Genomic DNA, 57,106 nt, shown 5'->3' with positions numbered 1-57,106 from the left:
AATTTCATCAGCCGGCACAGGCTTACCCAGAAGATAACCCTGAACAAGGTCGGCACCGGCAGCAACGCGGACCAGAGCCAATTGCTCTTCAGTTTCAACGCCTTCAACAGTCACAGCCAGCCCCAACTCGTGCGAAAGCCGCGTAACACCGCGTAACAGCATGAGAGAGCGGCGGTCGGTTGCAATATCCCGCACAAACGAGCGATCAACCTTCACCTTGGTCAACGGCAGGCTGTTGAGGTAGCTGAGGCTGGAGTAACCCGTTCCGAAATCATCCAGCGCAATATTGATGCCACCATTTTTGAGACGCTGCAAAACAAGCGAAGTCTGGTTGCGATCAGCAATAATTGCGCTTTCCGTTACCTCGACTTCAAGCTGTCGGGCAGGAAGCTTCGACTTCTGTAACGCATTGGCAATGTCGCGGGCAATATCGCTGTTCTTGAGGTCAATCGCCGAAAGATTGACGGAGACGCCAATACGATCACCCCACGACATACAGTCCTGACAGGCCTGCTCAAGCATGAAACGTGTTATCTGCGAAATGATCCCGATTTCCTCTGCCAGCGGGATGAACTCCATTGGAGAGATCGGTCCAAGCTCCGAATGCTCCCAGCGTGCAAGCGCTTCATAAGCGACCACACGCAGTGACTGCGCACTGACAATCGGCTGATAGACCACCTTGATTTCACGGTTGGCAATCGCCTGTCGCAGATCAGCTTTCAGCTTCTGACGACCGCGATATTTGGTGTCCATGGCACTGACAAACAGCGCCCATTGTCTGCCTTCGTCACCCTTTGCTTCATAAAGTGCAAGGTCGGCATTCATATGCATGCTGGCAATATCGCATTTTGCGACAGTTTCAGTGGCAACACCTGCACTGATCTCCATCTGAATCTGATCACCATTGAGATCATAAATGCCGCTCACAACTGCAATGATATGTTCCATCACAGGCGCGACTTCAGCTTCACTGTCGAGATTGAAGACAAATACAACAAATTCATCGCCGCCAAAGCGTGAGGCGACATAACGCTGCGGATCAAGCAGGCTCAACCGCTCGGCAAAGAGCCTGAGGAACGTGTCGCCGACATGATGCCCAAGCGTATCATTGACATGCTTGAAATGATTGATGTCGATAACAATGAGGGCCGCAAGCGTATCGGAATCTTTTTGCGAGAGCAGCGAGCGCACCATCGTTTCGAAGTAATTGCGGTTTGGAAGGCCTGTCAGGCCGTCGAAGCGCGCCATATGCTGAATGCGCACTTCCGATTCAACGCGTTGCGTCACATCTTCAAACATCAGCACCACACCGGCATTTGATGTCTGGTTGGCGACGCATTCGATGTAGCGATCATCCGCAAGCTGAAAAATGTCACGCGATTTGCGACCCGCCAGAAGATCGCGCATACGCGCTCCGATATTGCTCAGGTCATTATGCGGAAACAAGCCCTGACGGATGCAATAACGAAGCAAGACTTCAAGTTTACGCCCTCGCAGCTTTGTGTGTTCCGCAATCTTCAACAAGGCTTTTGTTTTGTGATTGATCACCGCGATGCGTTGCTGCGCATCAAACATCAACAGACCTTGCGGCATATTGTTGAGTGCCGCATCAAAACGACTGGCCACCACCGACAGACGCCGCTTGCCCATCACGGCTGCGAAGAGAAATTCGCGCAATCCGTTGGCCATCTGAATATTGGACAGAAAATACGGAATCAGCAGCAGGCCAATCACAATATGAAAGGGAGTCCCCGCAAGAATGAGACCCGCCAGCACGGGCAACAGCGTACAGGCCGACATCAGCGCAACGGCCTTTGCCGACGCATAATTGCGCCCCACAATCGAAACAACAGAGGCAAGCAGAATGGTCAGGCTTGCAAGTTCTGCAAAGGAATCGCGCAGCACATAGCTTGAGAAGAAGCACAGCATACCAAGCGTGAGACAAACCAACGACGCACCGACAAGATAACGCGCTTCCCACTTGTCGAGATCAGCATGCGTGAGATTGCCAAGTTTTGCCTGGTCAAATTTATGCATGTCAAAGAGGCGGCCAAGGGCAATAATTGTAAAAAAGCCAGCAAAGCCCAGAAAACGCCAGTCAGCAGTTTTTACGTAAATGACGACACACGCCACAACATGGGCGAGCAGACCAAACCATAATGTTGTACGGTTGCCATATAGCGACCGCAAAAATGATAACCGCACATCGACGGGTATCTCAGGTTGAAGGCTTCGCCACATTTCGTTGATCGTACCCCTTTCAGAAGGGATAATATGCCACCAATCATTTAAAAATATCTTTCGTAAAATTAAACCACAAGCTGTTATTACAACAATCAGCAGCTGTATTTTATTTTTAAGCAAGAAAAATTAAAAGCGCGCCCCTCAAATCAAGAATACAACCCTGAGATATTATTCCAGAGCATTCTGAATATTTGGAAATGCCATTTCCTTTTACCAGAAAGATGCAAGCTGTACAAAAGCGCTGTAGAAATCACTACCAGAAGACCACCGAGCGAAACTCATGGACCAAATTTCACGTATTTTACAGATTAAATAACCGATCACATTAGAAGAACTTAATAAGCTCCTTAAAGAGCATGACCACCGTCGATTGTAATCACCGAACCTGTCATATAACGGCTGGCTTCTGAAGCCAGCATAAGCACCACGCCATCGAGGTCCTGCATCTCGCCTAAACGCTTCATAGGATTAGAGGCCTTTAAATAAGATGCGATTGGCCCCAAAAGATGTTGCTCATTGATTCGCGTTGGAAACCAGCCCGGAGCGATGGCATTGACCCGTATATCATAGGGTGCAAGTTCGAGCGCCAATGCACGCGTCATTTGCGTCACACAGGCCTTGGACATCGCATAGCCTGCGGTACTTTTTTGCGGTCGCTCAGCAAGTATGCTGGTCGTATTGACGATTGCACCGCCCGCGCCGCGCTTGACCATGCGCCTTGCAACTTCCTGCGCAGTGAAAAACGCTCCCGTTACATTTACATTGAACATATGCGCCAGCATGCCCGGGGTGGTGTCGAGCGCGCGCGCAACATGAGCAACGCCGGCATTATTGAAGAGAACATCTATCGGGCCCAGAACCCGCTCCGCTTCGTCGAATGCTGCACTGATTTCATCTGGCTGCGTCACGTCAGCAACAACACTGAGCACCATACCATCGCAAAGAAAGACATCGCTGTCTTCACTGCGTGAAATTGAAACGATGTGCGCCCCGTGGTTCGCAAGCACCCGAACCATCCGCCGCCCCAGACCGGAAGATCCCCCGGTAACCGCAATCACCTTGCCGGCCACGGAGAAAAGTTGATTGTCAGTCATTTGCCCCCCAAAGACGCCAATCTATTCAAACTATTTAAAGCAGGATCAACTATGTGTGACCATAGGGGCATGATAAAAAATACTTGTTATCAATAGAATATGAGGCTCCATTAGCCCTACAATCTTCTTCATCAATTATAGACATTACTGATATACGTTACTATATGCACAGCAAGAAGCCTTTCCCTGGATTTCAATCAACATGAAAAACGCAGTTCGCCCCCTCATCGCAGTGCCCACCGATGTAAAGCCATTTGAAAACTACATCTGGCATTCCGCGCCCGAACAATATCTGGCGGCTGCAATTGATGTCGCGGAAGTCACGCCTCTCCTGGTGCCAAGCTTTGGTGCAAAGATGGATACGGATACGATTCTTGCTGGTGTGGATGGCCTGCTTGTCACCGGCTCAAAATCCAACGTCAATCCAGAACTTTATGGCGTCGAACCCAGTGAAGCCTTCGAGCCTTACGACAAGGCGCGGGATGCAACTTCGCTTCCATTAATTCGCGCAGCAATTGAAAAAGGCGTCCCGGTTCTGGCCATCTGCCGCGGTATTCAGGAACTGAATGTGGCTTTGGGCGGCACGCTCGCCACCGAGATTCAGGAGCTGGAAGGCCGTATGGATCACCGCGCACCACAATCAGACAGCCAGGCCGAACGCTTTGCACTCCAGCATCCGGTCAAAATTGCGCCAAACTCCTGTCTGGCCGAAATTCTCAAATCCGACAATGTGACGGTCAATTCGGTCCACCGTCAGGCGATCGACAAACTGGCACCGGAGCTTGCAATCGAAGCCATAGCCGAAGACGGAACAATTGAAGCAGTCTCGCTGAAAAATGCCAAGGGCTTCGTCGTCGGTGTTCAGTGGCACCCGGAATATTGGGTTCAGTCCGATGCACCATCACGCAAAATTTTTGAAGCCTTTGGCGATGCCGTGCGTGCGCACAATGCGCAACGCACATCGCGATAAATCAACCTTTTTTGACGTGTGCAGTTTCCGGCACGGGCGTCAAAGCTTCGCCCTTGTCGAACCATGAAATCAGGTTGTCGATTACCAGATCGGCCATGCCCTGACGCGTCTTTTCCGATGCTGAGCCGATATGCGGCAGCAAAACTGTGTTCGGCGCATCAAGCAGCGCCTGCGGAACATTTGGCTCATCGGCAAATACATCGAGACCGGCTGCGGCAATTGTTCCGTCATTGAGCGCTTGCGCAAGCGCATCTTCGTCAACAACTGAACCACGACCGATATTGATCAGCACACCTTCTGCTCCAAGCGCGCTTAAAACATCTGCGTTCACAGCCTTTTCAGTTTCTGCACCACCCGGCGCCACCAGAATAAGCGTATCGACAGCCTGCGCAAGCTCAAGCAGACTTGGATAATAAGCATAGCTTACATCATCGGCTTTGCGACGGTTGTGATAGGAAATCGGCAGACCAAAAGCCTCAACACGGTGCGCAACAGCTTTACCGATGCGGCCAAGACCGAAAATGCCAACCTTGCGACCACGCAGTGATAGTTTCGAAAGCGGATAACGACCCTCTTTCACCCACTCGCCAGCACGCAAAAACGCTTGCGATTTTGACAATTCGCGAACCGTATCGATCAGCAGACCAATGGTCGTGTCCGCAACTTCATCTGTCAGAACATCGGGTGTATTGGTGACCATAACATGCTTCTTACCAGCGTGTTTTGCGTCAACCGCATCGTACCCGACACCAAAATTTCCAATAATTTCAAGATTTGGCAGTGCATCAATCAATTCTGCACTCACCGTTGACATACTGGCAATGCCTTTGACATCACCCGCCCAACTTGCCTCCACCAATGCTGCATCCCCCTGAGGAATGCGCTTGACATGGAACTCGCCTGAAAGCCGCTGCACGGCATAATCGTTGAAATTACCGAGCACCAGAATGGTCGCTTCACGTTGGGCCATGGGCGCTTTCCTTATGTTCAAAAAAAATCAACGGACCAGAGGAACTGGCCCGGTTAACAAGACAGATCAAACCTGTTTAGGCTTGGACGTCGATTGCCTGATATGCAGTTCTGGCTTGATCAGTTCCTGATCATGCGAAACGTCAACGCCGTTCAGCTGATCCAGCAAAGCGCGCGCCGCACGGCGACCGACTTCGCGCTGACCATTCCACACCGTTGTCAGTGCGGGTGTCGCAATGGCCGCCTCTTCCAGATCGTCATAGCCGGTAACGGAAATATCTTCACCCGGAACGAGACCTGCCCGTGCAATTCCGTTCATCAAACCGATGGCGGTGAGATCATTCCAGCAGACGGCAGCAGTCGGCTTGTCTTTGAGCGCAAGAAACTGCGGCGCGACCTCAAAGCCAGCCTGCTTGGTGCGCGGCCCTGAAATGCGCCATTCCGGCTTCACTTCCAGCCCGGCTTTCTGCATTGCTTGCAAATAACCCTGATAACGATCGCGGCCCGTCGACGTCTGGTCCGTACCACCAATCATTGCAATCCGCGTGTGACCGAGCGAAATCAGATGGTTGGTTGCAAGACCAATACCGTAGGCATCATCCCCGCGGAAAACCGGCGCGTGAACGCCTTCGACACTGCGCGCGATCAGCACAACCGGCAGGCCGTTATCTTCCGCAAGCTGAATATCTTCCGGCGGCGTGCCGATAGCAGGCGACATAATGACACCATCCGCGCCAAGCTGAAGCAATGTATCCATAAAGGTGCGCTGCTTTTCCAACTGATCATAATGATTGGAAAGAATGAATGTCTGCCGCGAGCGATCCAGTTCCGTTTCAATAGACCGCAAAATTTCGGCAAAGAACGGGTTCATGATGTCATGCACAACAACACCGACAATCCCTGAGCGCGATGTGCGCAGGCTCGCAGCCCTGCGGTTATAGATATAACCGATGGCGCGGGCGTGTTCTTTGATTTTTTCACGTGTCTGGTCTGCGACAAGCGGGCTGTCGCGCAATGCCAGCGAAACGGTGGCTGTCGAAACACCAAGCGCATCTGCGATGGTCGAAAGCTTGATTTTTTGAGCCAAATCGCCTCCCCGAATGATCTTCCTGCAATCACAACAGGAATGGCTTCAATCAGTTCAAAGAGAGAAGCGGCCATCCCATTTTAAAATGGTTATGCCATTGCAATCATTGAATTGAAAGTTTTTTCAGCGACTTTCCAAGGCAGCGCACTCATTCTATATCGTCATCATCGAGAGTATCTTTATCGACTTCATCGATAAGCCTTGCAACGCCGCGTGCAGCAAGATTGTTTTCCATGCGCCCAAGCATCTTAAGAAACGCTTTGCGCTCCTTCTTATCAAAGCCCTTCAGCATGTCTTTTTCAGTCTTCTTGATAGACTTTTCAATAATGCGGATCGCTTCGACACCCTGTGGTGTGAGATAGACATGCGATTGGCGCTGGTCTGTCTCAGAAGCCCGTTTGACCACAAAGCCCTGACTCTGCAACCGGGTAATTGTTTTGGTGATTGTCGGTGGACGCACGCCGAGACGCTGGGCCAGAACACCCGGCGGCAAACCATCTTCCGATGCCAGTTGCAGCATCAACGCATCCTGACCGGCATAAAGCCCAAGCTCCAGAAGACGCGTAGCCAATACGGTTCGTGTAAGACGCGCCACTGACTGCAACCGGTAAAGCATCACTGCCTTGTTGTCCTTACTCATCGCCACCTCGCCCTTGGTCACCCGACTAATAAAGTGCAATCTACCGTAAAATATTGTCCGACTTATGAACCTCTAAACACAGATAATAAATCGAAGCAGCCTTCGAAGTTATGAAGAAAACTCAAAAAATCTTATGCAATTCGATGGATAACATTGCACGAGTTTTTGAACGGCGAAACCAAAATGTCGGAATCAGACAACCGTTTGCTGTTTTAATCGATCACCTTTAGACTCATGCTGTTCGTTAAAAAATATTCAGCACGGAGAGAAATATGCGTAACCTGCGCGACCAGAACAGCGACATGATCGTCGTCCTGCCCCTTGGCGCTCACGAGCAGCACGGCCCTCATCTGCCATTTGAAACAGATACGATCATCGCTGAAGGCATTGTCGCGCGCGTCAACGACGCATTGCCCGCCGATCTCAACGTCAATTTCCTGCCTGCACAGCCGGTTGGCTATTCCATTGAACATATGGACGTCGAAGGCACGCAAAGCCTTGCCTTCTCGGAAGCCGTCAATCAATGGATCGGCATCGGGGAAAACCTTCATGCAGGCGGCATTCGCAAGCTGGTCATGCTCAATGCGCACGGCGGCAACGCACCGCTGATGACAATTGTTGCAACCGAGCTTCGCACCCGCCTTGATATGCTGGCCGTAGCAACGAGCTGGACGCGCTTCGGGCTGCCGGAAGGGTTGATTGCGCCGGAAGACAAATCGCTTGATGTTCATGGCGGTTTTATCGAAACCTCGGTCATGCTGGCACTGCGTCCCGATCTGGTTGATATGTCAAAGGCCCAGCACTTCGCCAATGCGCAATCCGACTTTACAAAAGAATTCAAGCATTTGCGTGCCTACGGGCCGCATGCTTTCGGCTGGAAGATGCATGATCTGAATACGCAAGGCGTTGCTGGCAATGCAGCAGTTGCAACCGCAGAGGCTGGTGAGAAAATCCTCGCGCATGCCGTCACAGGCTTTATCGAGCTTCTGCGTGATGTCGATCAGTTCGACCTTTCGCGCTTTTCATCAGATCAATTGGCGAGAACGTGATCGCAAGCCATGTAATATTATAGCGTTGCATATAGCATTCAGCCGTACCTTCCCTTATATGAAATAACCGATCTGAAGCCTCGGCAGCGTTCATGTGCGCGCACCCGAAGGCAGCAACTTCAAGAGGCATGAACAATGAGCCAGGCTGAAGCCCAAACTCAGGACAAGTCGATCACAGACGCTGGCAAAGAAGCTGGGCGTATTCCCGTTACCGTTCTGACCGGATATCTGGGTTCGGGTAAAACGACGCTTCTCAACCGCATCCTCACCGAAAATCACGGCAAGCGCTATGCGGTTATCGTCAACGAATTCGGCGAAATCGGCATCGACAATGATCTGATCGTTGAGTCGGACGAAGAAATCTATGAAATGAACAATGGCTGCATCTGCTGCACCGTGCGCGGCGATTTGATTCGCGTTGTGCAAGGCCTGATGCGCCGTCCGGGCCGTTTTGATGCGATTATCGTTGAAACAACCGGCCTTGCCGATCCAGTTCCTGTCGCGCAGACTTTCTTCATGGACGACGATGTCCGCGCCAAAACCGTTCTTGATGCCGTTGTCGCTCTGGTTGATGCAAAGCACCTGCCCCTGCGCCTCAAAGACAGCCGCGAAGCAGAAGACCAGATTGCATTTGCCGATGTTGTTCTGATCAACAAGACCGATCTGGTCACGCCGGAAGAACTGGCCGCGGTTGAAGCCACTGTCCGCGCGATCAATCCGCACGCGATCATTCATCGGACCGAACGCTCTGCAATCGCGCTGGACCGCGTGCTTGATCGCGGCGCTTTCGATCTCAAACGTGCGCTTGAAAACGATCCGCACTTCCTTGATCACGACCACCCGGATCACGTTTGCGGCCCTGATTGCGATCACGATCACGGCCATGAACATCACCACCATCATGGTCACGACCATGACCATACCTGCGGCCCAGACTGCAATCATGATCACGGGCATGATCACGGGCATGACCATCACCACCACCATGATCACGATCATCACCATGCATCGCCGATCCATGATGTAACAGTCACATCCGTATCGCTGCGTGCGGGTGAGATTGACCCGGCGAAGTTCTTCCCCTGGATTCAGAATATCACACAGACACAGGGTCCAAACATTCTGCGTCTCAAGGGTATTATCGCGTTCAAGGATGATCCGGACCGCTACGTGGTTCAGGGCGTCCATATGATCATCGAAGGTGATCACCAGCGCGCATGGAAACCGGAAGAAAAGCATGAAAGCCGTCTCGTCTTCATCGGACGTCAGCTCGATGCAGCTGCGCTCAAAGCCGGTTTTGAAAACTGCCAATCTCAGTAAAATTGGACTCTGATGCCTACAGTTGCCCCGCTCGACCTTGATGGTCATTGCCTTTATGCACGCTTTATCAGCGGCACTCCCTTCTTTGCTCTGGCCGATGGCACTGTCCACCGGCTGGACAATGGCCACCAAACCAGCACCGCTCATGACGGCCTTCTCAGTGCAACGCTGACCTTTGATGGCAAAGCGCTGCTAACAGGCGGTGAAGATGGCCGCGTTTGCCAGACCGCATCGGATGGTACGGTCACGGAACTTGCAAAAGTGCCACGCAAGTGGATGACCGCAGTTGCAAGCGGCCCCAGCGGAACCGTGGCTTTTGCCTCTGGCCGCTCGGCATGGGTGCGCCCATCCAATGGCAAAGTGCAGGAGTTTGTGCAGGAACGCAGTGTCGAAGGCATTGCTTTTGCGCCAAAAGGTCAGCGTCTGGCAATCGCACGCTACAATGGTGCAACCTTGATCTGGACCGGCACAGAAGCAAAACCTGTCGAACTTGAGTGGAAAGGCGCCCATATCGACGTGATTTTCTCGCCAGACGGCCGCTTCCTGATTACATCGATGCAGGAAAATGCACTGCATGGCTGGCGTCTGGAAGACAGCCGGCACATGCGCATGACCGGCTATCCGGCCAAGGTCAAGGACTGGTCATGGAGCGTGAAGGGCAAATGGCTTGCCACCTCCGGTGCACCGGCTGCAATCGTCTGGCCTTTTGCCGGCAAAGACGGCCCGATGGGCAAGGCTCCGCTGGAACTTGGCCTGCGCGGCGACAGCATGGTCACGGCTGTTGCCTGTCACCCGATCGAAGACATTGCAGCCATCGGTTATAATGATGGCATGATTCTTCTGGTGCGGTTTGAAGATCAGAAGGAAGTATTGCTGCGTCGTGGTGGCAAAGGTGCCATCACCAGCATGGGCTGGGACAATCAGGGCAGCCGTCTGGCATTCGGCTCTGAAACGGGCGATTGTGGCGTGATAGATATAACAACCACCTGAACAACGTCGTTCAACAAGAGGCCCCGATTGGGGCCTTTTGTTATTACTTCGCTTTCATCGTAACGGTTGACCCACCGTCCGGACCCAGCGACGCAACCCATTGACTGATTGCAGCCGCATCTTTTTCACCAAGCATATGATCAGCCTCGATTGTACGGGCATCAACCTTCGCACCGCCAGAGCGCAACAACGCTGACAGCGCCGGCGCAAATGGCGAATAAAGCTTGTCTTCCTGACCTGTAATCGTCAGCACACGCGCTTTGCTAAGATTGGCAACCGGCACATTGTCGAGAACCGGCATTGACCGCATCAGCACAGCGCGCTTCACCAGATCCGGGTGCAGCATCATCGTTGCAGCCAGAAGATTGGCCCCGTTGGAGTAACCAACAAAAGTCGCATGCGGCAGATCCAGCTCTTTTTCGTCGGCAAGACGCGAAAGGAAGGTCACGAATGCATTGGCTTCAAGTTTCACATCTTTTTGGTCAAACTTGACCGGTGTAAGGCGCTTGTACCAGCGCGTGCCGCCATCCTGCATGACACGTCCGCGAATACCCAGAAGCGTTGCACGTGGCCAGATTTTGGAAGCCATCGGCACAAGACTTGCTTCATTGCCGCCCGAACCATGCAGCAGAATAACCAGCTCATTGGAGACAATCTCAGGCTTGTAGAAGCGATAAATGAAGCGCTTGCTACGCGAAAAATTATGTTCGGGAGTTGTTTCAGCGTCCATCTTTTTATCGCGCATCGTTACGCCCTCACCAAGCTGGGGAGTGCCAATTTCATTTTTCATCGAGGCGGGAATGCCCCTGACAGCCAAGCTCTGGGACTTGCTCACAACCTTAATCGGCTTGGGCAACCCTTCAGCAAGGGCGGTCCCTGTTGTTGCTGTAAGCGCCATCATCATGGCAGCTATAAACGTCTTCTTTACCATAAGCTCAACTTGCCACTGATATGTTAACGAAGGTTTTAAGACAGCTCCACCCGAGTGCGTTACACCCTCTGCCAGTTCTGCATAGCAGCTCCTTAACAACATTGATTAAGCAAGATTGTGACAAAAACACGGAAAATTACCGATTGTCACATTCGTGTTACACATGCATCATCATCAAAAAACTGCGAGCTAAAAAAGGGGTATAAAAAATCCATGTTTTTGACGTGTTTAGCGTAACAATAAGCATCACAAACAAAAATGCGTGCGCCTTTTGCGTGGAAAATGCGACAATGAAACCGTTGGAGCCTTTCCTGTGCTTTCATCAAAGCATGAAAGGCTCACGACGTCTGCGAATTATCCTGACAACAAGGATTTCATTATGAGCAGTTTTAAACCCGGCCGTTATTCGTCTGCCCATCTTGGTTCAAGCGAAGTGACGCCAAAGAATATCTATCTGCGCCGGCGAGAATTGTTAATCGGCGCAGGCGCTCTTGCTGCAACAGGCTTGGCTTCAGCGGCTTTCGCGGACCCATTAAAGGCAGCGGCTTCCGTCTATAAGGTCGATGAAAAATTGACACCCAAAGAGGCCGTTACAACCTACAATAATTTCTACGAATTTGGCACAGACAAGAGCGACCCTTCCGCCAATTCCGGCAATTTCAAACCACTGCCGTGGCGATTGAAAGTCGATGGTTTGGTTAAACAGCCCAAAGAATTCGACATGCAGGAACTGATCGCCAAAATGCCGCTTGAAGAGCGCATCTACCGGATGCGTTGCGTTGAAGCTTGGTCCATGGTCATTCCTTGGATTGGCTTTCCGCTGGCAAGCCTGCTCGCGCAGGTCGAGCCATTGGGTTCTGCAAAATACATCGCCTTTACGGGCGTGGTCCGCCCGGAAGAAATGCCCGGCCAGACAGGACTGTTTCAGGTTTTGAACTGGCCTTACGTCGAAGGCCTGCGCCTTGATGAAGCCATGCACCCGCTCACGATCCTCTCTGTCGGCCTTTATGGCGAAACGCTCCCCAACGCCAATGGCGCGCCCGTTCGTCTCGTCGTGCCATGGAAATACGGTTTCAAGGGCATCAAATCGATCACCAAAATCAGCTTTGTTGAAAAACAACCGCCGACATCATGGCAGCAGCAGGCCGCCAATGAATATGGCTTCTATGCCAATGTGAACCCTGATGTGGATCATCCCCGCTGGTCACAGGCAACAGAGCGGCGTATCGGCGAAGGCAGTTTCTTTGGCTCCAGCCGACGCCCCACCCTGCCCTTCAATGGCTATGCCGAAGAGGTTGCTTCGCTTTACGATGGCATGGATCTGCGGAAAAACTACTGACATGGCACCCACAAAAGCCAGATCGGCGCGCATCACAGAATTGAAAATATGGGGCCTTTATGGCCTCGGGTTCGTTCCGGCTGTCTGGGCGTTTTATTTAGGTGCAAGCAATCAACTTGGCGCTGATCCTGTCAAAAGCTTCGAGCATATGCTTGGGCTTTGGGCGCTCCGCTTTCTGATTCTGACGCTGCTTGTCACACCCATCCGTGACCTGACAGGCATCAGCTTTTTACGCTATCGCCGGGCACTCGGATTGCTCGCCTTTTATTATGTGCTGATGCATATGGCCGTCTATATGGTTCTGGATCAGGCTCTCAATATTCAGGTGGTTATTGCCGATATTATCCGCCGCCCCTTCATCACCATTGGCATGATCAGCTTTGTGCTTTTGATACCGCTGGCGCTCACCTCCAACATGTGGTCAATCCGCAAGCTCGGTCGGCGCTGGGTCACATTGCACAAACTGGTCTATATAGCTTTTGCCGGTGGCGCGCTCCATTTCCTCATGTCCGTCAAAAGCTGGCCCGCAGAGCCAATCATCTATGCAGCAATTGTCGCAGTACTTCTGCTATGGCGTGTGGCACGTCCCTTTACCAAACCGACCAAACAAATAAAGCGCTCACAACAGACAGCGGCAATACTCAAGAAATAAGCGCGCTGCTGTTTTTTTCTGCAAGTTTTAATCTGGCGGATAAATTGCCCGCAACAAAGGATTGGCAATGACATAACAATGCAAATCATGCCAGTATCGCCACAGTTTTGATAAACGAAGCTGCCGACGAATATGAGATGTCCATGTCTTCTAAAGTAAAATCCAAGTCCTTACGCTTCGCAGGCAAATTCGTCTTCATCCTATTCGTTATAATCTTTACAATCTGGTCAAGCTTCGGGATGTGGTTTCAGCTGCCCTTTGGCAACGCTGTGCGCGGCTCAATCATTACAGCCTGGATTGCCATTGCGCTTTGGGTGATTGCAGGCGAGCGGCAATTCTTTTGCCGCCGCAAACGGCTGCTTTTCTGTCTGCTCGCACTTGTGTTTCTGGGTTGGTGGGCCACCATCCGCCCCTCGCTTGACCGCATCTGGGCGCCTGATGTCGCCCGCACTGTCACCGGTAAAATTGATGGCAATCAGGTCACGCTTTTCAATGTGCGTGATTTCGACTGGCGGACAACAGACGATTTCACACCAAACTGGAAAGACGAAACCTACGACCTCGACAAAATAAGCTCCGTGGATGCATATCTGTCCTACTGGACAGGCCCGGCAATTGCGCACACCCTTTTGTCGTTCGGCTTTGAAGATGGACGCCACGTTGTCTTCTCCGGCGAAATCCGCAAAGAGCACCACGAAGTCTATTCGGCGATCGGTGGTTTCTTCCGAGAGTTTGAACTTGCAATGATCGCTGCCGAAGAAAGCGACATTATTTTCCTGCGCACCAATGCGCGCGACGAAGACGTCTATCGCTATCAGATCGATCTGTCACCGGCAGCGGCAAAAGAACTGTTTCTCTCCTATGTAGAACGCGCCAACGATCTGGCCCAACAACCCAGATTCTACAACACTGTGGTTACGAACTGCACGACCATCATTTTCCAGATGGTGCGCGTGCTCGATCCGGGCATTCCATTCGATTACCGCATTCTTCTGTCTGGATATCTGCCGGATTATCTTCACGAGCATGGCTGGCTCAAGGATCAGGGCACGATAGAACAGATAAGGGAGCGTGCATCGATTGATGCAAAGGCACAGGCAGGCGGCCGCGAAAACTATTCAGAGCGCATACGCAAATAAAAAACCCCGCTCGCGCAGGGTTTTAAATCAATCAGCAAATTGCAATCTATCAGATTGCAGCCGTAATGATGATTTCGACCTTGTAATCAGGCGTTGCAAGTGCTGCTTCACCGGTCGCGCGGGCTGGCGTGTTGGCCTTGTCGACCCAGCTATCCCAAACCGCGTTCATTTCGCCAAAATCCTTCATGTCTGCAAGCCAGATGATGGCCTGAAGAATCTTCGACTTGTCCGAACCTGCGGCCGCGAGAAGACGGTCAACTTCAGCCAGAACAGCCTTGGTCTGATCGGTCACGCTTTCGCCCGGATTTCCAACCTGCCCAGCGAGATAAACGGTATTGCCGTGAACAACGGCCTGGCTCATGCGTGGTCCGACTTCGATACGACGGATGCTCATGGTGAACTCCTCTCATGACTGCTGCGGAATTGACCCGCATGTAAAAATGTTGCGCATCCTTATGAAAGCCTCCGCCCGCTTTGGCAATGCTGAACTGCTGATACGCTTGAGATTTCTTGCCGGACGATTGACTCTTCAGGCACCTTTCCCTATAAGCCGCAGCACGTTCGCCCATGGGGGTTAATGGATGGCTTTCGCTGTCTTCCTTTTGGGTTAAGAACCAGCTCCTGTTCAATAGACAGAACCAAGAAGGGCCGCACACCGCGGTATTAAATAAATGAAGCGCACTTTCCAGCCATCAAACATCGTCCGCAAGCGTCGTCACGGTTTCCGTGCACGCATGGCAACTGCTGCAGGACGTAAGGTTCTTGCCGCTCGCCGTTCGCGCGGCCGCAAGCGGCTTTCCGCTTAATCTTTCCCCGCGCGACCAGCGCGGTGAATAAAGATATGAAAAAGCAGAAACAAATACTCCGCCTTCGCAAGAGAGCGGAGTTTTTGTCTGTCAGGAATGGTGAAAAACGGCGTGGTCCACTGTTTCTTTTGGAGGTCCGGGAACGGTCTGAAGAAGAATCTAAAGCCGCGAAAATCGGCGAAAAACCCCGCGCAGGCTTCACCGTCACCAAGAAAAACGGCAATGCAGTGGTACGAAATCGTATCCGTCGCAGGTTAAGAGAAGCGGTTCGTTGTCACGTAGGGAGTGACATGGCGCCTTCTACAGACTATGTGATCGTAGCACGCGAGCAAGCACTCACTGCGCCCTTTTCGCAGCTCACCGCAGAACTCTCCAAACGCATAAAAGCGACGGATGGACGGCGGAGTGAAAAGAAACGCCGAACGGAAAGACCGGAATCAGGACCCGTCAATGGAAAATAATCGTAATTTCTTCATCACCATTGCCCTGTCCATCCTTGTATTGACTCTGTGGCAAGTGTTTTATCTGGGCCCGAAATCGGAAGCCCAGCGGGAGCAAACACGTATTGAAGAGCAACAGCGCCAGACCCAGCAGGCAACCCAAAGTGGTGCAGCTGGCGATACCCCGCAGTTGCCCAATACAGCTTCCGGCACAGTTCCGGGTCATAGCGATGGTGCAGCCGCAGCTGGAACACTCACCCGTGAAGCTGCTGTTGCGCAGTCGCAACGCGTTGACATCGATACGCCCTCCCTGCGCGGTTCGATCAACCTGACCGGTGCACGTCTTGATGATCTCTATCTCAAGAAATATCGTGAAACGGTCAATCCAGATTCACCTGAAATCGAACTGCTTGCGCCATCTGCACTGAAGCAGGGCTATTTCGTCGAGCTCGGCTTCACAGGCAATGAGACAACCGGAACTGTTCCCGGCCCCAATACTGTCTGGACGGTTGAAGGCAACAACAAGCTGACGCCATCGTCGCCGGTTACACTGACTTACACCAACGACAAGAACATCACCTTCAAGCGCGTCATCTCAGTCGATGATGCCTATATGTTCGAGGTTGATGACACGATCACAAACAACGCAGGCGCGCCGGTTTCGCTGGCCTCCTATGGTCGCGTCACCCGCTTCAACCAGCCTGAGCACGCAAGCGCAACCTATGTTCTCCATGAAGGCCTGATCGGCGTCATGGGCCAGGACGGCTTGCAGGAAATCAAATATTCCAAGGTTGAAGACGACAAGGACATTTCGTTCAAGGATGTCACTGGCGGCTGGGTCGGTATCACCGACAAATACTGGGCGGCGACGCTCGTTCCACCTCAGAATGAAAAATTCACCGCGCGTTTCTCGCACTTTACCGATGGACGTCCGCGTTATCAGTCCGATCTTCTTGGCGCACCAATCACGATTGATGCCGGTCAGTCGCAGACGATCAAGAACCATGTTTTCGCTGGTGCGAAAGTGGTTCAGGAAATCCAGAACTACGAAACAAAGCTTGGTATCAAGCAGTTCGAGCTGCTGATCGACTGGGGCTGGTTCTACTTCATCACCAAGCCGATGTTCTACCTCATCGACTGGATTTACAAGTTCTCCGGCAATTTCGGCGTCGCCATTCTGGTTGTCACTGTTCTGCTCAAGGGTCTTTTCTTCCCGCTTGCCAACAAGTCGTACAAGTCGATGGCACGCATGAAGCTGGTGCAGCCTAAAATGACGGAAATCCGCGAAAAATATGCGGATGACAAGATGAAGCAGCAGCAGGAAATGATGCAGCTTTACAAGCAGGAGAAGATTAATCCGCTTGCAGGTTGCTGGCCGGTGCTGGTTCAGATTCCGGTGTTTTTTGCGCTCTATAAGGTTCTCTACGTCACCATTGAAATGCGCCATGCGCCGTTCTTTGGCTGGATTCACGACCTTGCGGCACCAGATCCAACATCGATCTTCAATCTGTTTGGTCTGTTGCCTTATGCAGTGCCAGCCTTCCTGATGATCGGCGTCTGGCCAATCATTATGGGCATCACCATGTTCCTTCAGATGCGCATGAACCCAACGCCTCCAGATCCAACACAGGCGATGATCTTCACCTGGATGCCAATCATCTTCACGTTCATGCTGGCATCGTTCCCGGCCGGACTTGTGATCTACTGGGCATGGAACAACACATTGTCGATCCTCCAGCAGGGCTTCATCATGAAGCGTCAGGGGGTAAAGATCGAACTCTTCGACAATATCAAAGCCCTCTTCAAGCGAAAGCCAAAAGAGGCGAAAAAGTAAAAAGACAAAAGCCCGGTCGTAAGATCGGGCTTTTTTTGTGCTCCATCATGCTCAGCGGTTGACAATGCAGCGCATAGCATTGATGCGTGTACTTAATAAAAGACACGTATCAGGAAGACCACATTGAGCGATCAGGATAAAAAGCAGGCAGCCGCCCAGTTAGCAGCAGATGCAGCCCGCGCAGCACACGCAGCTTTGGTCGAAGAAGGGCGCCTGCTCTTCAAAAAATCGTGGATCTTCATTCGTGGTGTGCCTTCGATGAAATTCCTGCCACCGGAAGGTCCGGTTGAAATTGCCTTTGCAGGTCGTTCCAATGTTGGCAAATCATCGCTGATCAATGCGCTTGTTGGCAAAAAGGGCCTTGCCCGTACATCCAACACGCCGGGCCGCACACAGGAACTCAACTATTTCGTTCCCGATGGTTATTCCGGCGAGAATGGTGATCTGCCACCGCTCGCTCTGGTCGACATGCCGGGCTATGGTTTTGCGGAAGCGCCAAAATCCCATGTCGATGCTTGGACGCGTCTCGTATTCGACTATCTGCGTGGACGCACCACCTTGAAGCGCGTTTATGTGCTCATTGACTCGCGCCACGGCATCAAGAAAAACGACGCCGAAGTGCTCGATCTGCTCGACAAGGCTGCCGTTTCTTATCAGATCGTCCTGACCAAGATCGACAAGATCAAGGCCGCAGGCATTCCACGCCTGATCGAAGAAACCAACGCACTCACGAAAAAGCGTGCGGCATGCTTCCCCGGCATCATCACAACCTCATCTGAAAAAGGCTTGGGCCTTGATGAGTTGCGCGCAGCCATTGCGCTCGTCGCAAAGCAATAAGTGACGGCAAATGCCCGCGAAGCACGTAAGAGCTTCGCAACGGCACGCATCTTGCTCCAATAACCGGTTTCTACTTTTGCGTATGCGCTCTAACTGGGGCACACAGTGGGCTGATGGTTTAGCCCCTGATTAAGCCGCTCAAATCGCATGGTGGTGTTCGCACCATCGCGCATGATGTGAAGAACATAAATGCTGTCAAAATCATCGCCACGCCACTTGGGAACGATGGTTTTGTCGCCCCCGTTATCCGTTAAAAGCCCTTCGGCAAGCTTGGCGATCTGCTTGTGCTCCCAGCTGATCAGCACCGTCTTGCCAGCATATTCTGGCTGCTCAAGCACTTTCTGCAACGCTCTGATATCCTGATAGCCAAAACGCGTGTCTACAGGCATTCCAAAGGCGATCGCTGTCGGCTCAATCGTGGCGAGCGGACGATTATAAGCGTAGCTTACGCCCTTATCCTCCTTCATCTGTGCAGGGTCGGGCGCAAAAATCACATCCGGCTTGCCAAATTTTTGCGCGATCACCGCAGGCAGTTTCAGCGACCGGTTAAGCCCCTGACAATTGAGTTGTCCAAGGCCCTGCTCCGGCTTTTCGCCATGGCGCAGCATGATGATCGTTTCTGTGGTCGATGCCGCCTGCGAAGCACTGATACCCGCCAGCAAAATCAAAGACGTAAAAAATACGCGTCGCATAAAATTATTCCATTCAAGAATATGCAAATGAGCAATCTTCTAACGCTCACAAAAGATTTTAATGCGGCGATCTTTCGCAACGCATTCAAATTATCGCGAACAAAAAACGGAAAACCGTTTTACACCGCACCGCATATTGCTTAGAAAAGCCTGCCTCTCTTGCCTCTGTCGCCAGCCATGGAAACCGCGATGACGACTCTTGAAAATCCTGAAATGCAAGCGCAACTCCTGTCCGCAGCCCTGCCCTATATGCAGCGCTATGAAAACAAGAATGTCGTCGTCAAATATGGCGGCCACGCTATGGGCAACCCGGAGCTGGGCAAAGCCTTCGCCCGCGACATAGCGCTTTTAAAACAATCAGGCATCAATCCGATCGTTGTTCATGGCGGTGGTCCGCAGATTCAGGCCATGCTGACCAAGCTCGGCATCGAATCGCGCTTTGAAGGCGGCCTTCGCGTCACCGATGAAAAGACGGTTGAAGTGGTGGAAATGGTTCTGGCCGGTTCCATCAACAAGGAAATTGTCGCCCTCATTAACGCTGAAGGTGAATGGGCTATTGGTCTTTGTGGCAAAGACGGTAATTTGGTTTTTGCGCAAAAAGCGCACAAGACAGTGCTCGACCCGGATTCCAACATTGAAAAAGTGCTTGATCTGGGCTTTGTCGGCGAACCCGCCGAAGTTGACCGCACACTTCTCGATCTTTTGGCGCGCTCCGAAATGATCCCGGTTATTGCGCCTGTGGCTCCGGGTCGCGATGGTCACACCTACAACATCAATGCCGATACATTTGCAGGCGCTATTGCTGGCGCGCTGGCTGCAACACGCCTTCTGTTCCTGACGGATGTTCCGGGCGTTCTCGACAAGGATAAGAACCTGATCAAGGAATTATCCGTCGCCGATGCACAGGCGCTGATCAAAGACGGCACGATTTCCGGCGGCATGATTCCGAAGGTTGAAACCTGTATCGATGCGATCCGTCGCGGCGTTGAGGGCGTGGTCATTCTCAATGGCAAGACACCGCATGCGGTCCTGCTCGAACTTTTCACCGAGCATGGCGCCGGCACGCTGATCGTGCCGTAATAAAACCATGACCAACCAACCCGACACTCCAGCCTTTGCCCATGTCACTGACTGGATATTCGATCTCGACAATACGCTCTATCCGCATGCAACCGATCTGTTTTCGCAGATCGACGTGCGGATGACGAGCTATGTCGAGACCCTCCTGAAATTGCCGCGTGAGGAAGCGCGCAAGATTCAGAAGCAGTTTTATCTGGAATATGGCACCACGCTGAAAGGCCTGATGGAATGCCATCAGATTGATCCCGACGACTTTCTCAAAAAGGTCCACGACATTGATTACACATGGTTGAAACCGGACCCGGCACTGGGGGAAGCCATTCGCGCCCTCCCCGGCCGCCGTTTCATCTTCACCAATGGTGATCGCGGCCATGCAGAACGTGCAGCACAACAGCTCGGTATTCTCGATGATTTCGACGATATTTTCGACATCGTTGCAGCAGGCCTGACGCCCAAACCAGAGCGCGTCACTTATGATCGTTTTCTTGGAGCATTCGGCGTTGATGCACAAAAGGCTGTGATGTTCGAAGATCTGGCGCGCAATCTTGTTGTGCCAAAAACATTGGGCATGAAAACCGTGCTGGTGGTTCCAAACAATTTTGAACCCACATTCTCCGAAATATGGGAAAGCGATCCAGAATTCACCGATCAGGTCGATTATGTCACCGACAATCTGACCCAGTTTCTACAAACCATTATTGCAGAGCGATAAAAAAGCCCGGCTGATAACAGCCGGGCTTCTACATTCTTATTCAGAGATTGTAGAATTTTTTGATCTCATCCCATGCTTCGTCCGCAGTCTCAACAAAAGTCAGCAGCTCAATATCCGCAGGCGAAATTGTGCCTTGCTCTGCCAGAAACTCGATATTGATCGCCTTGCTCCAGAAATCTTTACCAAACAGGATGAGCGGCATACGCTCCATACGGTCTGTCTGAATCAGCGTCATCGCTTCAAAGAGTTCATCCATCGTACCGAAGCCGCCGGGGAAGACGCAGACGGCCTTTGCACGCATCAGAAAATGCATTTTGCGCAGCGCAAAATAATGGAAGTTGAAGCAGAGTTCTGGCGTTACATACGCGTTTGGTGCCTGCTCATGCGGCAACACGATATTAAGGCCAATGGTCGGCGCACCAACATCGGCGGCACCGCGGTTGCCAGCCTCCATCACGCCCGGACCGCCGCCTGTGACAATGATGAATTCACGATAATAGGTGGTTGCCGAATATTCCGAGCAGATGCGGGCAAATTTGCGCGCTTCTTCATAATAGCGCGCATTGGCCTCAAGGTTTTTTTTCTGCACTTCGTTCTTCGCAGCCCAGGCTTGACCGCCCGGCTCCGGAATACGTGCGCCGCCGAACATGACAACCGTAGACTTGATGCCACGATCTGCAAGGATCAGCTCTGGTTTAAGAAGCTCAAGCTGAAGCCGGACCGGACGCATGTCGCGTCGGGTCATGAAGTCATCGTCCATAAAGGCAAGACGATATGCCGGAGCTTCGGTCTGAGGTGTCTGAGGCACAGTGCGCGCCTGTTTAACGGCTTCCTCAGAATTGGGGAAAGGCGTCCAGCCGGACTTCTCCATTGGGTTCATGCTTGCCTGCTCCTTCAATTTCAATGCGTATTGATGCCTTAGCATCAATTTGGGCGCTAAATTCTTAATCTGGCCCAACCGCGTTCAGTTATTTCCCACAATATCGCGATTGACCCATATGTTCCCTTCGCTTAATCACTTCTGTGACAACTGCCGACCAAAAGACGGCAGCCGCTTATCCTGCCATTTTATGGAGACCGCCATATGACCAAGCCAGATTTCGCCTCCCTTGAAAAGGTCATCGAAAAGGCTTTTGACGAGCGCGATGGCATTAACACGACAACACGCGGCGAAGTGCGCGATGCTGTTGAGCAGTCGCTGCTTATGCTTGATCGCGGTGAAGCGCGTGTGGCAGAAAAACAGGCGGACGGCAACTGGCAGGTTAATCAGTGGCTCAAGAAAGCCGTCCTGCTTTCTTTCCGTCTCAACCCGATGGAAGTCATCAAGGGTGGCCCCGGCCAGTCTTCCTGGTGGGACAAGGTTCCTTCCAAGTTCGACGGCTGGACAGCCAATGAATTCGAAAAGGCCGGTTTCCGCGCTGTTCCAAACTGCGTTGTCCGTCATTCTGCTTACATCGCGCCCAACGCGATTCTGATGCCGTCTTTCGTCAACCTCGGCGCTTATGTCGATGAAGGAACGATGGTCGACACCTGGGCAACTGTGGGCTCCTGTGCACAGATCGGCAAGAACGTGCATCTTTCCGGCGGCGTCGGCATTGGCGGCGTTCTGGAACCAATGCAGGCAGGCCCGACCATCATCGAAGACAACTGCTTCATTGGTGCGCGTTCGGAAGTCGTCGAAGGCTGTATCGTTCGCGAAGGTGCCGTGCTCGGCATGGGTGTGTTTATTGGTAAGTCGACCAAGATCGTCGACCGTGCGACAGGCGAAGTCTTCTACGGCGAAGTCCCACCATATTCGGTCGTTGTTGCTGGCACCATGCCCGGCAAAAACGTCCCGGGCGAAAACTGGGGGCCAAGCCTTTATTGCGCCGTGATCGTCAAACGCGTCGATGAAAAGACCCGCTCCAAGACCTCGATCAATGAATTGCTGCGCGACTAATTTGTCCGCATGACCAAACCAAAAAGGCGAAGCCCGAAAGCTTCGCCTTTTTTTAAGAATAATCCGAAAGCACTTCGACGACTGCCAATGCAGGCAAAGGCAAACGCTCAATCAGGAATACCTCAATGCCAGTCCCCTTGCGGATAGCTTGCAGGTGAAGCATCGCCAAACCGATGCGCTGATCCATCGTGACGATGGAGGCGGTTCGCGCGGCTGGGGTTATGGTTTCCACTATTAATGGATGCAGGTGCAGTATAATCCACATCCCTCTTCATGGCGGAAATGGATGGATTGCCAGGGAGAATGTTTAATTTATCCTGGGCGGCCATAGCGGGCGGTTCACCAACGAAAGGATTTTCAGCGTAAGCAGCTCCCGCGCTCAACGTTAGGGTGAGGATAGCAATCGAAATTTTTTTCATTTTTCAAACCTTTTAAGTAAAAAATTCAGATATATTTAATCAATTAAATTACTATACTTTTAAAAAACATATATTCAGTAACAGCAATATTTACGGACAGTATTTGATGCGGGCCGCCTTGATAAAATTGACAAGGCAGTCCGCAAACAAGCTCTCAAATTTAGTTCTGGTAGCTTGATGGCGATGCATCACCAAAACGATGTGCGGAACCATCGCTATAGGTCTGCGTGTGAATGGAAGCAGGAGCGGTGTAATCGACGCCCTGTGTTGCCACTGGCGTACGATCATTTGCATAAAGATCAGCTGGTATACCAACATTTGGGTTTTCAGCGAAAGCGGCACCGGCGCTCAGAGCAAGAGCGGCTGCAGCAAGAACGAACTTCTTCATTTTCATAGTCCTTCTATCCCCCCATCGGATGGCAATTCGCCTTTCCTTTCGGGGACGTCAGGATGGCAAGCAGCCATCCTCCGGGGAGATGTGTTAAATTCTCTGTCTTCTTGATCAATCTATGAGCACCTTGGGAGGGCGTACTCACGATGTGGTCGACTGGCTATGACACGATAAAATCGAAGCCCCATAACCAGATTTTTGATCAAATGCTTAGTTCTGGTAGCTTGATGGCGATGCATCACCGAAGCGGTTTGCAGAACCATCCTTATAGGTCGAATTGATCGACGCAGGGGCCGAGTAATCAACACCCTGTGTTGCCACTGGCGTACGGTCATTTGCATAAAGATCAGCTGGTTCACCAACATGTGGGTTTTCAGCAAAAGCAGCACCGGCGCTCAGAGCAAGCGCAGCAGCAGCAAGAACAAACTTATTCATTTTCTATCTCCTTAGTCACATGACGACGTTCTGCGCATCGTCCTGATGCACCTCAAATGGGTGACAGTGGGAGAAAGTTCCAGTCACAAAAATGTTTTCTTAATCACACATTCGTGCAAACAATTTTTTCACAACCAACCGGTTTGTTGAAAAATACTCTTTACAAACAATTATTTAAATCATATATCAGCATTCACGCAACTGTTATAAGGGTATTTTTGTTCATTTTTCCTGAACAGTCTGTTTGCAATCACTGTATATTAATATCGAACAATAAAGCTCATTGGCGACAATTTGGTAGCTGAACATTTCATCCTCGACATGATCCGCAAATCAGTTTTGACAGCGTTTGAATGCTTTATCCGCACGCACCCAACCGGAAAAATAATAGGGCCGCACAATGCGACCCTGTCCATTTTCTTCAAAAGATAACTGCCTTTTGCAAAGGCAGCCACCCCATATCAATTATTAGCAACCGTCATACCTCGGCCTGCAATCGACACCCATTGACCGGAATTGCCCGGCGACTGCATCTTGATATAGCGATATGATGTCTTCTCCAGCGGCAGCACTTCCGAGCGCATATTGTCGAGAATAAAGTCGCCATGATCCGTGCGCACGCTCAGCACAATATGCGCCTCGCTGCCCTGAACCATGGTAATCAGAAGCTGCGACGCGCTGATACCCTTTGCCAAAAGCTTGGCACGCTTTAAAAGCACATAGTCTTCACAATCACCCTTGCCATTCTTCGGAATAGTCCAGTAATCGCGCTTACCGTAATTATCCTGATCGGAAACCGGCTTGATGGCAGCATTAACGGATGCGTTGACGGCTTGCAGCATCTTCATGCGATCAGGTGTCAGCTTCATAGGAGCCTGCACATGATGTGAACCGCAATCACGCGGGTTACGCTTGCAATAATCAAGATGCCCATAGGGAATGCTGGTCAGTCCACCGGCTTCACTCCATTGCGCAGCTTTGGCCGGTAAAAGTGACGCTCCGAAAATTATAGCTGCTGATGCACAAACCAGTAAACGCATGGCAGATTCCCATTTTTAAAATGTCGCCAGAAACAATTTCAAGTGACAATTCCCCAGTTGACCGGCCCATTTTCTGGATCTCGCTATCAACCTTTTTTTAACTAACGATGACAAAGCCCCTCTGGTCAAGGAAATTTCATTCGCAAATTGCAACGGCCTGAGAAAAGCTGCGATTTTTACACACCCTCGAACTTGTTTATCGAAAGAGGCGATTGCTATTTCATCTGAAAGCTTCCCGATCTAATCTCAGGCCCATACGATTCCCGGAACAAAGCATCGACATCATGAGCCTTCCTACCAATCCCGCCGATAACCTCGCCGCTCTCCTCCGCTGCCCGTCCGTAACGCCCGCTGAAGGTGGCGCGCTGACGGCCTTAGAAGCGATGCTTGAGCCAATGGGCTTTTCCATTCAGCGCCCGGTCTTCACGGACGAAGACACGCCGGACATTGAAAACCTTTATGCGCGCAAATCCGGAAATGGCGCTCATCTAATGTTTGCAGGCCACACCGATGTCGTGCCTCCGGGCAATGAGAGCGACTGGAAACACCCGCCTTTCTCTGCCGCGATCGAAGACGGCATCATGTATGGCCGTGGCGCAGTCGATATGAAGGGCGGCATCGCCTGCTTTGTGGCTGCTGTTGCGCGCCATATTGAAAAGCATGACAGCCTCAAGGGCAGCATCTCCTTCCTCATCACAGGTGATGAAGAAGGACCGGCCGTTAACGGCACCGAAAAGCTGCTGCAATGGGCCAAGGACAGGGGTGAAACCTGGGACGCTTCCCTTGTTGGCGAACCAACCAACCCGAACACCCTCGGCGACATGATCAAGATCGGGCGTCGCGGCTCGATCTCCGGCACAATCACAGTGCATGGCGTGCAGGGTCACGCTGCTTATCCGCATCTGGCAGAAAATCCGGTTCGTGGCGTCACCACGCTGATCGACGGCCTGCTTTATCCGGCTTTCGATGAAGGCACGGCTGATTTTCAGGCCAGCAACATGGAAGTGACAACGGTTGATGTGGGCAACACGGCAACCAACGTCATCGCCAACAAGGCAACCGCTTCCTTCAATATCCGCTTCAACGATTCATGGACCGCAGACAGCCTGAAGGCCGAGATCATCTCGCGCCTTGAAAAGGCTTCGCGCAACGACCGTCTGCGTCCGGGCCGGGAAGCCCCAATCAAGTATGAGCTGACATGGCGCGAGAACCCGAGCCACGTGTTTCTCACCCGCGACGAAAAGCTGATCGGCACACTGACCGCTTCTGTGGAAGCGGTCACCGGCAAGCGCCCGGCGCTTTCCACGTCAGGCGGCACATCGGACGCGCGTTTCATCAAGGATTATTGTCCGGTGGTTGAATTCGGGCTTGTCGGACAGACCATGCACATGGTTGACGAACGTGTCGCCTTGTCTGATCTTGAAGGTCTCACACAGATTTACGAACGATTCATCGCTGATTTTTTTGGCTAGAGGAACGCCATGCCCAGTCTGGATGATGTTTTCAGATATTTCACGGGCGTCTGGAAGATGATGCTTGGCCGCAAGGACGGCCTCGCATATCTCGACATCTCCGCAGAAGATTTCTGGACATCTTTCTATGCGATTGTCGTCGCTCTTCCGCCGCTTTTAGCAACATGGGTTGCCTATGCGGCGGATCTGACCGCAGGGAGCGATGAGGCAGGCATACGCCTTGCCATCGTCATGCGCGCCGCATTTGTGGATGTTGCCGCATGGGTCATCCCACTCGCAATCGTCGGGATGCTTGCCAAACGGATTGGCATTGCAAAGCGCTATGCAGCCTATGTAATCGCCATCAATTGGGGCAGCGCCTTTCTCGCATGGCTTTTTGCGCCAATCACACTGCTGCAGCTGTTCTTTCCGGGTTTTCTTGATATCGCGACACTGTTTGCGCTGGTGCTCTTCACCATCTCAATCATCCTGAGCTACCGGCTGACCTTTATCGTGCTGCAACGCCCACACGCTTATGTGGCCCCGTTCTTTGCCTGCATGTTCTTCGGCTCACTGTTTATCACAGTGTTCCTGCAACAGCTTTTTGGCATCGGAATTGGCGCGAACAGTTTTTAAAACGGAAACGGGTAATCAACGCCAATCAGATAGAGACCATAAGGCGGCGCAACCTGACCGCAGGCTTTGCGATCTTTGGCCTCGAGTGCGGCCTGCAAATCATCAGCCGTCCAGCGGCCAACCCCCACTTCCATCAGGCTTCCCGCAAAGGAGCGCACCTGATTATGCAGGAACGAACGCGCTGAAACGCGCATTTCGACATAATCGCCATTGCGCGTGACATCGAGCCGGTCAAGCGTTTTGATCGGGCTTTTTGCCTGACATTGCGTTGCGCGAAATGTCGTAAAATCATGTTCGCCCAGAAGCCGCTTGGCAGCCTCATGCATCGCTTCGTGGTCAAGGCGTTTCTGCACCCACCAAACGCGCTGATAATCAATCGCCAGCGGCGCACGACGATTGTGAATGCGATAAAGATAGTGCCGGGCACGCGCCGAAAAACGCGCGTCAAAGGCATCCGTCGTCTTCTCGACATTGAGAATGCTGATGCGTTCATCAGCCATCACCAGATGCGCATTGAGCGCATCGCGCACTTTCGCAGCACCCCAATCTTTTGTCAGATCGACATGAATGACCTGCGCGCTCGCATGAACGCCTGCATCAGTGCGGCCTGCCGCGCTCAACGTGAGATCTTCGCCGCAGAACTTTTTAAACGCCTGCTCAATTGCGTTCTGAACAGCATGGCCATTTTCCTGCCGCTGCCAGCCGACATAAGGCGTGCCGTCATATTCGACAGTGATCTTGTAACGAGGCACCGCTCAGAGAACCTTCGTCACTGTTGCACCACGCAAAAACTCCTGCGCAGGCAAAGGCTTACCGCCTGAACGTTGTAGCGTGACGAGCCGCACAGCACCCTCGCCGCACGCGATCGTCAGGCGATCGTCAAGTACAGTGCCCGGAGCGCCGCTTCCCTCGCCCAATGTAGAGCGCTGGAGTTTGACACGTTCAACCGCGCCGTTGATTTCCATCTCGCACCAGGCGCCCGGAAATGGTGAGATGCCGCGGATCGTGTTGTGAACGTCCTTCGCAGGCTTCGACCAGTCGATACGCGCCTCGGCCTTATCGATCTTGGCGGCATAGGTCACACCATCCTCAGCCTGCGGCTGAAGAGTGAGACTTTCGCGCTCAAGCGCACCAAGCGCACGCACCATCAGATCGGCACCGATCATGCTGAGACGATCATGCAGCTCACCAGCTGTCATGTCCGGCGTGATCGCAACTTTTTCGGCCATGGCGATAGGACCGGTATCAAGCCCCGCGTCCATTTTCATGATCATCATGCCGGTTTCAGTGTCGCCCGACATGATGGCGCGCTGAATGGGAGCAGCCCCGCGCCAGCGCGGCAGAAGCGAGGCATGACCATTGTAACATCCAAGGCGCGGCGCATCGAGAATGGCCTGCGGCAGCAGCAGGCCATAGGCCACGACGATTGCCACATCCGCTTCAAGGCTCGCAAAGACGTCTTGCTCTTCCGCGCCTTTCAGGCTTTTCGGCGTGAAGACCGGAATGCCGAATTCCTCGGCCTTTTCATGCACCGGCGACTTTGTCAGTTCCAGTCCGCGACGGCCAGCCGGACGCGGTAGCTGCGAATAAACCGCAACGACATCATAGCCCTGTCCGATGATGGCTGTGAGGATTGGCACGGAGAAATCCGGCGTCCCCATAAAGATAATCCGCATCACAAAGCCCTGTTTGACGCGCGCTGGCTGGCGAGCTTCTTGAACTTCTTGATGACCATATCGCGCTTGAGCTTGGAGATATGATCGATAAACAGTATGCCATTGAGATGGTCGATTTCATGCTGCAAACAGGTCGCCATCAGCCCATCGGCTTCTATCGACTTTTCCTTGCCGTCCGCATCGAAATAATTGACCGTGATACTCGCAGGCCGCTCGACCTCCGCATAATAATCCGGGATCGAAAGACAGCCTTCTTCATAGACGCTGCGTTCGTCTGATGAGGCGACAATCTCCGGATTGATGAAGACATGCGGCGCCTTGGGCTCGTCTTCCTTGGCAAGATCAATGACAAGCATCTGCAGAGGTTCGCCCACCTGAATGGCGGCAAGGCCAATGCCCGGCGCGTCATACATCGTGTCGAGCATGTCGCCGGCAAATTTGCGCAACTGATCGTCAAAGCGCTCGACAGGCTTGGAAAGCTGGCGCAGGACGGGATCGGGAAGGATGATGAGCGGTTTAATAGACATGCGCTTCACGTAATCGCTTGCGCAAGAATCGTCAATTGTAACTTGCAAAATGTTCTTGTTTTGATCTCATCAAGACGACACGAATCAGTTAAGCTTGTGCAATGGAAAACCAGAATCTCTTGAACGAACCGCTTTTGCAGCTTGGTGCAACCTCTTTCACGCTGGGAAATATTCTCCTTGCGGGCATTGTTGTGCTGGTCATTTGCCTCGCTATTTTTCTCATTGCGGCAGCGCGTTCTGCGCGTCTCAGAGCTGTTGCGGAAGCGCAGGCTGAGGACCGTGCGCGCGATGCGGAATATCGCATGGCGGAGATTTTGAAGGCACAATCTGAAATGCAGGGTCGCATGCAGACCATGGCCGAAGTTTTTGGCTCACGGCAGGCCGAGCTCAATCAGTCAATACGCGAACGGCTCGATGGCATGACCCATCGCATCGGCCAGACCATGACCGAGCAAACCCGTTCGACCCATGAAAACCTCGCAAAGTTGCAGGAGCGTCTGGCGGTTATCGACACGGCGCAGAACAATATCCAGTCGCTTGCCGGTCAGGTCGTGCAGTTGCAGGCAATCCTTGCCAACAAGCAGACGCGCGGTGCCTTTGGCCAGTCGCGCATGGAAGCGATCATTGCCGATGGTCTGCCGCAGGGCGCTTATGAGTTTCAGGCGACACTGTCCAATGGCACGCGCCCCGATTGCCTTGTTAAAATGCCAAACAACGCGCCATCACTGGTCATCGACGCGAAATTCCCGCTTGAGGCATGGAATTCCATGCGCGAAACGGAAGCGCCGGAAGCACGCAAGACAGCCGTTGCACAGTTCCGCCGCGATATGGAAGTGCATATCAAGGATGTTTCCGACAAATATCTGATTACCGGCGAAACACAGGACACGGCTTTCCTGTTTGTCCCATCGGAATCCATTTTTGCCGATATTCATGAGCATTTTGAAGCGCTGATCCAGCGCGCGCACCGGGCGCGGATCGTCATTGTCTCGCCATCGCTCCTGATGCTGTCCATTCAGGTTATTCAGGCGATCTTAAAAGATGCCCGTATGCGCGAACAGGCGCATGTCATTCAGGGTGAAGTGATCCGCCTGATGGAAGATGTGGGTCGCCTTGATGAGCGTGTGCGCAAGCTGCAAACCCATTTCTTGCAGGCCAACAAGGATATTGATGACATTCTGGTGTCTTCCAATAAAGTCACCAAGCGCGGTGCAAAGATTGAAGCGCTTGAATTTGGTCCGGCACCGGCTGAAGAAACACCGCGCAACCCGACACGCTCAGCAGAGAACTCTGGCAGTCAGCTGCATCTTCGTGTTGTTGACGAAGATTAGGACACTTCCAGCAAAACCGTTTCGCGCTTTTACGGAGGATAATGCGTAAAAGCAGGCAGATAGGACATAAGTCCTGTCGGCGTGAAACGAGAATCGGTGAAGCAATGCTTCAAGTAAAAGGGGCATGTGAACACGTTCACATGCCAGGTTTTATGGAAGTGCACCCCTGCTCGAAGATTGGCATTCTCACCCACCGCATGATCGGCGCGGTGGGTGGAGATTATTCGGTTGAAATCAGGTGAAACTCTCTCAGCAATGCCCCAATCTCGGTAGAGTCGAGCTTTTTTATCAATAGCTTTCGGAGAAATTCAGGACCGGGAATACCGACCGGTTTGCCGTCTCTGAGAGGACCAATCGCGGCGAGCAGCGTGCGAATATCATAAGTCGAGTTAAAGACCTCAGGCACACCACGTTCGACATTGAGCAATGTATAGACTGCCTCCATGGGGGTGCGCACGGAATATTCCGTCGTGAAAACGCAGTCCCGCTGCTTTGATTCAGCAAACTGACCGATGAATGCGAAGTTGACCGCCCCCTGCGGCACCACATCCGGCCGGTCTCCGGCCTGACGTGGCATAAAGAACGCGGTGATATAAGGCATCATCACCGGCACAGTCCGTGCACCTGTTGCAGCCAGTTCCGGGATATCCTCGACCGGCACACCGAGGTGATAGAGCCATTCCTGGGTAATTTCTTCACCCGTACATTCCTGCATCGGCTTTTTCACATAATCACCGGGCCGATCAACAAACAACGCATAGACCCAAGCAACAATCTGATCCCTGGGTTGTTTTTTGAAATGCGGCTGACGGCTCACGGTCCAACTCATCAACCAACTGGAATCCTTGACGGTCACGATGCCAGCCGTCACGACCTTGCCGCTGAACGGATCGCGCTTGGCGATCTTCGCAATATATTCAGGAATGCGTTTATCCAGCGTGGTGACTGTCGCCGAGGCCCATTTGGTTTCGGGGATATGGGCCCCAAACACATCCGGGCGTCCGAAGGCGGAATCCTTGGCCGCTATGCGGCGCCAGAGGTCCCAGGCCGGAGCTGGCCCCTCGTTCAACTTCGCCGGGGTCTTGTGATCCCCATCATCGGAATTCTCCGTCAGCGAGCCGATGGTGATGAAAACGAGATCGTCAGCCCCAAGATCAACACCGCCTTCAACACCCTTTTCGATCCAGTGGATCCGCGTTGCCTGTTTGCGGTCCGGCTGAATGTCGAAATCGACATCCGTGACCTCAACGCCATAGCGAAATCTGACGCCCTGATCCGTCAGCCACTTCACCAGTGGCAGAACCATGGATTCATATTGGTTGTAGCGATTGAATTTAAGGGAGGAGAAGTCTGACAGACTTCCAATGTGATGGATGAAACGGTGCAGATAAAGCTTCATTTCCAGCGCTGAATGCCATTCCTCAAAGGCGAACATGGTGCGCCAGTAGAGCCAGAAATTGCTCTTGAGAAAATCTTCACCCAAGACTTCATTGATACGCTTGTTCTCTACTTCTTCGCGCGTCGCCAGAATGATCGAGATCAGCTCTCTCTGTGCCCTGTCGTTGAGCGTCAGCAGTGCTTTGTCGGGGACATCCTGCCCCTGTTTCTGGGTAACGCGTTGCAGCGAAAAATTCGGATCGTCCTTGTTGAGCCTATAGAATTCATCAAGCACGCTGGCATCTTCAATTTCCAGCGACGGGATGGAACGAAAGAGATCCCAAAGGCATTCGAAATGTTCCTCCATCTCGCGACCGCCGCGGATGACGAACCCCTTTTCGGGTACATCAAGCCCATCAAGTGCGCCACCGGGCAAATCAAGTTCCTCAAGAATCGTAATACGCTCACCGGCGATGCCACCATCCCGGATCAGGAAGGCCGCCCCCGCAAGCCCGGCAAGACCGGAACCGACAAACCAGGCCGTCTTCTTATCCGCGCCTTCGGGCTTGCGGGGACGAACGAAGGCTTCATAGTTTCCGCTGCTGTAATGCATGGTAGAGTATTCCTTCTCGCTTGTGTCTGTTGGGTGACGTCTGGCCTGTATCCTTGCGGTGAAAGGCAAAGCACGGTTATCGGGGAGGCACCACATGTGTCTCCCGTTCGGCGGCATCGATAAAGCTACGCAAAAATAATGTGATTGTCGCTGCAATGAGCGGCGGACGTTCCATGCTTTCCTGCACGGCCAGCCCGTTCGCCAAAGCCATAAAACCGGCAGCCAATTGCGCGCAATGCGCTGGCGCAACTTTGCCGGCGCGTTTGAACGTGCGCCTGATCAGTTCGGCGATACGCTTCTCATGCTCCAGCCAGAAGTGAGCATAGCTTGCCGCAAATGTCGGGCTTCTCAATGCATGAAGTTGAAGTTCGATTGCCAGGATCGACCAGTTGCGGTCTTTTTCAAATTTCTCGCACCAGAGTTCCAGCGCATCAAGAACTTGCTCGATACTGTGATCTTCGTTTCCGACGATGGCTTCAAGCTCCTCGTCTTCAAATGCGGTATGCCTTTTCAGAATCTCAAGGAGCACCGCCTCTTTGCAGGGGAAATTCGAATAGAAGGCACCTTGTGAATAACCCGCCTCCTCAGCAATATCCCGCAGTGAAGTCCCCGCAAAACCAGATTTGATAAAAAGCTGTGTTGCGGATTCGATGAGCCGCTCCCGCGTCTGCATCTGGGCCTCCTGTCGGCTCAGTCTCTTTTTTCTGGGTGTCGGTGTTATGGTGTGCGACCTCGCTGTAACAAAAAGAATATTCAGTAAATACTAATATCAAACGCTATCTGAATTGCCATTGATTTTAATCAATGTACTTGGCCATTAAAACGGTCTATCTTTCGCTTGCAGTTCATACTGGAAGGCTGAGCGAAACGATAGCGGGGCAGGCAATGGCGATCCAGATAGCAGTGCTCAGAGAAACAAAGCCCGGAGAAAAACGCGTTGCCACGGTGCCGATAGTCGCCACGCGGCTCGCACGACTGGGCGCAGCGGTAACATTGGAATGCGGCGCAGGCCATAACGCGACCTTCGCGGACACAACCTATCAGGATGTGACCTTCGCGGATAGCGCTCAAGCTCTCGTGGCAAATGCCGATATCGTGCTGGCTGTCCAGCCGCCCACGGTCGAAGTGGCAAAAGCCATGAAACCGGGCGCCCTGCTCGTCTCTTTCCTCTACGCAGCCGAAAATCCGGACCTTGTCACAGCCTTGCGCGAAGGCAAGATCACAGCCTTCGCGATGGAACGCATCCCGCGCATCAGCCGGGCGCAATCAATGGACGCACTGTCTACTCAGGCTGCGCTCGCGGGTTATTATGCACCGCTACTGGGCGCGGTGCACATGCCGCGCATCCTGCCGATGATGACGACCGCCGTAGGCTCACTGCGCGCAGCAAAAGTTCTGGTCATGGGGCTGGGCGTGGCTGGGCTTTCGGCGCTGGCGACCGCACACCGGCTCGGTGCCATCACCGAAGGTTATGATGTCCGTCCCGAGACCGCCGAACAGGCGCAGTCGCTGGGTGCGAAATTCGTTGATACCGGCATTGATGCCCGTGGTGAAGGCGGCTATGCGCGCGAATTGACAGCGGACGAAAAAATGCAGGTGCGCCAGGTCGTGTCACGTCACATCGCCGAGGCTGACATGATCATCACGACGGCAGCGGTACCCGGTCGGCGCGCGCCGATCCTGATCGCGGCAGACCAGATTGCGGCGATGAAGCCGGGTGCTGTGATCGTCGATCTCGGCGCTGAAAGCGGCGGTAACTGTGAAGGCACGCAGCCCGGCCAGACGATCAACGTGGGGCCGGTGACAATTCTGGGGCCGCTTAATGTGCCTTCGGCGCTCGCCCAGCATGCCAGCGAACTTTACGCCAAGAATATCCTCAATCTCGTTACGTTGCTTGTGAAAGACGGGGCTATCTCGCTTGATTTTGAAGACGAGGTCATCGCCGGTGCCGTTGTGATCCATGACGGAAATATCCGCGATGCCACGCTGCAACAGGGGACAAACGGTGTGGCTTCACCCAGCGCGGAGACTGCGAAATGACCATCGACACATCAATGACCTGGCTGATTGCACTCTATATTTTTATGCTGGCGGCGTTCACCGGCTACGAAGTCATCAGCCGTGTCCCCTCAATCCTGCATACCCCGCTGATGTCGGGTTCGAACTTCATCCACGGCATCGTTGTCGTCGGTGCACTCCATGCGCTGCTCAATGCGACCACGCCTTTCGCCCAAGTCGTCGGCTTTCTCGGCGTCGCGCTCGGTGCGGCCAATGCCGCTGGCGGCTATATTGTGACCGACCGTATGCTCGCCATGTTCAAGTCCAGTGGAAGCGGGAAAAACTGACATGCTTATTCAGCACATCCTAGGGCTGAGCGGATTGGCCGCCGCTGGCTTGTTCATTTTCGGCCTCAAGCGGATGTCCTCACCGGTGACAGCGCTCTCTGGCATCGTTGTAGCTGGCATCGGCATGGTGGTGGCAGTCGCAGCCAGTTTCCTGACAATCTTTGAAATCTCGCCCGAGGTCGCACCGCACCGCGGGGTCAATCTGATCCTCGCCGTTATAGCTCTGTGTCTGGGTGGCGGCTGGGCTTACCTGCGTGGACGTAAGGTCGAGATGACAGCCATGCCGCAGATGGTCGCGCTCTACAATGGCATGGGCGGCGGCGCAGCAGCCGCAGTCGCTGCGGTCGAACTGTCGCGGCACGGAGCGCCGGCACCGGTGATCCTGTCTGTGACCGCTGCTGGCGCGCTGATCGGCTCGATATCGCTGACGGGATCAGTGATCGCCTGGGCAAAACTCGACGGCAAGATCAACAAGCCCTGGCGTTTTGGCGGGCAGCGCCTTGTCAACGGCGCGCTGTTTCTGGCCACTCTCCTGCTCGGTATTGCCCTCGTGGTGTTCTTCAACACGTCGTATTTACCCCTGCTGGCGGTGCTGTTCTTCCTGGGCGCACTGGCATTCGGCATCATGATGACGCTGCCGATCGGCGGGGCCGACATGCCGGTGGTAATCTCGCTTTACAATGCTTTCACGGGTCTTGCCGTGGGGCTTGAGGGCTACGCGCTGCAAAATCCATCGCTGATGATCGCGGGCATGGTGGTCGGCTCAGCCGGCACATTGTTGACCGTGTTGATGGCCAAAGCGATGAACCGCTCGCTGACCAATGTGCTGTTCTCGAATTTCGGCGATGCCGCAGTTCAGGGCAATGCCGAAACCCACGGCGAAATGAAAAGCACTGATGCCAGCGATGCCGCCATCGCCATGCGCTATGCCTCCAGCGTCATCATCATCCCCGGCTACGGACTTGCCGTCGCTCAGGCGCAGCAAAAACTCTACGAGTTCGTCAAGCTGCTTCAGGCGGCAGGTGTCGACGTGAAGTTTGCGATCCATCCAGTCGCAGGCCGTATGCCCGGGCACATGAATGTGCTGCTCGCTGAAGCCGGTGTGCCCTACGATATCATCTTCGACATGGAGGACATCAACACCGAGTTTGCCAACACCGATGTCGCGCTGGTTATTGGTGCCAACGATGTGGTCAACCCCGCAGCCCGTACTGATAAGTCCTCGCCGATTTACGGTATGCCCATCCTTGATGCCGACAAGGCTCATCAGGTCTACGTCGTCAAGCGTGGCCAGGGAAAGGGCTACTCGGGCGTGGAGAATGTCCTCTTTTTCAACGAGAATTGCAGCATGGTCTACGGCGATGCGCAGGCCGTGCTGACGCAAATGGTTCAGGCGGTGAAGGATCTTGGCGCCTGATCTCTTAAAAGAACGCAACACCCTCACTCACAATGGAGAATGGCAATGGCATATGCAACCATAAATCCCTACACTGGAGAAACCGTTGCAACGTTTCCCGACGCGACCGATGCGGAGGTCAATACGGCCCTCGACAAGGCGGATGCAGCCTTCCTAAAGTGGCGTGACACGCCATTTGCGGAGCGTGGGCGCATTCTCCAGAAAGCTGCCGACATTTTGCGGCGCGACAGCGATGCCTTTGCAAAATTACTGACGCTGGAAATGGGCAAGCTCATCTCCGAAGCGAAGGCGGAAGTTGAACTGTCGGCCAAAATCTTCGAATATTACGTTCGTCACGCCGAAGAACTGTTGAAGCCCGAAAAGCTGCCGGTGCTTGATCCCGCAGAAGGCGATGCAATACTGGTGCATGAGCCACTGGGCGTCCTGCTGGCCATTGAGCCGTGGAACTTCCCCTATTACCAGATTGCGCGCATTCTTGCGCCGCAGCTCTCGGCTGGCAACACGCTCATCCTCAAACATGCGTCAAACGTCCCGCAAAGTGCGGCAGCCTTCGAAAAGCTGATGATGGACGCAGGCCTGCCGGAAGGCGCTTTCAAGAACCTCTATGCAACACGCGATCAGATCAACAAGATCATCAACGATCCGCGCGTTCACGGCGTGGCGTTGACGGGGTCAGAAGGCGCTGGCTCCGTGGTCGCCGCCGAGGCCGGCAAGGCGCTCAAGAAATCGACAATGGAATTGGGCGGTGCCGACGCCTTTGTCGTTCTGGCCGATGCCGACATGCCCAAAACGATCGACTGGGCGGTGTTCGGCCGCCACTGGAACGGAGGGCAGGTCTGCGTTTCTTCCAAGCGCATGATCATCGTTGACGAGGTCTATGACACTTTTCTGGATGGCTATCGCAAGGGTGTTGCGAAGCTTGTCACCGGCGACCCGTTCGACCCAAAAACCACACTCGCACCGCTGTCCTCGCAAAAGGCGGCAGACGATTTAAAAGAACAAATTCGCAAGGCGGTCGAGCTGGGTGCGAAGGCCGAAGAAGTCGGCCCGGCAGTGCCCAATCATGGTGCCTTTGTACAGCCAACCATTCTCACCGATGTCCATGAAGGCAATCCGGCGCGCTACTGGGAGTTCTTCGGCCCGGTTTCCATGCTGTTTCGCGCGAAGGACGAGGAAGATGCCGTCCGCATCGCCAATGATTCACCCTTCGGACTGGGCGGTTCTGTCTTCACCTCAGACCCCAAGCGGGGCGCGGAAGTGGCAAAACGGATTTCAACCGGCATGGTGTTCGTCAATCACCCGACCAAAGTGGAAGCTGACCTTCCATTCGGCGGCATCCGCCGTTCGGGCTATGGCCGCGAATTGCTGGGTCTCGGCCTGAAGGAGTTCGTGAACCACAAGCTGATTGATGTCGTCGATATCGACGCACACTTCTAAGCCCGATCTGCCGACACGGCAGTCCATCCATTCAGACTGCCGTGTCAAACGTCAATTCAAGGAGAAGCACCATGTCACTGGACAGCAAAAAAATTCTCGTCACCGGCGCAGCACAGGGTATAGGCCGCGGCATCGCGCTTAGACTGGCCAAGGACGGCGCTGACATCGCGCTTGTCGATCTGAAGGCCGACAAGCTGGAAGCAGTAAAGAAGGAAGTGGAAGCGCTCGGTCGCAGGGCAAGCACCTTTTCTGCCGATGTCAGCAAGCGAGATGACGTCTACGCTGCGATCGACGATGCCGAAAAGCAACTCGGCGGCTTCGACGTCATGGTGAACAATGCCGGCATCGCCCAGGTCAACCCTATCGCAGATGTTCTGCCGGAAGAGGTAGAGCGCATCTTCAAGATCAACATTGAGGGCGTGCTCTGGGGGATTCAGGCGGCAGCAGCCAAGTTCAAGGCGCGCAAGCAGAAGGGCAAGATCATCAACGCCTCTTCCATCGCTGGCCATGACGGCTTTGCCATGCTCGGCGTTTATTCGGCGACCAAATTCGCGGTGCGCGCCCTGACACAGGCGGCAGCCAAGGAATATGCCAGCGCTGGCATCACCGTAAACGCCTATTGCCCCGGCATTGTCGGCACCGACATGTGGGTTGAGATTGATGAGCGTTTTTCCGAACTCACCGGCGCGCCAAAGGGCGAGACCTACAAGAAATATGTAGAAGGCATTGCGCTCGGTCGGGCGCAGACGCCCGAAGACGTCGCGGCTCTCGTCAGCTTCCTGGCCAGCAACGATTCCGACTACATCACCGGCCAGGCGATCCTGACCGATGGTGGTATCGTTTATCGTTGATATAACGCGCGGAGGTTGCCATGCATGCAATGGTCCTGAATGCTATCGGCACGCCACTCGTCTGGACCGAGCTTCCAGATAGGAAGCCCGGCCCGGGTGAGATCCGCGTGAAGGTTTCAGCCTGCGGCGTCTGCCGCACGGACCTGCATGTCGTGGATGGAGAACTGCCCGATCCACATATCCCCATCATTCCGGGCCATGAGATCGTCGGGCGGGTTGATGCGCTCGGTGAAGGTGTAACAGGGCTCACGATCGGCGAGCGAGTCGGCATACCTTGGCTTGGGCACACCTGTGGCGTGTGCCCATATTGCCGTACTGAACGGGAAAACCTCTGCGATGCACCGCAGTTCACCGGCTACACACGTGACGGCGGTTATGCGACCGCAGTCGTGGCCGATGCGCGCTTCGCCTTTTCGCTGGGCGAGGAGGGTGAGGATGCCTCGCTCGCGCCACTGCTTTGCGCAGGTCTGATTGGCTGGCGCTCGCTCGTCTTGGCCGGCAATGCGAAAACGCTGGGCTTATACGGCTTCGGCGCCGCCGCTCACATCATCGCACAGGTCGCGCGCTGGCAGGGACGCCGTGTTTATGCCTTCACCAAAGCGGGCGACACCGCCACGCAGGATTTCGCCAGAAATCTCGGGGCCGTATGGGCTGGCTCATCCGAAGACAGTCCACCGGAGCCTCTGGATGCCGCGATCATATTCGCTCCCGTTGGCAGCCTCGTTCCGGCGGCGCTGAAGAATGTGCGAAAGGGAGGCCGTGTCGTCTGCGCTGGCATTCACATGAGCGATATACCAAGCTTTCCCTATTCTCTGTTGTGGGAAGAACGGCAGGTTGTCTCGGTCGCCAATCTCACGCGGCAGGACGGCATCGATTTCCTCGGGATTGTCCCGAAAGCAGGCATCGTCACCAACGTCACCACCTATCCATTGCGCGAAGCGAATAAGGCGCTCAATGATCTGCGCGCTGGCCGTTTCGAAGGCGCCGCTGTGCTCATTCCCTGAAAACACGGTCGAAAGAGCCTGTCATGCTTGAACAACGATTGGATGCACTCAGAAAAGCGATTACAGTGCTTGATCGCGGCGAGTTCCATTTCTTTGAGATCTACGGTGAAGGGTGGAATGATCTATATGTCGGTACAAAGGTGAAACTCGGCCGGGAGTTTCTTGATCGCGTGCGCAACGGGGAATTCGAAGGCGTCGAGGACACCGGCAGGAAAGAAGCGGGTGGCCGCATCTATCGTAAAATTTGAGAGTTAGGCGCGTTCTCAATGATCCAATCAAAACAGGAAATGGCTTAAACGCCAAAACCCGCCGTTGCAGCAGCGGGTTTTTGATATTTTGGTTGCGGGGCGTGCAAGTGCCGCGTTCTTTTCCCTCGGTTGAAGGGTTTTTAATTTCCGCGTGAAATTGCTGCTGATGTAGTATGGGCCTATCACCGGCTTGCGCTGAGCACAGCCGATGTGGAAGATCTGCTTGCCGATCGCGGTATGATTGCCAGCCGGGAAACAGTCCGCCTTAGGATCAATTGCTTTGGCCGCCATTGTGCCAATCGCCTTCGAAAGCACCGCCCAAGGCCGCATGACAAGTGGCATCTGAATGCAGTCGTCATGACGATACGCCGCCAGAATTCTGGCTCTGGACACTTTACACCGCGCAAGTGACGTCCTGACTTAAACAGGCAAACAATAAAAAGGACCAAATCCAAACAACCTGACGATACCATTTCGCCCAAAAGTAAGCCATGTTCCGTGCTAAACTAATGTGCGCAACAGAACGTCTCAAACACTACCTTCTGCAAGCCTTCTTATGCCCTGCGTATTGGTGACAGTCAGCTTCTGACGACCGCCAAGAACAAGGCCTTTGGATTCCCATCCGCTGAGAATACGCGACACCGTATGAAGTGTGGTCCCCGTCATTTCCGCAATTTCCTGTCGCGTAATCGGAAAATCAATACGAATGCCGTTTTCTTCTTTCTTGCCAGCCTTCTGCGCAAGTCGAAGCACAACATGTGCAACACGGCGCTCAACTTCTTCCGTCGACATTTCCCGGATACGAGTGTGCGCTTCTTCAAGCCGCTTGCCAATGGTTTGAATAGCATTCATGGCAAGCCCGGGATTTTGCTCAACAAAATAGTCCCACAATTCCGCGGGCCAACCAAGAACAAAACTGTCCGTTACAGCCACGGCAGTGCCCGGATAGTCATGACGCTGCAAAGCCTTGGCAAAGCCGAACAAGTCTCCCGGGTGCACCATGCGAACGATGATCTGCTGGCCATCAGACGTAACCTGATTAACCTTCAGCCGACCGTAAAGCAGCAAATAGAACGTTACGGCATCATCGCCTTGTTCAAAAATGGATTCACTTTGCGCGATATGTCGAGACGAAGCATAGGAGACAAGCTTATCAAGCTCATTATCGCCCATTTTGGCGAATAATGACAACTTCCTGACAAGACCGCGGTCGATCGTGGCCATTAAGATACCCCTACTCTAAATCCCCATTTGCTGTTTAGCATATTACAGCAAAAAAGACATTTTATTAGGGGTATAATATTGAGGCATTTAATCAAATAAGATTATGCCGAAAAGCCATTGATCAATTCGAGCACAGGTGCGAACCAACGCCCGTCCCGGACAAGTCGAAATCCGAGATTATCAGGTGGCACGCCCACGCTGCATCCACCAGATTTCGGATTACGAATAAACGAACTCATTGCTGCGCGGTGTTTACCATTGACCACATACACACCACAGACTTCATTCTCGCTGGCTATCTTGCCGTAAGCATCCAGATTGACCCGACGATGGCAGGTGGTGGTCCATTCCCAGATATTGCCACCGATATCGGCAACACCGAATTCATTTTCGCCAAAACTACCTATCGGGCGAATAGCGGGATTCCGACCCTGCTTGCGTGCACTTTGCTTTTCATAATCACGCAACCAACGCAATGCTGGATTATCGCTCCCCTCATCACTGCCCAATGCGTCATCAGAGAACCGCGAACCGGCAGCAAAAGCCCATTGCTCATCAGTGGGCAGATGCCAGACTTCTCCAGTCTTTTTCGACAACCACCGCGCATAGGTTCTTGCATCATCATAACTGATACCAACCACAGGATGCGTCGCCGGATTTGCAGATGGTGAATCATCGGTTCGCTGCGATTGTGTATCAGCTGCAAGACATACACTCTCACGCACGCACAAAGCGTAATCGGCAATGGTGACCTGATATTTCATGATTTCAAAGAGCTGGCCAAGCCGGCGTGTCGTCAGTGGGGCATCAGTGGGATAATTGTTCTTCTGAAAATCACCGACCGCTCGATAGGTCATGCTTCGCGGTGTGACCGTGATCATTTGTGGGCGAATAATCTCAGCCTGTATCTTTTTCGTGTCAATCTGGCCCACTGCATCGACCACAAAAAGCCCTGCCGCAACAGCAAGCAGGACAGCGGGAATTGCAACGCCAAAATCACGCAGCTTTTTCTTCGCACTTTGGTTCATAATGTTTGCACCACCCTCATGATAATCAACAGTTCGGGGGAGCCTCCAGCACTCGCTATTCCCCCGAACCAATGGGCAGATCGCTAGATTACATACCCGAAGGTGCCAGTACCGACGTCATCAAATCGTCGTTCCATTCACCCGTCACCTTGAAGTGAGCGGCTGCACCCAATTCAAAAGCCTCAATCAGGTTGTGGTTCACATAGGCATAGATGCCCGGCTGCTGGAATGTATAGAAGGCAGCTGCCGCTGCACCACCCGGAATAAACCACGTTTCCTGATCAACCGCGGGTGGAGTATTGAATTTGCCGGTCGCCCAGACATAATCACCGTGTCCACCGATGAGATGCGGACGCGTGTCACGGTTGGCCTGCGAATGAACGATCAAGACTTTTTCGCCCACCTTGGCTGTCATAGCCTTGTCGCCAGTCAGTGCACCGACACCGCCATTGAACACGACATGGGTTGGGGTCAGTGTACGCATGACTTTGGTGACGTCTTCATAAGAGTCGCCAGGAGCGTCATATTTCTTGTAGGTGCCGTTCTCATCACGTGGCACATAAAAGTCCTGCTCACCGACGTAGTAGACTTTGTCATATGTCAGAGCATTGCCCTTGCCGTCATGGAGGCCATCGCGCGGGAGTACCATAATCGCGCCGTTCATGCCCGATACCACATGCCAAGGAACCATTCCGGGAGGTGCACAGTGGTAAACAAAGACACCAGGCTTTGTCGCCTTGAAGCGCAGGATCGTCTTCTCTCCCGGATTGATTTCGGTAAGACCGCCGCCGCCTAATGCGCCGGTCGCTGCGTGGAAATCAATATTATGCATCAATGTGTTGGTTTCGGGATTGATCAGCGTCAGTTCAACATAGTCATCCTGATGCACGACCAAAAGTGGTCCGGGCACCGTGCCGTTGAATGCCATCGCATGCACTTCCGTACCATCATCATCAATGACGATCTTCTTCTCCTCGATCACCATCGTGAATTCGACCACTTTCGGGCCACCCTTTGCAACCTGCGTGTGTGCATGAACGAGAGGGGGATCAACCAACTCTACCTTTTCGCGTGGCAATGCCGCAATTTCCGCAGCGGTGGCCTTTCTCATGGTTCCTGTAGCCCAAGCCGAACCTGTCGCCAGAACTGGCGCCAGCGCCCCTGCGAGGGCTGCCCCTGCCAATATTGAACGACGACTAATTTGCATCTGGTCGACCATCGTTTCTCTCCTTCCGATAGGACCGAGCGTTTTTCCGCTCTGTCCCCTCGTTTATAGGAGACGCCTCACAGACGTTCATTGCGCACAAACAAAAGACCGTACATAATCTTGGAAAAAGAAATAATAATAATCAATAACTTAAATGACTAAATTTAATTCTCCGAGCGTTATTTGTTCCAGCACAAGCAATGAATGCGAATACAGATACTGTGTCAGCGGAATGGCGTAACTTTACGAAAAGTTTTATTTTTGACCGACTTTAATGGGCCGCTTTAAATCCGAAAGCGAAAAAGCGGTCCCTGTCGCAACCGTATTATCATAGTGACATGATGGTGGGATTTCAGAAATCAGGCACGGCAAACTTAGCGCGTGCTTCAGGAATTGCCATCTCGGGAGTGCATACTGGATCATAGGTCAGCTCAACATCTGCATGTTTGATACCAGCCATGTTTTCGACGCAGGATTATACTGCCATCGTCAAAAGGCCTGCCGCTGGACAGCCAGGTGTAGTGGTCGCCGTTTTAACCGACACCGCCCCATTTCGGTATGCCACGATCATATAAATCATACCGAGATCAACGAGATTGATACCAAGTTCGGGGTCCATTGCCCCTTGTTCAAAACATTTGCCAGGATACCTCCCGGAGGTGATCTCACAAGCGTGTTAGTATTTTGGGCTGCGGGGACAGGATTCAATCTTAACTTGTGATCATTACAGTCGCACGATAAACGGCCGGGACCGCTTCTGGCTGACGACCGCCGCGGCCTATTGCGTACCGCGGCGTAAAGCGTCAGTGTCTCTACCACTCCGTCTGAGGCTCAGTTTGTGTAACAGAACCTACCTGAGCCCCATATGGCAAATCTTGGAAAAGCTCTGATAGGATGCCGTCCGCTCCTAACTCGGTTTACTAACCAGAGGTCAGGGCAATGCCCTCATTTGAAGTGATACTATTATGCGTCCAGCATATAGCGCTCGCGGGATAATCGAGATCGAAATGCGCTCGGTTGAGAAGCGCATTGGTGATAACAGCACTTCTCCACGCCATCAAACTCAATTGTGGCTCGGCAATACCATGGTTGAGCCTGCCGGCGTTGAGCACGAAAATCCGCCGATCTGCCGGACCATCCCAGTCGAGAGCAAAGTCAGCGCCAACCCGATAGGGTTTGCCGCCTGCCGTCGACAGCATATGTTCGATTGAGGAAAGGCAGTCAGGCAATGCAAACTTGTAGCCGGTGGCGAAAATCAGATGATCCGCACCCAGCATCTCGATGCTACCGTCAAGCCCGTTACGCATCACGATAGACAGGCTGTTCCTGTCATGGCTAAGGTCAAGAACCTCACGATAAGGAAGCAAAACCGTTCGAACCGCATGGTTTTCCAGATGGCGCTGTTCATAAAGGCGCTGATAAATCGCTTTAATGGTTGAAGCGGAAATACCATCGCTCGCGAGCTTTTGATGCTCCACGATTGCATGGCGCCGCGGCTCCGTAAGGCTGTGGAATTGCGCCACATATTGCGGCGTGAAGTGCTCATCGGTGAAAGAAGAATCATCCAGTGGCTGAAAATTCGGGCGTCTGGAAATCCAGCTTATCTCATTATCGGATTTTCGGTTTTCCATAAGATGTTGGAAGATTTCCGCTCCGCTTTGCCCGCCGCCGATAACGACAATTCTCTTGCCTTGCAATTGATCCATTTTTTGTACGGCTTCGCTGGAATGAAATGCACGCTCGCCCATCACGGCTCTGGCCCATTCCGGCACATAGGGCTTAAGACCCACGCCAAGAGACAGATTGCGCGCCATGCGCACATCATGATCGAGAGACACCCGGAAATGATTGCCATCGAACGTGACCTCGCGAATGCTGCGATCAAAATTCAGCGTTTGGATACTTCCCGCCACCCATGAGAGGTAACGCGCGAATTCCTTGCGGGGAATGGCGCTGTAATCGGCGTTGAGAAATTCATAAAAGCGTTTATGGGCGACTAGATAGGCTACAAAACTCCACGGGCTCGTCGGATTGGTGGCTGTCACCAAATCCTTCATAAACGACGTCTGTAGTTCAGCACCAGGCAACATCATACCAGGATGCCAGTCGAAGGAAGGTTTGCGATCAAAAAACTCCACATCGATACCATCAACCGAATCCAGCTGGGCCGCCAGGCTAAGATTGAAAGGGCCGACACCAATTCCGCATAGATCAAGAATGGAATGTGTCATAATGAAACTCCTTCATTGATTTTGGTTTGCGCCCTTCGGGAGGAAAAAGACGCGGTTTCCGCCAGATAAAGAGGATTGTCCAGTTCGGTACCAAGGGCTGGGACGGGCCGTTCATTGGCATCACCGTAACCGATTGCAAAACGAACGCGATTGATGGCAATGCGTGGCATTTTCGGGGAAAACAGGTCGAAGAGCGCGAACCGCTCGCTGAGTTCCGGATGCGCTTTCTGGTAATGCCTCAACCGTGCAGCGAGGACACTATAGAAGGACAATTCGCCATAGCCGTCCTGCGCCAACAGCGCCTCGGACACAAACCGCAACACGCTTGCAAAATGTCCAGTCTGCAAATGCTGCTGAAGATGAATGGCAGGTCGCCGTTTCAGCGTGGATTTCACCGCATCGGGCATCGTCATCAGTTCCGCCCATTCCTGATCGAGCAGATCCGTGTCGCCCTGAAAATCCTTGATGGCAACGCCTGCTGGCACATCGCCATCAAGAAGAAGCGTGATGTTCTGGCCATGGGCGATGAAGCCGACACCATAGCGACAAAGGAAATGATAGAGAGGAATGGCGACCGCATCGAAAAGCCGTTCTAGCCATTGCTCATGCGACAAGCCGGAACGCGCGATCAGGGCGCTGACAACCGGGCATCCATCGCTGCCGCCCTGTGCCAGGGCCCCCATCATCATAGGACGCCAGCCCTCAGGCAGATGTTTTTCGGGGCTCTCGCGCCAGATCGCACCCAGCATCTCGCAAAACTGGTAGGGAGCATCCTTGACCGCTGAAAAATGCGGATGCGGATAAAAGGCGCCTGCCACTTCCTGAAGAATCCGGACATTTCGCAGCATCGGATCGCTCTTCGCGGTGGCGGCGAGCCAGCGCGACAGAGTTGGCCCGATACTCATATATTTGCCGGGCACTCCACGCCATGCGGACGTGTTGAGAATAGTGAGCGACAATTTGAGGTGATTTGCCGATACATGTTTTTCGTTGGCAAGGGTGCGCACGGATTGCTGCGCGATATAGGTGTCACCGAAGGCACCAAGCGGAACGAGCCGCCCGGCGGCAATCTCGCCGGCATACTGGCTGACGATCATCGCCTGCCACTGCCACGGATGCACCGGTAACAGCATATGGGTGTCAAGGCCGATGCCTGCATCGCGCATTCTTGAAAGCAATGCGTCACGCTCGGAGCTATTCAGGCTTTCGGCGAGCAGATCGTCTTCCGTAAGGCCGCCGGCCAGCGCAAACTGGCAATGACTGCGTGCAGCCGCGAGCCAGAAAAGCCGGATCGGCGTTTGAAACTCCGGCGCATAGGCCTCGCTGTCCTGCAATCCCCATCCCAGCCGTCCCTTGTTGGCGGGGGCCTTAGGATGACCGTCAAGGAGCGCTTGCAGTCTGGTGTCGGGCAGGCTTGCCAAATCGTCCGCATTATACTCGGACCGGCTCGCCGCGATGTGAGCATCAGCCATCAGCGTATTATAAAGTTCCTTTGCATAGGTGCAGAAGGTAGGCGGAGAAATGTTCAAAACCGCGCGCGCATCGACGAAGAAGCCAACGGCATCATCGGCGGCGCGCACGCTCTGCGGGGTCACACGAACGATGCTTGCCGCGTCTATATGCAGCTGCCCCCAGATACGGCGCTGCGCGTTGAAGCGATAGGCAACGCCATCGCCAAGCGGCAGTTGCCAGACCGTCTCGTCCCGGTCCATAACCTGCGGAGAAAAGCCCTCCTCATAGGATAATTCCGAAATGGTCTTGGCGATAGCCGTCCGGTTCACCGATGCCCATATCGTTGCATCCATTTCTTTACGCCCAGGGAGTGGGCCAACAGAAGCCACGCAGTTCATAGCGGCACCTCCCTGAAAAAGCGCTCACGCTCGCAACACACAAGCGCAGCGCGTTTGTGTGGGAAGTCGAACTCCTTAACTTTGTCATAGGCGACATCCGCGCAGTAGCTTAACATCTTCTGGTGCGATGCCCGTGGTTCTCCGACAATGCGCCGTGTTCTCGGCTCATCGAGGAAGAGATAATGGGTCACGGAGCGAAACAGCGCCAGCGTCTTGGGACGACCCAGATGACGTGGATTCCCGATCAACCCGTGCCAGCCGCGGTCGAAGTCCTCGCTTTCATAATGCGGCCCCAGGCGATCTTCCCGCGCCCAGTAGAACTCGAAATAGCCAGCCGGTTCATGATCGAAGCTTGCGATGACACCAAAAATATGCGCATCGCTTTCCTGCTCGCACAGATAGGTCTCAAGAGCTTCCCTGCTTTGCGCAAGCTCCCAGAAAAAGGACACACGGCCCTGATTCATCCAGGCATAGAACATGTCGAGATCGGTGCGGCGATCAATCGGACGCAGTGAAACGGTCTTGTTCAGCTCCGGTATCCAGCGTTCGTAAAAGACTCCGGATGGACGCGGAGGGCGAAGCAGGGGTAGTCGTTCAGCCGGCCCAAGTGACGAACGAAGAGCGGGATAGGACGTGTAGACAGCCTGCTTGCGCCACAGTAACGGTAATTGCCGTAAGACATGGCGCTCAATCACGGCCAGCCCATCACTTTCGCGCAAGGCGAGCGCGCTGACCGGCGCAAGCACATCGGCCAATGGCACAAGAATGGTCGGAACATCGGGAAAGCGCTGGAAAACGGCATCAAGAAGTGCCGCGAGCAGTGTCGTTGCATCATTATGCAGCGGATCAAGCCTGATAGCGCCAAGCTTCAATGTCTGCTGTTGGAAATCCAGCTGTGCTTCAGCGCGAAACGCACCGGCTTCACCGAACAGCAGCAGACGCCCGTCCTTGTCCAGCCTTGCAGCCAGCCGTTCAGTATTGGCCGCGCAATAATGCCAAGACAGTTCGCTGCCTATGAACGTGGACGGCGTGGGACGTTCATAATCGGTCTTCTGGATTTGAATATTCATGGCGTCACCGTGTCGCGAGGGGGTTAGCAAAGCGGATGTAGGAGGCAAGGGGATCGGTCATATCCGTGTTTTCGTTGACGTTTCCAGCCGAGATCATGAAATTGCCCTTGGCGAGCAGCGTCGGACTATCAAGGAGGTATTCGAGCGCCGTTGCGTCGCGGATCGACGTGTCACGAAGCCGCTGGAGTAACTGGCGTAGGCTTGTGAAAAGTTCAGCCTCATCAACATCCTGCACATCGCTCAACGCCGCTATGAGCGCGAAAACGCCGTTGATGAATAGATAATAGCCGACCAATTGCGCTGCCTCGTCTGCACCAAATACATGATCGGTCGCACCGCCCGCTTCCGGCAGATGCTCGCGCAGAGCGGGCAGAAACGAGCGGACATAACCTGTCCCCTGACAATCGCGGAAAAAGAGCGCATAGGGCCAGCCATTATGCAAACCAACCACGAGATTTTGCTGATGCGCGCCGAAGAGGAGGCCGTAATCACCTTGCGCAATCATGAAGGGGGTAATCGCCACATCCAGAAACTGCGCGAACCAGCGCTTGGCAACAGCCGATGTCTGCGCGCCCTCCCTCTGCGCGATCCGGTGGATCAGATCACCGACATGACTGCCCTCTCCATTCGGATGGCGCTCGCAAAGGGCCGCAAGCACTGCGGCCTGCGGCTCATTATTCGATTGAAACGGGTTTTCCCTGAACACCGCAATCGTTTCGGTATCGATGGCCCCATCCGGCAAACGCAGCGCAATCCAACCTGGCTCGCCCATAATGTGAAAACGTGGAAAGCGTTTTCGCAATGCTTCACCAACCGCGCCCGTCAACAAGCGCTGGACATTCATGCCGGGCTGGCATTCGCCGGGTTCCACAATACGGCGCGAATTGGTGAGCCGTAGACTGAGAGAAAACTTGAGCATCCACGCGCTTTGCGGCGAATGGACCGCGCGCAGCGACGTTGTCGCGCGCCAGTCCGGCCCACCAATGCCAAGATCAACGATCCTGCCATGCCGCTGCAACTGCTGGATATCTGGGCGCAGCATGAGACGCGCCGCCTGCCATGGATGCAGGGGAATAACGGAGCGGCCCGCAACCTTTTTGGCCAGCAGGCTGTCGGGCGCGATCATGGCGGCAATCGCACTGGTAACGTCAAATCCTTCAACTGCGCCATGGGCTATCAGTTCCGGTGCAACCGCCCACCATCGCAGAGAAAAGCTGTTGCCGTATTCTGGACCGAAGCGGAGGCTGTCCTCATGGGTGAACTCGTCACGACTGCGCGGAAAAGGATGCACCGCATGACCGAAGCGTAAAGCTTTTTCCGCCCCAATGAAATTGACATCCGCTTTGGCAAAAGGCCGTTCATCTCCAGTCTCGCGCAAAAGCGCAAGGATCGCGCGCATGCTGTCGAGCAATCTGTGCTGGAACAGCAGCTTGGCTTCCTGCGAAACAGATCCGCCTATCACGTCTTCCTTGAGCAGCCTTGCGGCGAGTTCCGGCAAACTGACAGGCTCAAGCCGATCTCCGTCAGCCTTCCACATCGGAGTGCCAAAGCGATGATACCCCGCCGCCGACCACGACATCAGAGGCACATGCACTTCAAGTGCGGAGGCAGCGAGTTTAAGGCGCAAGATTTTCTTTGCATGTCGTGTGGACGACGATGGTTTTCCTTCGTCTATTTCCCACTCAGTCCATTCTCTTAAAATAGAATTAAGAAACATATTTTCATATATCGCAAATTTATCTTCTTGTATCTCAGCATACATACTCATTCTCCGAAGTTTAATTTTGACTTCTATTTACAGATTGAAATTATGTTGCTACCGATATGCCGAATTTAAACATACGGTGAACTCTATGAATGTCGAAACAGATGCTCTTAAGCTTTCCTCTCGTCTTTCCGTCGCCATTTCGACCATTGGATTCAATCAAACGGCATTCATTGCGCTTGTCCCGCTGATCGCGACCACAACGGGACTTCAGACCGGGGAGATCGGTTTCACGGCCGGGCTGAGTGCGCTTGTCTTCGTGATCAGCGCGCCTTTCTGTGCTATGCTTGGGACTTGGATTGGTGCCCGTCGTGCACTTTCCGGGTTGGCTCTGGGCCTGCTGGCCGCCCAGATCATCTTTTTGATCTTGATGGTCGCCGGCCCGCTGCCTTATGCGTTCGCCCTCGGCCTGCTCGTGGTTTCGCGGGTCATTTACGGGATTGCGTCGGCTGGCGTCATGCCGATTGCGCAGGGCTGGATTTCGGGCCTGCTCCCGCAAAATCAGCGCAGCGGCGGCCTTGCCCGGCTGAGCGCCGGTCTCAGCATCGGCCGCATTCTCGGTTCTGCTGCCGCAGTGACGGCCAATATACTGCCCATTCTGCCGCTCGCTCTGCTTGTCATCAGCCCGCTCAGCCTGTTGCTGGTGCGTGGGGCAAAGGACAGGACGGCCGAAGCTGGTCAGCCTTTCACAGGACGGATTTATCTTTCTCCATTCGACGGGCGCCTCATCCCCTTCCTCGCACTCGGATTTTTGATTACCATGGCTTTCGGCAACATCCAGATGGTGCTTGGACCTTGGCTGCAATTGCGCTTTGCCATCAGCCCGGCACAGGCAACGGCTGCCACCGGTCTTACTCTGATTATCGTCGCATTCGCTATGATTGCGACCCAGATCGTGCTCATTCCACGCCTGCGCCTTGCCAATAGAACCACTGTCCTGATCGGCGCGGCCCTTCTGGTATCTGGTGTCATGCTGGTGGCTGTCACCCGCGCCGCATCTATCAATTTGGCTGGACTGGTCATCAGCGGCATCGGCACGGCAATTGCTACGCCCAATTATCTGGCCTGGCTTACGAGCCGTATGCAACAGAGCGAGCAAGGTGCCGCGGCTGGATGGCTTGCCAGCGCGCACGTACTCGGTCAGGGGGCGGGCGCGATTGCGGGCGGCTATCTGTTCACGATTTCGACTGAGGCCCCGCTCGCGGCCTGCGCGATCCTGGCTGTGATCGCCGCGCTTCTCGCCGCCCTCATGAAGACGGGCAATGCTTGACGGCTGGCGCAAACACACGATCATGATCTTTGATCCTGAACGGGGGACGTGCCTGTTTCTGGCAACACCTTCAGTATCGTGATCGTTGCTATCACGGCCAGTGCTGACAGCACTGCGGCGAGTGCGAAGAGAACCCCGTATCCCAAATGGTCAGCGATCATGCCTGACAGCATGGAACCCGCCAGATAAACAACAATCTGTGCGCAGGCGAGGATAGTGAAATCCGTACCCGGCTGATCAGGCGAAGTGATGCTCATAAACAGACTGTAAAGGGCCACGATCTCCATGTACCGGATGATGGTCTGGAACGCCGATGCGCCATAAAGTGGCCAGATTCCGCCAAAAGTTCCGAGGGCATGCAGGGCGAAGAGGAGGAAACAGATTGTTCTCAGCCCACCGAGCAGTCCAAGCACAGGGCCCGCTCCCCATCGTCTGAGAAGGACAGCAGCAATGGCCGATCCCGCAATACCGGCTGTGGCAGCAGCCGTTCCCGACAGATAGCCGATGCTATCAAGTTGCACGCCCGAATCCACAAGATAAGGGCCTTCCATTGCTTTCATCAGCCCTTCGCTGGCCCGGTAGATGAGTGCAATCCATAAAATCTGCCGCGCTTCGGGCCGTGACAGGAAATGCATGATGGACGGACGCCTTATGGCTTTTCCATCATGTATATGCAGCGGATCCTCTTCTCGCATGGAAAAGGCGGCGATGAGTGGAATACATGACAGAAACGCGATCACACAGAGCATCGTCGTCCAGCCTGCATGACGATAAAGCACCAGCCCCAGCGTTCCGCCGATCAGCACGCCGAATGCGACGGCTCCGCCCTGGATGGCGTTGCCGAAAGGCCTGTCCTGTTCATCAAGATATTTGGCAGCGTATCCGTCGGTCGCAATATCCTGTGTGGCAAGCAGCAGCGAAACAATGAAGCCGACCACGAAAATGCCCGGCACATTAGCGGACCCCACCAAGGTAAGACACAGGATCGCAGCGATGATCGCGCTTTGTGTCAGAATAACCCAGCCGGATCGATGTGACCGTGCCCATGGCCGGAAGCGATCGATCAGCGGCGCCCATGTGAATTTGAGCACCAATGGCAAAAGCAGAATGGAAAACATGCCGATCATGGTGCGAGAGACATTCTGCTCGCGTAATATCGGCGGCAGGGCCGCTGCAAACAGATATGTTGGAATACCTTGCGCCAGATAGAGCCCTACCAGAACACAGAAGAGCCGCGTTCTGGAATAGGCAGGCGACACTGGAGAAGGTGTCACCATCGGCACCTCTCCCCAAGCGCTCTGAATGACACCCCATCCGTCTGTCCAGTTCGGACATATTGAGCAAAACAAGGCGTGAAAATGATTTCGCGTTTGCGTTCAAACAGGAAATGCTCGTTGGTGCGGGCAACCATTCTCATCGCTCGCGTCCTTCAGAAGGTAACCTTATAAGACAGGAAGACGCTACGCCCCAGCCCCGCGACTGGTGCATTGCGGGTGGCCGTTGCGGTTGGATTGATATAATAGGTGTCGAAGACATTACGCACTGCGAGACTGGCCTCGCTGCCATTCTCGAAGGTTTTCGAGAATGCCATATTGACCAATGCGGCATCGTCTATTTCCTGATTTTCAACGCGGTCACGCCCGGAGAAGTATTCTAGCTCGGTGCGTACCTTGTAGCCGCCTTCAAAGGACGTGTTCACATAGGCAAGCCCCTTCCACGTCGTCGGAATGCGATTGTTGGGCAGATATTCGCCGGAGCCTATATTGCCGTCACCATCGGCGTCATATTTACCTTCCTGATAGGCAAGCAGGCCACCGATCGTAAACATCGTGTTGATATCGTAGTCCACGCGTGCTTCCACGCCCCAGATGCGTTCCTTTTGCTGGCTTACGCGATTTGCCGCGATGTCATAATTCACACCATCCTTGGAAGTCGAAAGATAACCGCTCACGCTGCTGCGGACATCACCCCAATCACCGCGCAGGCCAAGTTCATAGGTGTTGACCAGTTGCGGCTTGGGCGCGATATCGGCATAGCTAATTGTATAATCGGGCGCGCCCGTGCAGCCATAGATCGCTGCTATGGAACCATAGGCATCACAGATTTCAGCCAATGAATTAACGCCAGCGCGTCGGGTGAAAGCGCCGATATCCGTGAGGCTATAGCCTTGCGAAAAATTGCCGAATGCCTGAAGCTCATCCGTAACGTCAAATATGGCACCGGCATTGAAGGTCCACGCATTATAATCGAACGAACCGCCGATCACGCTGATTTCGGGATAGATATTGGCAAGAGATCGTGCTGGCCAGGCAACGGCTGTTGGGCGAGTAAAATCATCCACATCAAGATAAAATTGATCGAAACGCGCGCCGCCCTGAAGGCGGAAGCGTTCAGTCACCGGAATTTCTGCCTGCGCGAATGCTCCGATGGCATTCTGCGACATAGGCGCAATGGCATCTTCATCATTCAAAAGCCGCTGCTTTGCTTTGTCGAACGTATAATCCAAGCCCCAGGTCAACTTGCCGCCATCAGTTATGAAATCCATCGGCGTGGAGATTGTTACGTTCACACCGGAACGGTCAAAATCATATTTTGACTGATTGAACCACGCCGTTGGCTGGCGGGGATCGCCCGAATAATAGACCTGGGTGTTGACCGCTGAAAGCTCGGTAAAGGGCGACTGTTTGAATATCTTGTTATAGAAAGCCTTCACTTCGAGACTACCAAGGAAAAATTCCTGATCGGTATATTTCGCAGTCAGATATTTGGAGTCCTCACGAAGAGGCTCACCAGTATAATCCGAACCGAAGCGCGGCGAAACGGGATCGGTTGTATAATCCGTAAACCATTGCGGCTTCTGTTTGGCATAAGTCCAGTCAAGACTTATTTCGAAGCGGCGCGGACCGCTTTCATAACCGACGGCACCAAAGAAATTACCATTGACGGTGCGATCTCCACCACCCTGCCCCAGCATGGCATCGGATGCCATTTCATTGCCGTGTCCATCATAGGTCCGTCGGCTCCAATCACCGCTTCCTGAAAAATAATAGTCGAGTTTGTCATGACGCCCCTCAATGGAAATGCTCGTCTCCGGCGCAGCAGATTTTCCGAGATTCTCCGTGTAACCTGTGAGTCCGGTCCGCACACTGATTGTGGGCTTGTCACTTGTGCCACGCTTGGTGATGAAATTGATGGTGCCGCCCGTCGCACCCGCGCCATAAAGGCTTGATGCGCCATTCACCACTTCGATCCGTTCAACCCAATTGAGATCAATCATCGACAATACGCGCGACAAGTCTCGCAGCGGTGTGTTGCGAGGCACGCCGTCAACCATGATCAGCACACTACGCCCGCGAAATGTTTCGGAAGCACCGGAGATCGTCTGATTACTTGGGGCAAAGCCAGGAACCAGACGCGAGATGAGGTCACTGGCATTTGGCGAGATCCGCATCGCCTCTTCAACCTGCTCCTGATCAATGACCTGAACAGACTGCGCAACGGCAGCAATTGAACTTTCGTTTCGACCTGCAGTAATGACAATCTGATCGAGGTGTGTTGTCCCCACTTCGCTATCGACGGTTTGCTGTGCAAGTGCTGCTCCACTAAAGACACAGCCGCAAAGAAGAGAAGTCATAAATCGCCTGTTCATTTTTCCCCGATCCAGAATGGCAAATGAAAACTGATAGATAGCGCTTACTGCAAGCGGATTTATCCTTATGGGGATGCATTGGCCGCCTTGGCAAAAAATATGGCGAGCGGCATCTGACGCACCATAATTTTCTCCGTTCGTCATTCCGCATCCTCTCGGCAAAGACAGCACTGGCCGCTGCTGCAAAAATCGTTTAAACTAGATTGTTATAGTCAACTTTATAAGGCAGCTTCGGCATTCGGCTTGGTTTTTTACGAAAAAGAATGGGACCAGAACGAACTGACCAGAGGTCATTTGCCCATGTTGCAAGGATGCATCATGATTCCGTTTGAGCAGATCGAAACGGTTATTCCGCAATACTTTGATGTGGCGGAGCTGGAAAGCGAAGGAAGCCTTATGCGTTGCGCATCGGCACTTTCTGCAGTTGCTGGCTGCGTCTCGATAGCGACAGAGGGCACAGTCCCTGAAGCGTTTCGCGCAATCTATTGTTCAGTAAAAAAACTGCGGATCATGACGTGTTACTTTCCAAGGCGCGAAATATCTGTAAGAGGAAGAGGCGAATTGCCACCCGATCAGATACTGATGCTGCGAAGCATGGAAGGGCCGCTTCATATTGATCAGGATGACCAGACCTTGCGCCTTGAACCTGGAGAAGTTGTTTTTCTTCCAGCGACATCTCCATTCGAGTGGCGACTGCCACAGGGGGGCCGCATCGACTGCGGAAGATTGCCGTCTGGGTATTTCCCAGTATCAAAACAATCAATAGAAAATTTTCTCATGCGCCCCATCGCCAAGGCGTATCCTCCGCTGAAGCTCCTCATGACCCATGGTGCTTATCTGCTTATGCGCGGAGCACACGCCCCCGGTGAAGCTGAAATGATTGTTACCCACTTCCGGCAGGTACTGCCTATTGTGCTCGAATATTTTTGCAATGAAAATATAAAGAACCAATCGGGGATAAATTTATCGCGTATCAAGGCCTTCATTGAGACCCACCTCTCCGACACCCGTTTTGACCTCGGGGCCGTTGCTTTGAAGTTTAATGTGACCACGCGTCAGGTACAGAAGCTTTTTCAGGCAGAAAAGACGACCTTCTCACGCTATGTGCTTGCGCGCCGCCTGGAGATGGCGCGCATGATTGTTCTACGATCCAGTGACCGGCCAATAAGCACCATCGCATACGAGATTGGATTTGGTGACCTTTCATACTTTAACAGAGCATTCCGCCAGCGTTTCAGGATGACGCCATCGGCAATGCGAAAGTTCTCGAACGATGCGGCTTATCCCCACGACAGGCAGAAGACGTAAACAAAGCAGTCCAGCACTTTTGGGTGCCCGAACGATTTCTTCATTCTCCATTGCACATTTGCGTGCTCGCGCTGTGAGCTTTCGGAAGGTTGTCCATACGGGGCGGATTTAAGAGGCTGGAGTTAGCAAGTCTCAATTTTCCAGGATCGCTTCGAACGAACATTCCCGAGAATGTCCGACTGACGCCTTTGCGTCGAGAGGAGATGGCCGTGGCGTTGCCCGCAAGATCTTGTCGCGCTGGGTCGAGCACTTCAGGCAAGGCAGACGCCCGGCGATGGCTGACCGGTCATCGCGGCTAAAGTCCCGTCCCGGAAGACCGAGGCACTTCTGGCCGTTCTTATGGTTAGGATGCGCGAAGGCTTAAACGCAAAAAAGCCCTTCGTTAAGAAGGGCTTGGTGCAAGTGCAGTTATCGTTGGTTGCGGGGGCAGGATTTGAACCTGCGGCCTTCAGGTTATGAGCCTGACGAGCTACCGGGCTGCTCCACCCCGCGCTATTTTTTGAACTATTCGGGTCATGATATTATTTCCGCCGAAGAGGCGG

General features: G+C 53.4%; 53 protein-coding genes, 1 tRNA gene and 3 pseudogenes (1 of these 57 cut by a window edge). 28 read left to right on the top strand and 29 right to left on the bottom strand.

Translation table 11 applies throughout. The features are described 5' to 3' along the window. Together OPR82_RS19320 and OPR82_RS19315 are read right to left on the bottom strand one after the other, a co-directional pair. On the bottom strand, positions 1-2,241 hold the 5' portion of the coding sequence (locus tag OPR82_RS19320; protein ID WP_265986521.1) for a putative bifunctional diguanylate cyclase/phosphodiesterase. 57 nt of this gene lie to the left of the window's left edge; the window shows 2,241 of its 2,298 coding nt (coding positions 1-2,241); it begins with the start codon at positions 2,239-2,241; its stop codon lies off the left edge, out of view. Positions 2,242-2,591: 350 nt separating this feature from the next. Beyond that, positions 2,592-3,338, bottom strand: coding sequence for an SDR family NAD(P)-dependent oxidoreductase (locus OPR82_RS19315; RefSeq protein WP_265986520.1), 747 nt, complete (start codon positions 3,336-3,338; stop codon positions 2,592-2,594). 202 nt (positions 3,339-3,540) lie between these two features. Here OPR82_RS19315 and OPR82_RS19310 point away from each other — a divergent pair, with 202 nt between their 5' ends. Continuing rightward, positions 3,541-4,308, top strand: coding sequence for a gamma-glutamyl-gamma-aminobutyrate hydrolase family protein (locus OPR82_RS19310; RefSeq protein WP_396998769.1), 768 nt, complete (start codon positions 3,541-3,543; stop codon positions 4,306-4,308). Position 4,309: 1 nt separating this feature from the next. Here the strand turns inward: OPR82_RS19310 and OPR82_RS19305 are convergent, their stop codons facing one another. The 3 genes from OPR82_RS19305 to OPR82_RS19295 form a co-directional block, all read right to left on the bottom strand. Next, positions 4,310-5,278 (bottom strand): 2-hydroxyacid dehydrogenase, encoded by a 969-nt coding sequence (locus tag OPR82_RS19305; RefSeq protein ID WP_265986519.1) that lies wholly within the window; start codon positions 5,276-5,278, stop codon positions 4,310-4,312. 66 nt (positions 5,279-5,344) lie between these two features. Beyond that, positions 5,345-6,364 (bottom strand): LacI family DNA-binding transcriptional regulator, encoded by a 1,020-nt coding sequence (locus OPR82_RS19300; RefSeq protein WP_265986518.1) that lies wholly within the window; start codon positions 6,362-6,364, stop codon positions 5,345-5,347. 148 nt (positions 6,365-6,512) lie between these two features. Next, positions 6,513-7,004, bottom strand: a complete 492-nt coding sequence (locus OPR82_RS19295) for a MarR family winged helix-turn-helix transcriptional regulator (protein ID WP_265986517.1) — start codon at positions 7,002-7,004, stop codon at positions 6,513-6,515. Positions 7,005-7,276: 272 nt separating this feature from the next. On the opposite strand from OPR82_RS19295, the gene OPR82_RS19290 reads away from it, so the two are divergent. The 3 genes from OPR82_RS19290 (at position 7,277) to OPR82_RS19280 (ending at position 10,363) form a co-directional block, all read left to right on the top strand. Further along, positions 7,277-8,053 carry a creatininase family protein gene (locus OPR82_RS19290; RefSeq protein ID WP_265986516.1) on the top strand — a complete coding sequence of 259 codons (777 nt, stop codon included), beginning with the start codon at positions 7,277-7,279 and terminating at the stop codon, positions 8,051-8,053. A gap of 135 nt (positions 8,054-8,188) precedes the next feature. Further along, positions 8,189-9,373, top strand: a complete 1,185-nt coding sequence (locus tag OPR82_RS19285; RefSeq protein WP_265986515.1) for a CobW family GTP-binding protein — start codon at positions 8,189-8,191, stop codon at positions 9,371-9,373. A gap of 12 nt (positions 9,374-9,385) precedes the next feature. Next, positions 9,386-10,363, top strand: a complete 978-nt coding sequence (locus tag OPR82_RS19280) for a WD40 repeat domain-containing protein (RefSeq protein WP_265986514.1) — start codon at positions 9,386-9,388, stop codon at positions 10,361-10,363. Between the two features lie 43 nt (positions 10,364-10,406). Here OPR82_RS19280 and OPR82_RS19275 read toward each other — a convergent pair whose 3' ends face one another. Beyond that, positions 10,407-11,294 carry an alpha/beta hydrolase gene (locus tag OPR82_RS19275; RefSeq protein WP_265986513.1) on the bottom strand — a complete coding sequence of 296 codons (888 nt, stop codon included), beginning with the start codon at positions 11,292-11,294 and terminating at the stop codon, positions 10,407-10,409. A 379-nt stretch (positions 11,295-11,673) separates the two neighbouring features. Here OPR82_RS19275 and msrP point away from each other — a divergent pair, with 379 nt between their 5' ends. The 3 genes from msrP (at position 11,674) to OPR82_RS19260 (ending at position 14,424) form a co-directional block, all read left to right on the top strand. After that, a complete protein-coding gene (msrP, locus tag OPR82_RS19270; RefSeq protein ID WP_265986512.1) occupies positions 11,674-12,633 on the top strand; it encodes a protein-methionine-sulfoxide reductase catalytic subunit MsrP in 960 nt (319 codons plus the stop codon). A gap of 1 nt (position 12,634) precedes the next feature. Then, positions 12,635-13,285 carry a protein-methionine-sulfoxide reductase heme-binding subunit MsrQ gene (gene msrQ, locus OPR82_RS19265; RefSeq protein WP_265986511.1) on the top strand — a complete coding sequence of 217 codons (651 nt, stop codon included), beginning with the start codon at positions 12,635-12,637 and terminating at the stop codon, positions 13,283-13,285. A 143-nt stretch (positions 13,286-13,428) separates the two neighbouring features. Then, entirely contained in the window at positions 13,429-14,424 is a 996-nt protein-coding gene (locus OPR82_RS19260; protein WP_265986510.1) for an Lnb N-terminal periplasmic domain-containing protein, read from the top strand. 49 nt (positions 14,425-14,473) lie between these two features. Here the strand turns inward: OPR82_RS19260 and OPR82_RS19255 are convergent, their stop codons facing one another. After that, entirely contained in the window at positions 14,474-14,818 is a 345-nt protein-coding gene (locus OPR82_RS19255) for a RidA family protein (protein ID WP_265986509.1), read from the bottom strand. Positions 14,819-15,095: 277 nt separating this feature from the next. On the opposite strand from OPR82_RS19255, the gene rpmH reads away from it, so the two are divergent. The 4 genes from rpmH to yihA all read left to right on the top strand — a co-directional run bounded on the left by rpmH (position 15,096) and on the right by yihA (position 18,341). Continuing rightward, the gene (gene rpmH / locus OPR82_RS19250; protein ID WP_265986508.1) at positions 15,096-15,230 is read left to right on the top strand and encodes a 50S ribosomal protein L34; all 135 of its coding nucleotides are present in this window, start codon (positions 15,096-15,098) and stop codon (positions 15,228-15,230) included. A gap of 35 nt (positions 15,231-15,265) precedes the next feature. Further along, entirely contained in the window at positions 15,266-15,691 is a 426-nt protein-coding gene (gene rnpA, locus OPR82_RS19245; RefSeq protein ID WP_265986507.1) for a ribonuclease P protein component, read from the top strand. Further along, positions 15,681-17,504 carry a membrane protein insertase YidC gene (yidC, locus tag OPR82_RS19240; protein WP_265986506.1) on the top strand — a complete coding sequence of 608 codons (1,824 nt, stop codon included), beginning with the start codon at positions 15,681-15,683 and terminating at the stop codon, positions 17,502-17,504. Before rnpA ends, yidC begins: the two co-directional genes overlap by 11 nt. 123 nt (positions 17,505-17,627) lie before the next feature. Beyond that, positions 17,628-18,341 carry a ribosome biogenesis GTP-binding protein YihA/YsxC gene (yihA, locus tag OPR82_RS19235; protein WP_323054572.1) on the top strand — a complete coding sequence of 238 codons (714 nt, stop codon included), beginning with the start codon at positions 17,628-17,630 and terminating at the stop codon, positions 18,339-18,341. Positions 18,342-18,430: 89 nt separating this feature from the next. Here the strand turns inward: yihA and OPR82_RS19230 are convergent, their stop codons facing one another. Further along, a complete protein-coding gene (locus OPR82_RS19230; RefSeq protein WP_265986505.1) occupies positions 18,431-19,033 on the bottom strand; it encodes a hypothetical protein in 603 nt (200 codons plus the stop codon). A gap of 189 nt (positions 19,034-19,222) precedes the next feature. Here OPR82_RS19230 and argB point away from each other — a divergent pair, with 189 nt between their 5' ends. Next, complete coding sequence (gene argB / locus OPR82_RS19225) at positions 19,223-20,113, top strand: acetylglutamate kinase (protein ID WP_265986504.1); 891 nt, start codon at positions 19,223-19,225, stop codon at positions 20,111-20,113. 7 nt (positions 20,114-20,120) lie between these two features. Continuing rightward, positions 20,121-20,825 carry a pyrimidine 5'-nucleotidase gene (locus OPR82_RS19220; RefSeq protein WP_265986503.1) on the top strand — a complete coding sequence of 235 codons (705 nt, stop codon included), beginning with the start codon at positions 20,121-20,123 and terminating at the stop codon, positions 20,823-20,825. A 40-nt stretch (positions 20,826-20,865) separates the two neighbouring features. Here OPR82_RS19220 and OPR82_RS19215 read toward each other — a convergent pair whose 3' ends face one another. After that, positions 20,866-21,705, bottom strand: coding sequence for an LOG family protein (locus OPR82_RS19215; RefSeq protein ID WP_265986502.1), 840 nt, complete (start codon positions 21,703-21,705; stop codon positions 20,866-20,868). Between the two features lie 204 nt (positions 21,706-21,909). Here OPR82_RS19215 and dapD point away from each other — a divergent pair, with 204 nt between their 5' ends. After that, positions 21,910-22,764, top strand: a complete 855-nt coding sequence (gene dapD / locus OPR82_RS19210; RefSeq protein WP_265986501.1) for a 2,3,4,5-tetrahydropyridine-2,6-dicarboxylate N-succinyltransferase — start codon at positions 21,910-21,912, stop codon at positions 22,762-22,764. Positions 22,765-22,886: 122 nt separating this feature from the next. Here dapD and OPR82_RS19205 read toward each other — a convergent pair whose 3' ends face one another. The 4 genes from OPR82_RS19205 to OPR82_RS19190 all read right to left on the bottom strand — a co-directional run bounded on the left by OPR82_RS19205 (position 22,887) and on the right by OPR82_RS19190 (position 25,049). Continuing rightward, complete coding sequence (locus OPR82_RS19205) at positions 22,887-23,183, bottom strand: hypothetical protein (RefSeq protein ID WP_265986500.1); 297 nt, start codon at positions 23,181-23,183, stop codon at positions 22,887-22,889. Between the two features lie 160 nt (positions 23,184-23,343). Beyond that, positions 23,344-23,571: a hypothetical protein gene (locus OPR82_RS19200; protein WP_265986499.1), complete on the bottom strand. Its 228-nt coding sequence runs from the start codon at positions 23,569-23,571 to the stop codon at positions 23,344-23,346. Positions 23,572-23,784: 213 nt separating this feature from the next. Beyond that, complete coding sequence (locus OPR82_RS19195) at positions 23,785-24,009, bottom strand: hypothetical protein (protein WP_265986498.1); 225 nt, start codon at positions 24,007-24,009, stop codon at positions 23,785-23,787. A gap of 461 nt (positions 24,010-24,470) precedes the next feature. Then, entirely contained in the window at positions 24,471-25,049 is a 579-nt protein-coding gene (locus OPR82_RS19190) for a transglutaminase-like cysteine peptidase (RefSeq protein ID WP_265986497.1), read from the bottom strand. 284 nt (positions 25,050-25,333) lie between these two features. On the opposite strand from OPR82_RS19190, the gene dapE reads away from it, so the two are divergent. Continuing rightward, positions 25,334-26,521, top strand: coding sequence for a succinyl-diaminopimelate desuccinylase (dapE, locus tag OPR82_RS19185; RefSeq protein ID WP_265986496.1), 1,188 nt, complete (start codon positions 25,334-25,336; stop codon positions 26,519-26,521). Positions 26,522-26,530: 9 nt separating this feature from the next. Further along, positions 26,531-27,136 carry a hypothetical protein gene (locus OPR82_RS19180; protein WP_265986495.1) on the top strand — a complete coding sequence of 202 codons (606 nt, stop codon included), beginning with the start codon at positions 26,531-26,533 and terminating at the stop codon, positions 27,134-27,136. Here the strand turns inward: OPR82_RS19180 and truA are convergent. Genes truA through def form a run of 3 tightly spaced genes read right to left on the bottom strand, consistent with a single transcriptional unit; the run spans position 27,133 to position 29,339 of the window. After that, positions 27,133-27,888 (bottom strand): tRNA pseudouridine(38-40) synthase TruA, encoded by a 756-nt coding sequence (truA, locus tag OPR82_RS19175; RefSeq protein WP_265986494.1) that lies wholly within the window; start codon positions 27,886-27,888, stop codon positions 27,133-27,135. The genes OPR82_RS19180 and truA overlap by 4 nt on opposite strands. Before the next feature lie 3 nt (positions 27,889-27,891). Next, positions 27,892-28,812 carry a methionyl-tRNA formyltransferase gene (fmt, locus tag OPR82_RS19170; RefSeq protein ID WP_265986493.1) on the bottom strand — a complete coding sequence of 307 codons (921 nt, stop codon included), beginning with the start codon at positions 28,810-28,812 and terminating at the stop codon, positions 27,892-27,894. Next, positions 28,812-29,339 carry a peptide deformylase gene (def, locus tag OPR82_RS19165; protein ID WP_265986492.1) on the bottom strand — a complete coding sequence of 176 codons (528 nt, stop codon included), beginning with the start codon at positions 29,337-29,339 and terminating at the stop codon, positions 28,812-28,814. Before def ends, fmt begins: the two co-directional genes overlap by 1 nt. Before the next feature lie 101 nt (positions 29,340-29,440). On the opposite strand from def, the gene OPR82_RS19160 reads away from it, so the two are divergent. Further along, positions 29,441-30,670, top strand: a complete 1,230-nt coding sequence (locus OPR82_RS19160; RefSeq protein ID WP_265986491.1) for a DNA recombination protein RmuC — start codon at positions 29,441-29,443, stop codon at positions 30,668-30,670. 220 nt (positions 30,671-30,890) lie between these two features. Here the strand turns inward: OPR82_RS19160 and OPR82_RS19155 are convergent, their stop codons facing one another. Then, the gene (locus OPR82_RS19155; RefSeq protein WP_265986490.1) at positions 30,891-32,660 is read right to left on the bottom strand and encodes an oleate hydratase; all 1,770 of its coding nucleotides are present in this window, start codon (positions 32,658-32,660) and stop codon (positions 30,891-30,893) included. A 76-nt stretch (positions 32,661-32,736) separates the two neighbouring features. Beyond that, positions 32,737-33,333 (bottom strand): TetR/AcrR family transcriptional regulator, encoded by a 597-nt coding sequence (locus OPR82_RS19150; RefSeq protein WP_265986489.1) that lies wholly within the window; start codon positions 33,331-33,333, stop codon positions 32,737-32,739. A gap of 131 nt (positions 33,334-33,464) precedes the next feature. Here OPR82_RS19150 and OPR82_RS19145 point away from each other — a divergent pair, with 131 nt between their 5' ends. The 8 genes and pseudogenes from OPR82_RS19145 to OPR82_RS19110 form a co-directional block, all read left to right on the top strand. Further along, the gene (locus OPR82_RS19145; protein WP_265986488.1) at positions 33,465-34,700 is read left to right on the top strand and encodes an NAD(P) transhydrogenase subunit alpha; all 1,236 of its coding nucleotides are present in this window, start codon (positions 33,465-33,467) and stop codon (positions 34,698-34,700) included. After that, positions 34,697-35,005 (top strand): NAD(P) transhydrogenase subunit alpha, encoded by a 309-nt coding sequence (locus tag OPR82_RS19140; protein ID WP_265986487.1) that lies wholly within the window; start codon positions 34,697-34,699, stop codon positions 35,003-35,005. Before OPR82_RS19145 ends, OPR82_RS19140 begins: the two co-directional genes overlap by 4 nt. Position 35,006: 1 nt before the next feature. Then, the gene (locus OPR82_RS19135; protein WP_265986486.1) at positions 35,007-36,422 is read left to right on the top strand and encodes an NAD(P)(+) transhydrogenase (Re/Si-specific) subunit beta; all 1,416 of its coding nucleotides are present in this window, start codon (positions 35,007-35,009) and stop codon (positions 36,420-36,422) included. A 45-nt stretch (positions 36,423-36,467) separates the two neighbouring features. Further along, positions 36,468-37,859 (top strand): NAD-dependent succinate-semialdehyde dehydrogenase, encoded by a 1,392-nt coding sequence (locus tag OPR82_RS19130; RefSeq protein WP_265986485.1) that lies wholly within the window; start codon positions 36,468-36,470, stop codon positions 37,857-37,859. 71 nt (positions 37,860-37,930) lie between these two features. Beyond that, positions 37,931-38,710 (top strand): acetoin reductase, encoded by a 780-nt coding sequence (locus OPR82_RS19125; protein ID WP_265986484.1) that lies wholly within the window; start codon positions 37,931-37,933, stop codon positions 38,708-38,710. A 20-nt stretch (positions 38,711-38,730) separates the two neighbouring features. Next, complete coding sequence (locus tag OPR82_RS19120) at positions 38,731-39,714, top strand: zinc-dependent alcohol dehydrogenase family protein (protein ID WP_265986483.1); 984 nt, start codon at positions 38,731-38,733, stop codon at positions 39,712-39,714. A 23-nt stretch (positions 39,715-39,737) separates the two neighbouring features. Continuing rightward, on the top strand, positions 39,738-39,962 hold the full coding sequence (locus tag OPR82_RS19115; protein WP_265986482.1) for a DUF1413 domain-containing protein: 225 nt from the start codon (positions 39,738-39,740) through the stop codon (positions 39,960-39,962). 156 nt (positions 39,963-40,118) lie between these two features. Next, positions 40,119-40,351 (top strand): annotated as a pseudogene (locus tag OPR82_RS19110) (IS6 family transposase); the annotation flags it as partial. Positions 40,352-40,490: 139 nt separating this feature from the next. Here the strand turns inward: OPR82_RS19110 and OPR82_RS19105 are convergent. The 8 genes and pseudogenes from OPR82_RS19105 to OPR82_RS19070 form a co-directional block, all read right to left on the bottom strand. Further along, positions 40,491-41,186 carry a Crp/Fnr family transcriptional regulator gene (locus OPR82_RS19105; RefSeq protein WP_265986481.1) on the bottom strand — a complete coding sequence of 232 codons (696 nt, stop codon included), beginning with the start codon at positions 41,184-41,186 and terminating at the stop codon, positions 40,491-40,493. 101 nt (positions 41,187-41,287) lie between these two features. Continuing rightward, complete coding sequence (locus OPR82_RS19100) at positions 41,288-42,214, bottom strand: formylglycine-generating enzyme family protein (RefSeq protein ID WP_265986480.1); 927 nt, start codon at positions 42,212-42,214, stop codon at positions 41,288-41,290. 88 nt (positions 42,215-42,302) lie between these two features. Beyond that, the gene (gene nirK, locus OPR82_RS19095) at positions 42,303-43,433 is read right to left on the bottom strand and encodes a copper-containing nitrite reductase (protein ID WP_265986479.1); all 1,131 of its coding nucleotides are present in this window, start codon (positions 43,431-43,433) and stop codon (positions 42,303-42,305) included. 340 nt (positions 43,434-43,773) lie between these two features. Continuing rightward, positions 43,774-44,040, bottom strand: a pseudogene (locus tag OPR82_RS22830) (metal-sulfur cluster assembly factor). A gap of 301 nt (positions 44,041-44,341) precedes the next feature. Further along, on the bottom strand, positions 44,342-45,652 hold the full coding sequence (locus tag OPR82_RS19085) for a lysine N(6)-hydroxylase/L-ornithine N(5)-oxygenase family protein (RefSeq protein ID WP_265986477.1): 1,311 nt from the start codon (positions 45,650-45,652) through the stop codon (positions 44,342-44,344). Continuing rightward, positions 45,649-47,502: an IucA/IucC family protein gene (locus OPR82_RS19080; protein WP_265986476.1), complete on the bottom strand. Its 1,854-nt coding sequence runs from the start codon at positions 47,500-47,502 to the stop codon at positions 45,649-45,651. The genes OPR82_RS19085 and OPR82_RS19080 overlap by 4 nt, the downstream gene beginning before the upstream one ends. Then, positions 47,499-48,572 carry a GNAT family N-acetyltransferase gene (locus OPR82_RS19075; protein WP_265986475.1) on the bottom strand — a complete coding sequence of 358 codons (1,074 nt, stop codon included), beginning with the start codon at positions 48,570-48,572 and terminating at the stop codon, positions 47,499-47,501. The genes OPR82_RS19080 and OPR82_RS19075 overlap by 4 nt, the downstream gene beginning before the upstream one ends. A 4-nt stretch (positions 48,573-48,576) precedes the next feature. After that, a complete protein-coding gene (locus OPR82_RS19070) occupies positions 48,577-50,199 on the bottom strand; it encodes an IucA/IucC family protein (RefSeq protein ID WP_265986474.1) in 1,623 nt (540 codons plus the stop codon). Positions 50,200-50,425: 226 nt separating this feature from the next. Here OPR82_RS19070 and OPR82_RS19065 point away from each other — a divergent pair, with 226 nt between their 5' ends. Beyond that, on the top strand, positions 50,426-51,607 hold the full coding sequence (locus tag OPR82_RS19065) for an MFS transporter (protein WP_265986473.1): 1,182 nt from the start codon (positions 50,426-50,428) through the stop codon (positions 51,605-51,607). A gap of 20 nt (positions 51,608-51,627) precedes the next feature. Here OPR82_RS19065 and OPR82_RS19060 read toward each other — a convergent pair whose 3' ends face one another. Together OPR82_RS19060 and OPR82_RS19055 are read right to left on the bottom strand one after the other, a co-directional pair. Next, positions 51,628-52,884, bottom strand: a complete 1,257-nt coding sequence (locus OPR82_RS19060; protein ID WP_265986472.1) for an MFS transporter — start codon at positions 52,882-52,884, stop codon at positions 51,628-51,630. Positions 52,885-53,036: 152 nt separating this feature from the next. Beyond that, positions 53,037-55,241, bottom strand: a complete 2,205-nt coding sequence (locus OPR82_RS19055; RefSeq protein ID WP_265986471.1) for a TonB-dependent receptor — start codon at positions 55,239-55,241, stop codon at positions 53,037-53,039. A 258-nt stretch (positions 55,242-55,499) separates the two neighbouring features. Between OPR82_RS19055 and OPR82_RS19050 the strand changes: the two genes are divergently transcribed. Both OPR82_RS19050 and OPR82_RS22825 read left to right on the top strand, forming a co-directional pair. Continuing rightward, positions 55,500-56,564: a helix-turn-helix transcriptional regulator gene (locus OPR82_RS19050; protein WP_265986470.1), complete on the top strand. Its 1,065-nt coding sequence runs from the start codon at positions 55,500-55,502 to the stop codon at positions 56,562-56,564. 203 nt (positions 56,565-56,767) lie between these two features. Then, positions 56,768-56,874, top strand: a pseudogene (locus OPR82_RS22825) (IS481 family transposase); the annotation flags it as partial. A 105-nt stretch (positions 56,875-56,979) separates the two neighbouring features. On the opposite strand, the gene OPR82_RS19045 reads toward OPR82_RS22825, so the two are convergent. Beyond that, positions 56,980-57,056: transfer RNA gene (locus tag OPR82_RS19045), tRNA-Met, on the bottom strand. Between the last annotated feature and the right edge of the window lie 50 nt (positions 57,057-57,106).

The sequence above is a fragment of the Ochrobactrum chromiisoli genome (assembly GCF_026241335.1).
GTDB classification, from domain to species: Bacteria; Pseudomonadota; Alphaproteobacteria; order Rhizobiales; family Rhizobiaceae; genus Brucella; species Brucella chromiisoli.
Note: the sequence above shows the minus strand (reverse complement) of the source record. Positions and strands in the feature narration are given on the sequence as shown.

Bases quoted from the DNA above. Each gene is read 5' to 3' on its own strand.
- OPR82_RS19315 (WP_265986520.1), bottom strand. From the start codon at position 3,338: ATGACTGACAATCAACTTTTCTCCGTGGCCGGCAAGGTGATTGCGGTT.
- OPR82_RS19310 (WP_396998769.1), top strand. From the start codon at position 3,541: ATGAAAAACGCAGTTCGCCCCCTCATCGCAGTGCCCACCGATGTAAAG.
- OPR82_RS19305 (WP_265986519.1), bottom strand. From the start codon at position 5,278: ATGGCCCAACGTGAAGCGACCATTCTGGTGCTCGGTAATTTCAACGAT.
- OPR82_RS19295 (WP_265986517.1), bottom strand. From the start codon at position 7,004: ATGAGTAAGGACAACAAGGCAGTGATGCTTTACCGGTTGCAGTCAGTG.
- OPR82_RS19290 (WP_265986516.1), top strand. From the start codon at position 7,277: ATGCGTAACCTGCGCGACCAGAACAGCGACATGATCGTCGTCCTGCCC.
- OPR82_RS19285 (WP_265986515.1), top strand. From the start codon at position 8,189: ATGAGCCAGGCTGAAGCCCAAACTCAGGACAAGTCGATCACAGACGCT.
- OPR82_RS19280 (WP_265986514.1), top strand. From the start codon at position 9,386: ATGCCTACAGTTGCCCCGCTCGACCTTGATGGTCATTGCCTTTATGCA.
- OPR82_RS19275 (WP_265986513.1), bottom strand. From the start codon at position 11,294: ATGGTAAAGAAGACGTTTATAGCTGCCATGATGATGGCGCTTACAGCA.
- msrP (WP_265986512.1), top strand. From the start codon at position 11,674: ATGAGCAGTTTTAAACCCGGCCGTTATTCGTCTGCCCATCTTGGTTCA.
- msrQ (WP_265986511.1), top strand. From the start codon at position 12,635: ATGGCACCCACAAAAGCCAGATCGGCGCGCATCACAGAATTGAAAATA.
- OPR82_RS19260 (WP_265986510.1), top strand. From the start codon at position 13,429: ATGTCTTCTAAAGTAAAATCCAAGTCCTTACGCTTCGCAGGCAAATTC.
- OPR82_RS19255 (WP_265986509.1), bottom strand. From the start codon at position 14,818: ATGAGCATCCGTCGTATCGAAGTCGGACCACGCATGAGCCAGGCCGTT.
- rpmH (WP_265986508.1), top strand. From the start codon at position 15,096: ATGAAGCGCACTTTCCAGCCATCAAACATCGTCCGCAAGCGTCGTCAC.
- rnpA (WP_265986507.1), top strand. From the start codon at position 15,266: ATGAAAAAGCAGAAACAAATACTCCGCCTTCGCAAGAGAGCGGAGTTT.
- yidC (WP_265986506.1), top strand. From the start codon at position 15,681: ATGGAAAATAATCGTAATTTCTTCATCACCATTGCCCTGTCCATCCTT.
- OPR82_RS19230 (WP_265986505.1), bottom strand. From the start codon at position 19,033: ATGCGACGCGTATTTTTTACGTCTTTGATTTTGCTGGCGGGTATCAGT.
- argB (WP_265986504.1), top strand. From the start codon at position 19,223: ATGACGACTCTTGAAAATCCTGAAATGCAAGCGCAACTCCTGTCCGCA.
- OPR82_RS19220 (WP_265986503.1), top strand. From the start codon at position 20,121: ATGACCAACCAACCCGACACTCCAGCCTTTGCCCATGTCACTGACTGG.
- OPR82_RS19215 (WP_265986502.1), bottom strand. From the start codon at position 21,705: ATGAACCCAATGGAGAAGTCCGGCTGGACGCCTTTCCCCAATTCTGAG.
- dapD (WP_265986501.1), top strand. From the start codon at position 21,910: ATGACCAAGCCAGATTTCGCCTCCCTTGAAAAGGTCATCGAAAAGGCT.
- OPR82_RS19205 (WP_265986500.1), bottom strand. From the start codon at position 23,183: ATGAAAAAAATTTCGATTGCTATCCTCACCCTAACGTTGAGCGCGGGA.
- OPR82_RS19200 (WP_265986499.1), bottom strand. From the start codon at position 23,571: ATGAAGAAGTTCGTTCTTGCTGCAGCCGCTCTTGCTCTGAGCGCCGGT.
- OPR82_RS19195 (WP_265986498.1), bottom strand. From the start codon at position 24,009: ATGAATAAGTTTGTTCTTGCTGCTGCTGCGCTTGCTCTGAGCGCCGGT.
- OPR82_RS19190 (WP_265986497.1), bottom strand. From the start codon at position 25,049: ATGCGTTTACTGGTTTGTGCATCAGCAGCTATAATTTTCGGAGCGTCA.
- dapE (WP_265986496.1), top strand. From the start codon at position 25,334: ATGAGCCTTCCTACCAATCCCGCCGATAACCTCGCCGCTCTCCTCCGC.
- OPR82_RS19180 (WP_265986495.1), top strand. From the start codon at position 26,531: ATGCCCAGTCTGGATGATGTTTTCAGATATTTCACGGGCGTCTGGAAG.
- fmt (WP_265986493.1), bottom strand. From the start codon at position 28,812: ATGCGGATTATCTTTATGGGGACGCCGGATTTCTCCGTGCCAATCCTC.
- def (WP_265986492.1), bottom strand. From the start codon at position 29,339: ATGTCTATTAAACCGCTCATCATCCTTCCCGATCCCGTCCTGCGCCAG.
- OPR82_RS19160 (WP_265986491.1), top strand. From the start codon at position 29,441: ATGGAAAACCAGAATCTCTTGAACGAACCGCTTTTGCAGCTTGGTGCA.
- OPR82_RS19155 (WP_265986490.1), bottom strand. From the start codon at position 32,660: ATGCATTACAGCAGCGGAAACTATGAAGCCTTCGTTCGTCCCCGCAAG.
- OPR82_RS19150 (WP_265986489.1), bottom strand. From the start codon at position 33,333: ATGCAGACGCGGGAGCGGCTCATCGAATCCGCAACACAGCTTTTTATC.
- OPR82_RS19145 (WP_265986488.1), top strand. From the start codon at position 33,465: ATGTACTTGGCCATTAAAACGGTCTATCTTTCGCTTGCAGTTCATACT.
- OPR82_RS19140 (WP_265986487.1), top strand. From the start codon at position 34,697: ATGACCATCGACACATCAATGACCTGGCTGATTGCACTCTATATTTTT.
- OPR82_RS19135 (WP_265986486.1), top strand. From the start codon at position 35,007: ATGCTTATTCAGCACATCCTAGGGCTGAGCGGATTGGCCGCCGCTGGC.
- OPR82_RS19130 (WP_265986485.1), top strand. From the start codon at position 36,468: ATGGCATATGCAACCATAAATCCCTACACTGGAGAAACCGTTGCAACG.
- OPR82_RS19125 (WP_265986484.1), top strand. From the start codon at position 37,931: ATGTCACTGGACAGCAAAAAAATTCTCGTCACCGGCGCAGCACAGGGT.
- OPR82_RS19120 (WP_265986483.1), top strand. From the start codon at position 38,731: ATGCATGCAATGGTCCTGAATGCTATCGGCACGCCACTCGTCTGGACC.
- OPR82_RS19115 (WP_265986482.1), top strand. From the start codon at position 39,738: ATGCTTGAACAACGATTGGATGCACTCAGAAAAGCGATTACAGTGCTT.
- OPR82_RS19105 (WP_265986481.1), bottom strand. From the start codon at position 41,186: ATGGCCACGATCGACCGCGGTCTTGTCAGGAAGTTGTCATTATTCGCC.
- OPR82_RS19100 (WP_265986480.1), bottom strand. From the start codon at position 42,214: ATGAACCAAAGTGCGAAGAAAAAGCTGCGTGATTTTGGCGTTGCAATT.
- nirK (WP_265986479.1), bottom strand. From the start codon at position 43,433: ATGGTCGACCAGATGCAAATTAGTCGTCGTTCAATATTGGCAGGGGCA.
- OPR82_RS19085 (WP_265986477.1), bottom strand. From the start codon at position 45,652: ATGACACATTCCATTCTTGATCTATGCGGAATTGGTGTCGGCCCTTTC.
- OPR82_RS19080 (WP_265986476.1), bottom strand. From the start codon at position 47,502: ATGAACTGCGTGGCTTCTGTTGGCCCACTCCCTGGGCGTAAAGAAATG.
- OPR82_RS19075 (WP_265986475.1), bottom strand. From the start codon at position 48,572: ATGAATATTCAAATCCAGAAGACCGATTATGAACGTCCCACGCCGTCC.
- OPR82_RS19065 (WP_265986473.1), top strand. From the start codon at position 50,426: ATGAATGTCGAAACAGATGCTCTTAAGCTTTCCTCTCGTCTTTCCGTC.
- OPR82_RS19060 (WP_265986472.1), bottom strand. From the start codon at position 52,884: ATGGTGACACCTTCTCCAGTGTCGCCTGCCTATTCCAGAACGCGGCTC.
- OPR82_RS19055 (WP_265986471.1), bottom strand. From the start codon at position 55,241: ATGACTTCTCTTCTTTGCGGCTGTGTCTTTAGTGGAGCAGCACTTGCA.